59 protein-coding genes and 2 pseudogenes (1 of these 61 cut by a window edge) are annotated in these 56,206 nt (G+C 61.9%); 30 read left to right on the top strand and 31 right to left on the bottom strand.

Annotation, left to right across the window (positions count from 1 at the left end; translation table 11 throughout):
• Positions 1-5: 5 nt before the first annotated feature.
• Complete coding sequence (locus tag P5W98_RS35595; protein WP_007183063.1) at positions 6-329, top strand: hypothetical protein; 324 nt, start codon at positions 6-8, stop codon at positions 327-329.
• Positions 330-399: 70 nt separating this feature from the next.
• Here the strand turns inward: P5W98_RS35595 and P5W98_RS35600 are convergent, their stop codons facing one another.
• From P5W98_RS35600 to P5W98_RS35630, 7 genes are read right to left on the bottom strand one after another with little or no spacing between them, the layout of a single operon-like run.
• Positions 400-960, bottom strand: coding sequence for a phospholipase D family protein (locus tag P5W98_RS35600; RefSeq protein WP_090838866.1), 561 nt, complete (start codon positions 958-960; stop codon positions 400-402).
• Between the two features lie 17 nt (positions 961-977).
• Complete coding sequence (locus P5W98_RS35605) at positions 978-2,342, bottom strand: hypothetical protein (protein WP_090838864.1); 1,365 nt, start codon at positions 2,340-2,342, stop codon at positions 978-980.
• Positions 2,343-2,353: 11 nt separating this feature from the next.
• Entirely contained in the window at positions 2,354-4,570 is a 2,217-nt protein-coding gene (locus P5W98_RS35610) for a TraM recognition domain-containing protein (protein ID WP_028229616.1), read from the bottom strand.
• A 52-nt stretch (positions 4,571-4,622) separates the two neighbouring features.
• Positions 4,623-5,903 carry a DNA primase gene (dnaG, locus tag P5W98_RS35615; RefSeq protein ID WP_090838868.1) on the bottom strand — a complete coding sequence of 427 codons (1,281 nt, stop codon included), beginning with the start codon at positions 5,901-5,903 and terminating at the stop codon, positions 4,623-4,625.
• Positions 5,904-5,911: 8 nt separating this feature from the next.
• Positions 5,912-6,874 carry a DsbC family protein gene (locus P5W98_RS35620; protein WP_090838862.1) on the bottom strand — a complete coding sequence of 321 codons (963 nt, stop codon included), beginning with the start codon at positions 6,872-6,874 and terminating at the stop codon, positions 5,912-5,914.
• 3 nt (positions 6,875-6,877) lie between these two features.
• Positions 6,878-8,005, bottom strand: coding sequence for a secretion/conjugation apparatus DotM-related subunit (locus P5W98_RS35625; protein WP_028229619.1), 1,128 nt, complete (start codon positions 8,003-8,005; stop codon positions 6,878-6,880).
• A gap of 9 nt (positions 8,006-8,014) precedes the next feature.
• Complete coding sequence (locus tag P5W98_RS35630; RefSeq protein ID WP_090838860.1) at positions 8,015-8,470, bottom strand: lytic transglycosylase domain-containing protein; 456 nt, start codon at positions 8,468-8,470, stop codon at positions 8,015-8,017.
• Between the two features lie 144 nt (positions 8,471-8,614).
• Here P5W98_RS35630 and topB point away from each other — a divergent pair, with 144 nt between their 5' ends.
• The 17 genes from topB to P5W98_RS35715 all read left to right on the top strand — a co-directional run bounded on the left by topB (position 8,615) and on the right by P5W98_RS35715 (position 25,909).
• On the top strand, positions 8,615-11,077 hold the full coding sequence (gene topB, locus P5W98_RS35635; RefSeq protein WP_090838858.1) for a DNA topoisomerase III: 2,463 nt from the start codon (positions 8,615-8,617) through the stop codon (positions 11,075-11,077).
• Between the two features lie 9 nt (positions 11,078-11,086).
• A complete protein-coding gene (locus tag P5W98_RS35640) occupies positions 11,087-13,519 on the top strand; it encodes an ATP-binding protein (protein WP_090838856.1) in 2,433 nt (810 codons plus the stop codon).
• Positions 13,516-13,893 (top strand): hypothetical protein, encoded by a 378-nt coding sequence (locus P5W98_RS35645; protein ID WP_028229622.1) that lies wholly within the window; start codon positions 13,516-13,518, stop codon positions 13,891-13,893. Before P5W98_RS35640 ends, P5W98_RS35645 begins: the two co-directional genes overlap by 4 nt.
• A 10-nt stretch (positions 13,894-13,903) precedes the next feature.
• Positions 13,904-14,296, top strand: a complete 393-nt coding sequence (locus P5W98_RS35650) for a hypothetical protein (RefSeq protein ID WP_028229623.1) — start codon at positions 13,904-13,906, stop codon at positions 14,294-14,296.
• Positions 14,297-14,360: 64 nt separating this feature from the next.
• Positions 14,361-14,828 (top strand): hypothetical protein, encoded by a 468-nt coding sequence (locus tag P5W98_RS35655; RefSeq protein ID WP_008344175.1) that lies wholly within the window; start codon positions 14,361-14,363, stop codon positions 14,826-14,828.
• Complete coding sequence (locus P5W98_RS35660; RefSeq protein WP_008344173.1) at positions 14,828-15,115, top strand: type II toxin-antitoxin system RelE/ParE family toxin; 288 nt, start codon at positions 14,828-14,830, stop codon at positions 15,113-15,115. Before P5W98_RS35655 ends, P5W98_RS35660 begins: the two co-directional genes overlap by 1 nt.
• Positions 15,116-15,146: 31 nt before the next feature.
• Positions 15,147-15,545: a hypothetical protein gene (locus tag P5W98_RS35665; RefSeq protein WP_090838855.1), complete on the top strand. Its 399-nt coding sequence runs from the start codon at positions 15,147-15,149 to the stop codon at positions 15,543-15,545.
• 1 nt (position 15,546) lies between these two features.
• Entirely contained in the window at positions 15,547-15,750 is a 204-nt protein-coding gene (locus tag P5W98_RS35670; RefSeq protein ID WP_028229625.1) for a hypothetical protein, read from the top strand.
• Positions 15,747-16,001, top strand: coding sequence for a hypothetical protein (locus P5W98_RS35675; RefSeq protein ID WP_028229626.1), 255 nt, complete (start codon positions 15,747-15,749; stop codon positions 15,999-16,001). The genes P5W98_RS35670 and P5W98_RS35675 overlap by 4 nt, the downstream gene beginning before the upstream one ends.
• Positions 16,002-16,016: 15 nt before the next feature.
• On the top strand, positions 16,017-17,552 hold the full coding sequence (locus P5W98_RS35680; RefSeq protein WP_090838854.1) for a zeta toxin family protein: 1,536 nt from the start codon (positions 16,017-16,019) through the stop codon (positions 17,550-17,552).
• A gap of 268 nt (positions 17,553-17,820) precedes the next feature.
• Positions 17,821-18,126 (top strand): hypothetical protein, encoded by a 306-nt coding sequence (locus P5W98_RS35685; protein WP_244212348.1) that lies wholly within the window; start codon positions 17,821-17,823, stop codon positions 18,124-18,126.
• 95 nt (positions 18,127-18,221) lie between these two features.
• The gene (locus P5W98_RS35690; RefSeq protein ID WP_244144671.1) at positions 18,222-23,252 is read left to right on the top strand and encodes a DEAD/DEAH box helicase family protein; all 5,031 of its coding nucleotides are present in this window, start codon (positions 18,222-18,224) and stop codon (positions 23,250-23,252) included.
• Between the two features lie 523 nt (positions 23,253-23,775).
• On the top strand, positions 23,776-23,913 hold the full coding sequence (locus P5W98_RS35695) for a hypothetical protein (protein WP_007183045.1): 138 nt from the start codon (positions 23,776-23,778) through the stop codon (positions 23,911-23,913).
• 78 nt (positions 23,914-23,991) lie between these two features.
• Positions 23,992-24,252: a hypothetical protein gene (locus P5W98_RS35700; RefSeq protein WP_008344351.1), complete on the top strand. Its 261-nt coding sequence runs from the start codon at positions 23,992-23,994 to the stop codon at positions 24,250-24,252.
• Positions 24,249-24,644, top strand: coding sequence for a hypothetical protein (locus P5W98_RS35705; protein ID WP_090839289.1), 396 nt, complete (start codon positions 24,249-24,251; stop codon positions 24,642-24,644). The genes P5W98_RS35700 and P5W98_RS35705 overlap by 4 nt, the downstream gene beginning before the upstream one ends.
• An 11-nt stretch (positions 24,645-24,655) precedes the next feature.
• Positions 24,656-25,627, top strand: coding sequence for a DUF7221 family queuine tRNA-ribosyltransferase-like protein (locus P5W98_RS35710; protein ID WP_090839291.1), 972 nt, complete (start codon positions 24,656-24,658; stop codon positions 25,625-25,627).
• Between the two features lie 9 nt (positions 25,628-25,636).
• A complete protein-coding gene (locus P5W98_RS35715) occupies positions 25,637-25,909 on the top strand; it encodes a hypothetical protein (protein ID WP_090839293.1) in 273 nt (90 codons plus the stop codon).
• Between the two features lie 74 nt (positions 25,910-25,983).
• Here the strand turns inward: P5W98_RS35715 and P5W98_RS35720 are convergent, their stop codons facing one another.
• From P5W98_RS35720 to P5W98_RS35800, 17 genes are all read right to left on the bottom strand, one after another.
• A complete protein-coding gene (locus P5W98_RS35720) occupies positions 25,984-26,661 on the bottom strand; it encodes a hypothetical protein (protein WP_090839294.1) in 678 nt (225 codons plus the stop codon).
• Entirely contained in the window at positions 26,658-26,924 is a 267-nt protein-coding gene (locus P5W98_RS35725) for a hypothetical protein (RefSeq protein WP_007182996.1), read from the bottom strand. Before P5W98_RS35725 ends, P5W98_RS35720 begins: the two co-directional genes overlap by 4 nt.
• 107 nt (positions 26,925-27,031) lie before the next feature.
• The gene (locus P5W98_RS35730) at positions 27,032-27,433 is read right to left on the bottom strand and encodes a hypothetical protein (protein ID WP_028229513.1); all 402 of its coding nucleotides are present in this window, start codon (positions 27,431-27,433) and stop codon (positions 27,032-27,034) included.
• Between the two features lie 502 nt (positions 27,434-27,935).
• Entirely contained in the window at positions 27,936-28,127 is a 192-nt protein-coding gene (locus P5W98_RS35735) for a hypothetical protein (protein ID WP_090839123.1), read from the bottom strand.
• Positions 28,128-28,145: 18 nt separating this feature from the next.
• Entirely contained in the window at positions 28,146-28,952 is an 807-nt protein-coding gene (locus P5W98_RS35740) for a hypothetical protein (protein WP_090839125.1), read from the bottom strand.
• Positions 28,953-29,030: 78 nt separating this feature from the next.
• The gene (locus P5W98_RS35745; protein ID WP_007183108.1) at positions 29,031-29,537 is read right to left on the bottom strand and encodes a hypothetical protein; all 507 of its coding nucleotides are present in this window, start codon (positions 29,535-29,537) and stop codon (positions 29,031-29,033) included.
• 140 nt (positions 29,538-29,677) lie between these two features.
• On the bottom strand, positions 29,678-31,876 hold the full coding sequence (locus P5W98_RS35750; RefSeq protein WP_007183107.1) for a DotA/TraY family protein: 2,199 nt from the start codon (positions 31,874-31,876) through the stop codon (positions 29,678-29,680).
• Positions 31,873-32,466, bottom strand: coding sequence for a hypothetical protein (locus P5W98_RS35755; RefSeq protein WP_090839127.1), 594 nt, complete (start codon positions 32,464-32,466; stop codon positions 31,873-31,875). The genes P5W98_RS35750 and P5W98_RS35755 overlap by 4 nt, the downstream gene beginning before the upstream one ends.
• The gene (gene traW / locus P5W98_RS35760; RefSeq protein ID WP_007183105.1) at positions 32,466-33,689 is read right to left on the bottom strand and encodes a conjugal transfer protein TraW; all 1,224 of its coding nucleotides are present in this window, start codon (positions 33,687-33,689) and stop codon (positions 32,466-32,468) included. Before traW ends, P5W98_RS35755 begins: the two co-directional genes overlap by 1 nt.
• Positions 33,686-36,751: a hypothetical protein gene (locus P5W98_RS35765; RefSeq protein WP_007183104.1), complete on the bottom strand. Its 3,066-nt coding sequence runs from the start codon at positions 36,749-36,751 to the stop codon at positions 33,686-33,688. The genes traW and P5W98_RS35765 overlap by 4 nt, the downstream gene beginning before the upstream one ends.
• Before the next feature lie 11 nt (positions 36,752-36,762).
• Positions 36,763-37,515 carry a hypothetical protein gene (locus P5W98_RS35770; RefSeq protein WP_007183103.1) on the bottom strand — a complete coding sequence of 251 codons (753 nt, stop codon included), beginning with the start codon at positions 37,513-37,515 and terminating at the stop codon, positions 36,763-36,765.
• Positions 37,516-37,563: 48 nt separating this feature from the next.
• On the bottom strand, positions 37,564-38,025 hold the full coding sequence (locus P5W98_RS35775) for a DUF6750 family protein (RefSeq protein WP_244144669.1): 462 nt from the start codon (positions 38,023-38,025) through the stop codon (positions 37,564-37,566).
• Between the two features lie 36 nt (positions 38,026-38,061).
• Positions 38,062-38,595 (bottom strand): conjugal transfer protein TraQ, encoded by a 534-nt coding sequence (gene traQ / locus P5W98_RS35780; protein ID WP_007183101.1) that lies wholly within the window; start codon positions 38,593-38,595, stop codon positions 38,062-38,064.
• A 12-nt stretch (positions 38,596-38,607) separates the two neighbouring features.
• Positions 38,608-39,489: a hypothetical protein gene (locus P5W98_RS35785; RefSeq protein ID WP_028229511.1), complete on the bottom strand. Its 882-nt coding sequence runs from the start codon at positions 39,487-39,489 to the stop codon at positions 38,608-38,610.
• A gap of 37 nt (positions 39,490-39,526) precedes the next feature.
• Positions 39,527-40,870 carry a conjugal transfer protein TraO gene (traO, locus tag P5W98_RS35790; protein ID WP_007183099.1) on the bottom strand — a complete coding sequence of 448 codons (1,344 nt, stop codon included), beginning with the start codon at positions 40,868-40,870 and terminating at the stop codon, positions 39,527-39,529.
• A gap of 10 nt (positions 40,871-40,880) precedes the next feature.
• Entirely contained in the window at positions 40,881-42,071 is a 1,191-nt protein-coding gene (locus P5W98_RS35795; protein WP_007183098.1) for a DotH/IcmK family type IV secretion protein, read from the bottom strand.
• An 11-nt stretch (positions 42,072-42,082) separates the two neighbouring features.
• Complete coding sequence (locus P5W98_RS35800) at positions 42,083-42,916, bottom strand: DotI/IcmL/TraM family protein (RefSeq protein WP_244221231.1); 834 nt, start codon at positions 42,914-42,916, stop codon at positions 42,083-42,085.
• Between the two features lie 1,300 nt (positions 42,917-44,216).
• Here P5W98_RS35800 and P5W98_RS35805 point away from each other — a divergent pair.
• The 11 genes from P5W98_RS35805 to P5W98_RS35855 all read left to right on the top strand — a co-directional run bounded on the left by P5W98_RS35805 (position 44,217) and on the right by P5W98_RS35855 (position 50,854).
• Complete coding sequence (locus P5W98_RS35805) at positions 44,217-45,164, top strand: hypothetical protein (RefSeq protein WP_090839332.1); 948 nt, start codon at positions 44,217-44,219, stop codon at positions 45,162-45,164.
• 423 nt (positions 45,165-45,587) lie between these two features.
• Positions 45,588-46,514, top strand: a complete 927-nt coding sequence (locus tag P5W98_RS35810; protein WP_007183094.1) for a replication initiator protein A — start codon at positions 45,588-45,590, stop codon at positions 46,512-46,514.
• A gap of 548 nt (positions 46,515-47,062) precedes the next feature.
• The gene (locus tag P5W98_RS35815; RefSeq protein WP_084170445.1) at positions 47,063-47,365 is read left to right on the top strand and encodes a hypothetical protein; all 303 of its coding nucleotides are present in this window, start codon (positions 47,063-47,065) and stop codon (positions 47,363-47,365) included.
• Between the two features lie 130 nt (positions 47,366-47,495).
• Positions 47,496-47,801, top strand: a complete 306-nt coding sequence (locus P5W98_RS35820) for a hypothetical protein (protein WP_051059081.1) — start codon at positions 47,496-47,498, stop codon at positions 47,799-47,801.
• Complete coding sequence (locus tag P5W98_RS35825) at positions 47,788-48,066, top strand: hypothetical protein (protein WP_007183092.1); 279 nt, start codon at positions 47,788-47,790, stop codon at positions 48,064-48,066. The genes P5W98_RS35820 and P5W98_RS35825 overlap by 14 nt, the downstream gene beginning before the upstream one ends.
• A gap of 60 nt (positions 48,067-48,126) precedes the next feature.
• Positions 48,127-48,339: a hypothetical protein gene (locus P5W98_RS35830; RefSeq protein ID WP_007183091.1), complete on the top strand. Its 213-nt coding sequence runs from the start codon at positions 48,127-48,129 to the stop codon at positions 48,337-48,339.
• Positions 48,340-48,390: 51 nt separating this feature from the next.
• Entirely contained in the window at positions 48,391-49,026 is a 636-nt protein-coding gene (locus tag P5W98_RS35835) for a ParA family protein (RefSeq protein ID WP_007183090.1), read from the top strand.
• Positions 49,023-49,286 carry a hypothetical protein gene (locus P5W98_RS35840; protein ID WP_090839329.1) on the top strand — a complete coding sequence of 88 codons (264 nt, stop codon included), beginning with the start codon at positions 49,023-49,025 and terminating at the stop codon, positions 49,284-49,286. The genes P5W98_RS35835 and P5W98_RS35840 overlap by 4 nt, the downstream gene beginning before the upstream one ends.
• Before the next feature lie 687 nt (positions 49,287-49,973).
• Positions 49,974-50,291: a hypothetical protein gene (locus P5W98_RS35845; protein ID WP_028229650.1), complete on the top strand. Its 318-nt coding sequence runs from the start codon at positions 49,974-49,976 to the stop codon at positions 50,289-50,291.
• Between the two features lie 28 nt (positions 50,292-50,319).
• Positions 50,320-50,556 carry a hypothetical protein gene (locus P5W98_RS35850; RefSeq protein WP_007183086.1) on the top strand — a complete coding sequence of 79 codons (237 nt, stop codon included), beginning with the start codon at positions 50,320-50,322 and terminating at the stop codon, positions 50,554-50,556.
• Between the two features lie 55 nt (positions 50,557-50,611).
• On the top strand, positions 50,612-50,854 hold the full coding sequence (locus tag P5W98_RS35855) for a hypothetical protein (protein WP_090839385.1): 243 nt from the start codon (positions 50,612-50,614) through the stop codon (positions 50,852-50,854).
• Between the two features lie 136 nt (positions 50,855-50,990).
• Here P5W98_RS35855 and P5W98_RS35860 read toward each other — a convergent pair whose 3' ends face one another.
• The 5 genes and pseudogenes from P5W98_RS35860 to P5W98_RS35880 all read right to left on the bottom strand — a co-directional run.
• The gene (locus tag P5W98_RS35860) at positions 50,991-51,563 is read right to left on the bottom strand and encodes a hypothetical protein (protein WP_007180433.1); all 573 of its coding nucleotides are present in this window, start codon (positions 51,561-51,563) and stop codon (positions 50,991-50,993) included.
• A gap of 76 nt (positions 51,564-51,639) precedes the next feature.
• Positions 51,640-51,903 (bottom strand): hypothetical protein, encoded by a 264-nt coding sequence (locus P5W98_RS35865; protein ID WP_007180432.1) that lies wholly within the window; start codon positions 51,901-51,903, stop codon positions 51,640-51,642.
• A complete protein-coding gene (locus P5W98_RS35870) occupies positions 51,900-52,262 on the bottom strand; it encodes a hypothetical protein (protein WP_156903410.1) in 363 nt (120 codons plus the stop codon). The genes P5W98_RS35865 and P5W98_RS35870 overlap by 4 nt, the downstream gene beginning before the upstream one ends.
• Positions 52,259-54,052, bottom strand: a pseudogene (locus P5W98_RS35875) (Tn3 family transposase); the annotation flags it as partial. The gene P5W98_RS35870 and the pseudogene P5W98_RS35875, both read right to left, overlap by 4 nt.
• Before the next feature lie 377 nt (positions 54,053-54,429).
• Positions 54,430-54,621, bottom strand: a pseudogene (locus tag P5W98_RS35880) (helix-turn-helix domain-containing protein); the annotation flags it as partial.
• Between the two features lie 65 nt (positions 54,622-54,686).
• Here P5W98_RS35880 and P5W98_RS35885 point away from each other — a divergent pair.
• Complete coding sequence (locus P5W98_RS35885) at positions 54,687-55,763, top strand: aromatic ring-hydroxylating dioxygenase subunit alpha (RefSeq protein WP_011178402.1); 1,077 nt, start codon at positions 54,687-54,689, stop codon at positions 55,761-55,763.
• Here the strand turns inward: P5W98_RS35885 and P5W98_RS35890 are convergent.
• Together P5W98_RS35890 and P5W98_RS35895 are read right to left on the bottom strand one after the other, a co-directional pair.
• Entirely contained in the window at positions 55,760-56,176 is a 417-nt protein-coding gene (locus P5W98_RS35890; RefSeq protein ID WP_049796618.1) for a Zn-ribbon domain-containing OB-fold protein, read from the bottom strand. The genes P5W98_RS35885 and P5W98_RS35890 overlap by 4 nt on opposite strands.
• A gap of 20 nt (positions 56,177-56,196) precedes the next feature.
• A protein-coding gene (locus P5W98_RS35895) for a thiolase family protein (protein ID WP_011178401.1) crosses the window boundary here: on the bottom strand, positions 56,197-56,206 show its final stretch. The gene runs 1,157 nt beyond the window's last position; only the last 10 of its 1,167 coding nucleotides appear in the window; the start codon falls outside the window, past its right edge — the gene reads right to left on this strand; the stop codon is at positions 56,197-56,199.

Here is a 56,206-nt window from a genome sequence, read left to right on the forward strand (position 1 = left end):
ACACCATGAACGATCGCGCACCGATCTTCTTCTTCGACAAGCTGGCAGCGCTGGCCGACTTCACCACATTCGATGTTCGGGCTACCGAGGACGGCGGCATGCCGGTCTCGTGGGCGGTCGTCGGCACCTTGCCCAACGGCGAGATCTGGCCGGTCCTGACCGACCTGCTGACCGAGGCCCACGCGCAGATGGTCATGTCGTTGTGCGAGCTGGCTGCGATCGCGCCGGACGTCATTCGCGCGTTGAACGCGTTGCCGCGCCAGAAACTCAGCGGGCATTACGGCGACACCTACGAGCTCGTGGCAGCGCTCGAGCGCGTCACGCGATGAGAGGGCAGGCCGATCCTCAAGGCCGCCTTATCGCCTGACGCATGAAAAAGGCCGGATATCCGGCCTTTTTTCAATATGCGGGCTTCAGCTCGACGCTCTCCTGCCATAGCCGCGCCCACTCGGCCCCGTACCGATCTGCGAGCGGTTTCGCGTTCCACAGGACCAGTGCGTTCTCCGCATTCCGGTTCGCGGCCGCCGACGAGTAGTTGAACGAGCCGGTCTCCACGTGAAGTCCGTCGATCACCATGAACTTGTCGTGCGTCGCCTCGTATCGGTCGTTCAACCGCACAGGCACACCCTGGTTCGCGAGGAACCACACAGCCGAATAACTCTTCGCGTTCTGCCCGCGATCGGCAACGACGGCGACCTTCACCCCGCGGCGATGCGCGGCCAGCAATGCGGTCGCGATCGGTTTGCTCGTGAAGCTGTACGCAACGACAACAATCGACGAGCGCGCGCTGCCGATCGCCTGCAGCACGACGTCCAGTGCGCTCGCAGGGCCGACGGCCGGCGAAAACCCGAGGTCATACGCAGCGCCGGCGGGCAGCGCTTGCGCTGCGATCGCGCCCTGCGCCGCAACGGCGATCGCGGCAGCGGCGACCCAGCGCCGAAGGAAGCGAGAGTTCATCATGTTCAGGCTCCCCAGCGTCAGAACCGCACCTGGCGGAACGATGCGGACTGTCCTTTTTCCAGCATCCGCACAGCGCCCGTTTCCTGCGGCTTCAGGTACTTCAGATCCTTGACCTCGATCTTCAGCTTGCGCGCCGCTTCGTCCCAATCGGCCGTGGCCAGGTTCAGCAGCAGCAGCGTGCCGGCGTTCTTTATGAAGTCGGACGAGAAGTGTGCCGGTGACTGGCCCGCGAGCAGGATCGCGAGGCCGAACTTGCGCATCTCGTTCACGACCACGTTGATCGGGTTGCTCGCATCCTCGTCGTTGAACTTCTTCGACTCGTCGAGCACGATCAGCCGACGCAGCTTACCGCCCGACTCGCCGCGTTGCATCATCTCGCGGATGATCGCGCGCATGCGAAAGCGCACGAACATCTTCAGCTCGTCCTCGGACTGCGCGAGCGGTTTGAGAATGTAGCGACGCACGCGGGCGTTGCCGAAGGGCGGGGGATTCGGATTGAAGATGCCGGTCGCATTCAGGTTTTCAAGCCGCGTGATGACGCTCAACAGCACATCCTTGCTGTTGTACTTCATCGCCTCTTCGAACTCGCGGCCGTTCTCCAGACTGTTCAAAAAGTTGGCATGCGTGTCGAACGCCTTGGCCTTCGCCGTCTCCATCCGCTTCTGCAGGCGCTCCATGTCTTCGTCGTCTTTCGCGCCACTCTTCGCGAGCTTCGTGCGAAGTTGGTTCACCGCGGCCATTGAACGACAGTATTCATCGAACGCGCTGAGCGCTGCCCGTCCGTTGTCCTTGTCCTCGATACCCATCCACAGCGCCTTGAGCTTCCGTTTCGCAAAGCCAATCACGTCACTCAGTGTCGGGTACACCTCGCGCAGGCCTGACCAGTTGCGAGCCTCCATCATCTCCCGGATCTCGGCCTCCGACGCTTCGCGTCGCGCCCACGAACGCGGATTGTCGGAGAAGATGCCCTTCATCATGTACGAGTCGGTCAGCAGGTGTCGAAGCACGCCCTCTTGATTGCCGCCGAGCTGGCGTGCCGTGCTGTTGATCGCCTCGATCACGTCGTTGACCGCGCGGCGCACACCGCCGTAGTGCGGATCGGTGTTCAGCACGAGCGGGTTGTATCCGTAACGGGTTGCCTCGCTGAACATCACCGTCTTCGCGCCCTCGATCTCAATGTCACCGTGGTAGTCGAAGATGTCGATCTCCACGTCGTCGGGCATGCCCGTGACGAACTGGCGAATCCAATGCGTCTTGCCTGCGCCCGACGTTCCGGCGACGCCGACGTGATGATTCGACACCTGCGCTTCGCGCCAGTAGACCGGGAGTTTTACATTCTCGCGGAGCTTCCAAAAGTCATGACCTATGAGGATTTGCGACATTGTTTCGTTCCTTATTCATCGAAGGCGGATTCGGGTATGTCGTCGTCATCATCCATCGGCATCAGCTCGATAGGGTCGTCGTGACGCGGCTCATGCATGTACCCGGAACGGCCGGCTGCCTCGGCCTCTTTCATCGCCTTGCGTGCAGCTTCAAAAAGGACAATCCCGCGCTCCGTCGGCGTAACCTCGAAGCGCTGGATGTCGTTCATGTGGGCGACCGCACCCACTACCGCCGACAGGATCGGATCGTCCAGCGACGGGTAATACGGTTTCTCGCTCCGACGGAGCTGCGCAAAGATGTAGTCGGCCGAATGCACGTCTGCGCTGCTGACCTTCTCGGCGCTACGCGGCAGACGCTTGAACTGCGGCCGTTCGATCTGCAGGAAGCGGTTGATACGCGCCCGGAGCTTCGACGTCTTTTTGTGCTCGTCCGGGATGTAGTACGACGCGCACGGCACCACGGCGTCCTTGAAGATCACCATGCCTTCGCCAGCGTTGAGCTTCTTCAGCTCGTTCAGCGTGATCTTTTCGCGACGCTCGACGCTCGATTGCGCCTGCGCCTGGTTCGACGTCGTGAACGTGCCCATCGTCGCATCGTGACCTGACAGAACGCTGAAATACGCGTCGCCACCGGCTTTCTTGATGAGCTCGAACGTGTCTTCCGGGTCCTCGAGCGCGAGCGTCCACTTCACCTTCGTGTTCGCGATCATCGAGGCCGATTCTTCGCTTGCCTCCCCGCGCTTGAGGCCCTGCACGTCCTGTACCGCGGCAATCATCATGAAGCCCAGCGAACGGGCCTGAGCGAACATGACCGCGATGCCCTCGGCGAAGTAATAGGCAAGCTCGTCGCTGATGATGACCGACGGGTTCGGCGCGTTCGTTGCCTTCGCATCCAGCACTTCCGCCTTCGTGCCTTCGAGCCGGTAGCCGAGGTTCTGCGCCATCATCAAGCGGATCGACGAGATGTACAGCTTGCCGAGCGACGCTGCCTCAGACGCCGATTTCTCCAGCGAAGGGATCATCACGACGAGCAGCCGGTTGTTCAGCAGCACGTCGAGCATGTCGATCTCGGGGTACTTATCGGCGAAGATGAAGCCATACGTGTCCATCATCATCGACAGCGTGCGAGCGAACTGCCCGGTCAGATAGCCGTGCTGGTTGAACACTTCCGGGTCCCACTGCGTAGGATCGTGCGCCTGCGCCGGGTTGAAACCGGGCAGGCCGGTCTCGAAGTACGCCTTGATCGGCAGGAACGCCAGTTCGGGGATCTTGCCTTCGCGGCCTTCGATATAGAACTGCACTAGGTTCTGCAGCGCGAGGTAATGGCGGATCACTCCAATCGAAATGTCCAGCTCGCCCTTCGCTCGCTTGTAGCAGAGCGTGCGGAGCAGGGCGTCGATCATGTTCAGCGCCTTCTGTTGCCACTGCGCGCCGTCGCCGCTTGCACGCGGCAGCAGCGATGCCATCAATTGCAGCAGGAAGTCGGCAGAGCCGTCGCCGAACGAGTTCATCGAGTTCGACTGCGCGAGCACCGCACGGCCAGCAAAGCGGCCGAGCTCTTCGTCCACGATGCGCTGGAACGGGTCCATGCCACCGGTGAGGTAATTCAGGATCAGGAAGTCATCCTCGCGGCCGTGACGGCGCGACAACGACCATAAGCAGAAGGCGAGATTCGAGTCCGCCTTGCCGTCCCCATAGCAGGCCCCTGAGCCCCAGCAAATCGCGTTGTGGAACGTGCCCATCAACCCTTCGCTTTTGCCGCTACCCGTGGTTCCGACCTCGAACATGTGCGTGCGCGCGTCCGAGTTCGTCAACCAGAGTTCACGGCCCTGATCGTGCAGGTTGCGCGATCGCAGGAAGCCAAGATAGAGAATGCCGCCGGCGACGAGATACTTGCGCAGGGTCTTCGAGCGTCGCACGAAGCCCCACAGCATGTTCTCTTCGACGAGTTCCTCGTAGTAGTCGGTACGATCGAGCCCGCCGACATCTTTCGGCATGCGCAGCGGCATCTGGAATTTCTGGTCCTGAAACGACATGACCATCATCCAGAGCAGAATGACCCATACCGGCCACAGCGCAGGCAGATAGACCTGCAGGCCGATGAACAGCACCAGGAAGTTGCGGAACGTCGACGGCCGGTAGAGCGCAGCGAAAAACCGCTGCTCGGCGCTGCGGGTGTCGACTGTCAGTCTCGCCGAGTCGATCTCGTGATTCGGGTCCAATGCCATCAGACTGCCTCCCGCTTCAACAGATATTCGTGTGCCATGAAAGATCGTCCCGTCAGTCCAATGCGACGCCGATGATTTCCTCGAGCTTCGCCTTCATTGCACGGCCGAACAGCTCGGCGTGCTGGATTCGCGCGAGGATTGCTTTTGCCTTCTCGGCGGCCTTGACCTGACTTTCTGGCACGTTTCGGTCGAGCCCGTGAGCCACGTAGTCGGCAAGGAACGCACTCAGAGGCACAGCCTGTTCCGTCGCGGCGTGCCATGCTTCAAGTCCGTGCGACCGCACGAAGCTATCGGGATCTTCGTCGTCGGGAAGAAACAGGAAGCGCGCCGACTTGCCGTCCTTCATCTCGTCGAGCAGCACGGCTGCGGCCGCGAGCGCGGCCTTGCGTCCCGCCGCGTCGCCGTCGAACGCGAACACGATCGTGTCCGCGTGGACCAGTAGCCGGCGCACCTGCAGGTTGGTCAGCGCCGTGCCCATCGGCGCGACAGCGCGCTCGTCGCCGGCCTGGTGCAGGCTGATGACGTCGAAATAGCCTTCCACGATCACGGCAACTCGCCCGCTGCGGATCGCCGGCTTCGCAAGATGCAGCGCGTACAGCTCGCGGCCCTTGTGAAAGATCTCGGTCTCCGGGCAATTGATGTACTTCGGCGTCTTGTCGGGCTTCTCGATCATCGAACGACCGGCGAACCCGACGAGGTTTCCGGTTTCGTTATGGATCGGGAACATGATGCGATGGCGAAAGCGGTCGTAGATCTCGCCGTCGTCGCGTTGCGCGGCAAGCCCGGAGGCCAGCAGCGCATCGCGACTCGTCGAGCCAGCCATCAGCTCGACGACGCCCTTCGCGACAACGCCCAACCCGAAGCGATCGATCGTCGAGGCCGTCAGTGCGCGCTTCTCCTCGAGGTAGGCGCGCGCGGCCGGACTCTTCGCCAAGCCACGCGAAAACACCCGCGCGGCCTCTTTCAGCGCCTGATAGAGCGTGGCGAGGCGCTTGCGCTGCGCCTTATCCTCGTCGCTGTCCCGATCCTCGACGGGCAGGGGAATGCCGCAGACCCCGGCCAGATGCACCACAGCGTCGTGAAACGACATGTGATGCTTGTTCCGCATCCACTCGATCGCATCGCCGCGCGCACCGCATCCCCAGCACCGATACGTGTGCTTGTCGGGCGACACGTGGAATGAAGGCGTCTTCTCTTCGTGGAACGGGCAACACGCGACAAAGCTCTGACCGGCGCGTTTGAGTTTCACGTCACGTTCAATCAGCGCCGGCAGATCGGTCTCGCTTCGGAGACGGTCCAGAAAGTCATCGCCGAACCGGATGTACTTGGCCATGCTGCCCCTTACTTGCTTGCCGTCGTCGCGGTCGACATCCACTGATTGATCGCGTCCGCCGTGTTCGGAATCGAGTCGGGCGTTTGCTCGCCGGCCGCATTGATGATGGTCGGCGTGCCGAGGAACCGCATTACGCGGAACATCTTGTCGTTCCGGGCAACCGCATCCGTACCCTCGGCGCATTCGGCGTTCGGAAGATCGTCACCCTGCACGATCTTCTTCCACAACGCGCCGCGTGCGTCGGGCTTTGCACACATGAGCTTCGCCGTGCGATGCGACGACGCTTCGCCGCCGATAACCGTCACCGGGAAGATGTAGATCGTGTAATCCTTCGCGAGCTTGTCGAGCTCCGGTTCGAGATCCTGGCAGTGCGGGCAGGACGGATCGGAGAACACGTACAGCGTGCCCTTGCTGCCCTTCGACAACTGGACGGCGTACTTGCCCGACTTCGCGCCGTCTGCCATCGCGAGAGCCAGTTCGGCGGGAGAGGCCACCGCCGGCCGCGCGATGGGCGGCTGCGCCGCGGCGGTGCCCAAATTGCTGGGCAGCGGCACCATCGGCGCTGCACCCGCCGCGCCGATGCCGCCCGCCGAGCCGCCCACCGAGCCGCCCACCGCGCGCGTCGCCGCCATGTTGATCCCGAGCGCGAGGACGGCCACCGTCAGGGGCGCGAAGCCCCATTTCACCGCCGCTTTCCAGTAGCCCGCGAATCGCCGCACGCGTGCATAGCGCTTCAACGCCGCCTGCAGGTTATGAAACGCCGTGTTCGCGAGCGGCTCGCTCGAAAAGCGCTCGACGACAAACGCCTCGCCGGCGCCATCGTGATAGCGCGCCTCGATCGTGTTTCCCGACCGAATGAACGTCACGCCCTGATCGAGCCGCAGCGTGCTGACATGCTGCAACTCCCCGGTGCTGCCAAACTGCACAAGCAGCGATTTCTCGAACGGCCGAATGATGTCGTTGCTCTTCACGGATTACTCCTTGTTCTTGCGCGGGGCCATAAGGCCGACTTTGATGAGGTAGGCTTCCACGCCATCGACCGCATCGTCGACGTGGGGCTCGGTGAGCCGATAGCCGCTGTCAAACGCGAAGTCTTCCCACAGGGTCTGCGTGAAGACTGCGGCCGATTCGAGAAAGGGCGTTTTGCGGCCCGTGGTGTTGAGGGCGTACCAGAGTCCCCGGTCCATACCCTTGAGCCAGCGGAAATGGGATGACGGCAGCTTGCCCGAGCCCTGCGCCGCCTTGTGCATGGCGTGCAACAGCGTGCGCGGGTAGGGATGCTTTTCGAGCCATCGCTGCGCTTCGGGATGCTGGGCATATTTCGCGAACGGCTTGTTCGCGATCGACAGGTCGGGGTATCCCTTCTTACCGTTCCACGTATGCTTGTGGCACGAACGGTTCAGCGCATCGAGCAGATCCTGCGCCTTACCGCCATCCTTCCCGTCGGCGAGCAGCCGCGTGCCGAAGATCGCGAACATCGCTTTCTCCTGCGGTTTCAGCTCGTCCAGCGACTTCACGGGCTGACCGAGATCCGCAACAAACAGGGCTCGGCAGCGCTCGCGGTCCAGTACGCCGTTCACCAGCAGACCGTGCTGCTCGACCCATTCCTCTGGATTGATCGAGCTCCGGTGTTCCTCCGGATCGACGTTCAGCAGCAACGTGTCCTTGTCGCCGTAATACAGCGACGGGATGATCGCCGGCGAGTGATTCGACATGATCCACGGCAGCGTCTGTACCGTGACTTTTCGCCGAGTTAGGTTCGCCTTGTGCTTCACCGCGAGCTTGATGCCCCGGATCGCCAGCAAGATCGGAATCCACACGAACAGGTAGCCAGCCCGGTTCATCATCGAGAGAAACTGATCGAATGACACAGTCGCTGGGCGCATGGCCAGATAGGCGACCTCCTGCTTCCATCGCCGGATCGCATCCGGCATGAACGGCCAATCGAGCGCCGACAGTTGATACCACGCGAGCTTGAGGCCGTAGTACACGATGTCGGCATGCGACGAGTACCACATGAACCAGCAGAAGCCCGCTGCGAGCCCGAGCATCCCGAGATACACGAGGCCCATGTCGTCGCGCTTACCTTGCGTTGCACTCATGCGTCATCCTCAAAATTTCATCGAGTTGCGATAGACGCGCTCGATGTACTGATACTTGTACTGCGGCGTGCGCGAGTGATAGTGCCCGACACCATCCCAAAAGCTGCCGCCCGCCTGGTTGATCTCGTAGCGCAGGATGTATGCGCCTGCGCGAACAGACCAACAGAAGTCGTCCGTAATCATCTGGCGCGTCACGCCAAACTGCGTTTCGAGACGCGTTGCCCACACGGTATTGATCTGCATCGGGCCATAGTCCGCCGTCCCGTTCGTGTTCTTGCTCACCGTGCCGAGGCGGCCGCCCTCGGTCAGCCAGACGGCCAGCAGCCCACGCACCGGCAGCGTGTAATCGTTCGCGGCCTGAACAACACATGCCGGCACGGCCACGACGCCGGCTGTTGCAGACGCATGCGCTATATGCGCGACGGCCATCAGGCCGACGGCGGCACTGACTCGCTTCAAAAGCATTGGATCGTCCTTTCTCGGTGACTCATAATGCTATATACTTTTTTCGTATGGTAGCCATTCTACGGAAAAAGAGCAAGCGGCCGAACGAGACGCGATCGGCGTCCTAAGCCGCTTGTAGCCGAGCAACTGAACCGAGGAAGGAACATGGGTAAAGCACTGATAGTCGCCGAGAAACCGTCCGTCGCCGCTGACATCGCGAAAGCGCTTGGCGGCTTCACCAAAGCCGACGGGTACTTCGAGAGCGACGACGCGATCGTCGCTCCGGCAAGAGGGCATTTGGTGAAACAGACGGTGCCGGTCGCCGACGGCAAAGACATGTGGAAGATCGGCGCCTTGCCGATCATTCCGGACAGCTTCGAGCTCGAGGTCATCGACGGCTGTACCGCCGAATTCAGCCGGCTGAAAAAGCTGATGGCACGCGACGACGTGGCCAGCGTCGTCAATGCGTGCGACGCCGGGCGCGAGGGCGAACTGATCTTCCGCCTCATCTACAACAAGGCGGGGTGCCGGAAGCCGACGAAACGCATGTGGATTCAATCGATGGTCGCGTCGGCCATACGCAAGGCGCACGACGATCTGCGCCCCGGCGCCGAATTCGACCATCTTTCAGACGCTGCCTTTTGCCGCTCCGAAGCTGACTGGATTGTCGGCGTCAACGGTACGCGTGCGACGACCGCGTTGCGCGAGCGGCAGACGCAGCGTCGCGAGGTATCACCCGTCGGGCGCGTCCAGACGCCAACGCTCGCCATGCCAGTCATACGCGAGCGCGAGATTGCCGCGTTCGTCGCGCGCGATTATTGGGAGATCCACGGCACGTTTCGCGCAGAGGCAGGCACCTATGTCGCGAAGTGGATCGGCGATGCCGACGGCGGCAGCGATTCGGCAGGCGAGGGCGATGCCGAATCCGAGCAAACCGGCGCACGATGGTTCGACAAGGCGAAGGCGCAGGCTATCGTCGATAAATGCAAAGGCGTTGATCCATCGTCCGTGGTGGACGAGTCGAAGCCCGAGGAGCGCCACGCCCCCGCACTCTTCGACCTGACCGCGCTCCAACGTGAAGCCAACAAACGCTTCAAGTTCTCCGCGAAGAAGACGCTCGACATCGCACAAGCGCTCTACGAGAAGCACAAGGCCACCACCTATCCGCGCACGGACTCCCGAGCGCTGCCGGAGGACTATCTCGAAACGGCCACGACCACGCTGGCCAGCTTCGCCACGACGCCACTCGATGCGCATGCGCAGCGCGTCATTGACAACGGCTGGGTACAGCCCGACAAACGTATCTTCAACAACGCCGACATCAGCGACCACTTCGCCATCGTGCCGACGGGCCAGCAGCCGGACGGTCTGTCCCCTGACGAGCAGAAGATCTATGACCTCGTGTCGCGCCGCTTCATCGCGGTGTTTCATCCGTCGGCGAAATACGAGAAGACCGTGCGGACCACCATCGTCGCGGATGAAACGTTCCGTGCCTCCGGCAAGGTGCTGGTCGATCCGGGCTGGCTCGCGGTCTATGGCGACAAGGCTGATGACGACGCGACGCCCGCGCTTTGCAAGGTCGCAGATGGCGAGTCCGTCAAAACCGACTCGATCGACCTGAAGGCGTTGCGCACCAAAGCGCCGAAGCGCTACACCGAGGCGACGCTTCTGTCGGCAATGGAAAATGCCGGCCGCCAAGTCGAAGACAAGGACATCCGCGCCGCGATGAAGGCCAACGGCATCGGCCGCCCAGCCACGCGCGCGGCGATCATCGAGGGCCTGCTCGAAGACAAGGACAAGAACGGCAATCCCAAAGAGCCCTACCTTCTGCGCGACGACAACGAGCTCGTGCCGACGCCCAAGGGCATGGACCTCATCGCGTTCCTCGAACAGGCTGGCATCGACTTTCTCGTGTCGCCGCAGATGACCGGCGAGTGGGAGCAGAAGCTGCTGCGCATGGAGAAGGGCGATTACCGCCGCATTGCGTTCATGAGCGAGATCGCTGACCTGTCGACCGGCATGGTCAACACCATCCGCGCGAAACACGGCGAGCTGCCCGAGCCGGTTGCCAAGGCTCTCGACGCACCGTGCCCGAAATGCGGCGCCGCTGTTCATGTCGACGGCCGCGCGTATCAGTGCAGCGGCTGCGACTTCAAGGTATGGGGCGAAATCCTCGGCCGGCGGCTCACCGAGGGCGAGGCCAGCAAGCTGCTCGCCGATCGCAAAACCGGTGTTCTGTCCGGTTTCACCAGCCGCTCGTCGGGCAAGAAATTTTCAGCCGCGCTGAAACTCGACATCGATACCGGCAAGATCGACTTCGAATTCGAGGACCGTGCCGCGCCGGCGTCCAACGGCGAGGCGAAGCAGCTCAAGGCCAAGTGCCCGAAATGCTCGTCGGCCATCGAAGTGCAGGCATGGAACTACGCGTGTACCGGCTGCGACTTCAAGGTGCGCACCGAAATCGCGAGCCGCAAGCTCTCTGCCTCCGACGCCGAGACCCTCATCAGCAAGGGCAAGACGGGTGTGCTTGCAGGCTTCGTCAGCAAGTCGAAACGCAAGTTCTCGGCATCGCTGAAGCTCGACGCGAGCAACGGCAGCGTCACGTTCGAATTCGAAGATCGTAAGTGAGGAGGACCTATGCAGCTCCCGTTTGAACTCGATCCGCAGATCATCCACCACATCATCTACAGCCAGGCCGGCTCGATCGGCAAAGCAATCATTGAGTTGCTGATGAATTCCGTCGACGCGCGCGCCACGGCCGTGCGGCTTTCCATGACGAAGGAGGGCTTCGAGTGCTCTGATGACGGCAACGGTTTCGCGAGCCGCGAAGACGTCATTCGCTACTTCGGGCGCTTCGGCACGCCGCACGAGGAAGGCGATGCGACCTACGGCCGATTCCGCCTCGGGCGCGGCCAGATCATGGCCCATGCCAGCACGATCTGGTGTTCGAACGCGTGGCAGATGACGGTCGACACGCGCGCGATGGGCTACAGCTACGACCTCGAGCAGCTCGTGCAGACGCTGCCGGGCTGTTCCATCACCGGCCGTTGGTACGAGCCGCTCACGGATTCTGAGCTCATGTCGGCCGTGCAGGAAATCCGCGACCTCGTGCGCTACACGCCGGTCAGCGTCGAGCTGAACGGCCGCGTCATTACCCGCGATCCCCGAACCGAGCGATGGGATGCGGAAGACGAATTTGCTTGGTATCGCGCGAAGGAAGATGGTGCCGTGTCGATCTACAACCAAGGCGTGCTGGTGCGACATGACCCCGCGCACATGTGGGGCGCAGGCGGGCTCATCGTCTCGAAGAAGGCAATCGCACTGAATGTCTCGCGTACCGAAATTCTGCGCAAGACGTGTCCGGTCTGGAAGGCGATCGCGAAGCAGTTTGGCACGCTGGCCGACGACGTTCGATCGCGACTCGGCGACCACCGCAAGACCGAAGCGAGCCGCGAGAAGTCGGCTCGCGCGCTGCTCGCCGGCGACCCGAACATCGTGCAGATCTACGAGAAAGAGGAGGTCATCACGCTGCTGCCCGGAAAGCGTAACGTCACGATGCAGGCATTCCTGCAGAAATGCCGCTACAGCCACAACAAGCGTCAAGGCAACCGCTTCACGGTCGTCGAGAACGGCTTCGACGTGCCAAAGGGCGAGGCGATCGCGCGCGAGGGGATCGCAGTCGTTGTTCACCCGAAGACGCTCGAGCGATTCGGTTGCTATAACGCACACGACCTGCTCGATTGTGTCGATCGCATCCACGCCAACATCCGCGAGGACGTCGAGAAGAACGGTACCCGTTTTTGGGGACTCGACTCGCTCAAGCTGCCCGAGCTCGTCGCCTTCTCGGCGCTGCGCGACGCATTCGTCGAGCGAACGGCGCTTGTTACCGAGCGCGATGCGCTGGACAAGGAGGCCCGCCGCGCGTGGACCGCGTTGCGCACGATTCTCCACCACTATGCTGCTGTCCTCACCGGCGGCGAACGCCGCTATCACGGCAGCCCCATTGCGAGGGGCGGCAAGTCCTTTCAGATCCTTCTCGGCCAGTCAAACACCGCCGAGGCGTGGACGGATGGCGACAGCTACATCGCGTTCACCGTCGACGTGGTGAAGCGTCTCAAGACGGTGCCGCTCAAGGCCGCCGCATACATTTTCAGCTTGATCGAACACGAGGTCGCACACGAAGGCGATAGCCTCGATTGCGGGCACGACGAAGCGTTCTACCAACGCTTCCACGATCTAACCATCAAGTATGCGCAGGAGCGCCAGTGGTACATGCACGCGTGGCTCATGCGGTACACGACCAGCATGGAAGGCGAGGGCAAACGCGCACGCGGCGAAGCATGGCGCGAGCGCTATCTTGTCGATCGCGCGGGCACGGGCCGCACGAAGCGCGGATTGCCACGCGCAATCGACGACGTGGCCACCGAACCGGCCGTCGTGACGCCAGAAGAGAACATGGCCTTCATCGACTATCAGAATGCCCGCCTCGTGCAGGCCGGCGTTTGTCCGCCTCCGCCGAACTGGACGGAGGTGCTCGACCGCGCTCGCGCTACCCAACAGCAGATCGAGGCCGAACTTCGCGCCAAGCGAGAGCGTAAAGAAGCCGAAGACGCCGCCGAGATGGCCGAGATCGACGCGTTCTACGAAGAAATGCGCCGTGAAGAGGAGGCGGCAAGGCAACGTCTCGCCTTGGTGCTGGGCGTCGATGCCAATGAGATCAGCGGCGAAGCGCTTGACCGCCTCACGGGGCCAGGACTTACCGATGACGATGTGCGAGCACTCTGGTCCGAGAAGCCGTGGGCCGAATATGAGCAGCAGTTGTACGGCATGCCCGAGGACTATGAAGACCACGGGTCGGAGCCCCACGACGTTGAGACCGACACCGATACGGATGAGGAGTCTCCCGACAACGATCCGGCCGCAGTAGAGGCGGGCGCATTCTATCCCCCTGAATTGCGCGCACTGATCCAGCCGGGCGAGACGACATGGGCGCTCGAGCGCAACGCCGCGGCGGCCGGTTTCTACCGCGTCGAGGACTATCTGAAATGGCGAGCAGAGGTGAACTCATGAAGCGCTGCGCCATCGCCCTCGCGCTCGTGGCATTGCTCGCGGCTTGCGATCGCAAGCCGCCGGCCGAGACTGCCGAGCAACAGGGCACCCATCGCGAGGTCCTGCAGGGCTTCCAAGCCACGTTCTATCGCGTCAGCGAAGGCAAGCAGCGGTGGATCGAGGTCGCGATCGCCGTCGACGGCAGCAAGACGTTCCGCATGCCGGTGTTCTTCTCCGACAATGGGCGACTGGTCCAGGTCAACGACGACGAAGCCCGCGCGCTGATCGACAAGTGGCTCAAGCAGCGCGCAGCGAATGTTGCCTCCTTCGGGTCAATCGACCCGCAGGTAGGCGGCAACACCCCGTTTCTGGCCATCGACCGCAATTCCCCATAACGGAGCGACCATGCAAGAACGCGTCTACCTCGATGCTGTACCGGCCTACCACGCGACAGCGCCCGACGGGCGCACGGTGCCGTTCATCGTGTCGCTGCTGCTGCGCGATGCCGACAACAAACCGCGCATCACGCCAGCCGTCGAGCGATCGATTGACCGCACCATCGACATTACCGGCCGCGAAGGTCTCGCGCTGGCAATCATCGCCGCTGACGACGAAATGCCGGCCACTGCCCGTCGTTACATCGAGCGGGCAATGGGCATCCCCGGCGCGATCGTGCTGTTTCGGTGCCAGAGCCCCGAAACGGCAGAGCGTTTGATGCAGCACCTGCATACCGAGTATCAGCTCACGCTCGTTCAAGAACCTGCCGAGCCCCCGCGCGATAAAGAGGGTAGCGTCTAAGGTGTTGCACGTTAATTGTTAGTCGTGTACTCTAATAACAATTACCTTGCATCGGGAGATTAGCATGCACACCTTGACCCTTGAGCAGTTGCGGGCCACCACCGACGCCGGCGGCGTCGCGGGTGTCACGCTCAAAGCGCAGGGCGGCGCCTTCTACGTACAGGTCGACACGCGCAATGGCGGGGAAGCCATTCTCGCGAAGGCCCGCAGCAGCGAACCGCGCGGTTTCGGCAATCCTGCCCAAGCGCTGACGTTGCTCCGCGGCCTCGGTCTGGCCGTCGGCTCGTTCGACGTGAAGGACTGGAACCCCGACGATAGGGAGACGACGCGAACGCGGCCCGATCGGGCTGAAGCCCTGAAGCGAACACACGAAGCGGCCGAACACGATAAGTGGTTCCGCGCGCAGGTCGAGCAGGGCCTCGCCGAGGCCGACGACCCGAATACGGAGTGGGTGCCGCACGACGTGGTGAAGGATGACATGCAGCGTCAACGCGAAGCGTTGAAGGCCCGCATCGCAGGCGGCAACAAGTGATGGTGTTGGTATGGACACCGCGCGCTCGTCGCGCTCGCGAAGAAGCAATCGACTATATCGCGGAGGACAACCCGGTTGCCGCACTTGGCCAACTCGACGAGATCGAACGGCAGACCGACATGCTGATCCAGCATCCCGAAATGGGCCGCCCCGGTCGCGTAGACGGCACACGCGAGCTGGTCGTCAGCCGCACACCGTTCATCGTCGTCTATCGCGTGAAACCGCGCGCGGGACGAATCGAATTGATCCGCTTTCTGCATGGCGCGCAGCAGTGGCCGAAGAAGTGAAGCACATCGAACAATCATCGAGAGGATCGACATGGAACTGAAAGTAAAGGACGCTGCCGGCGAAGTGCGCGCGATTGACATCGATGCGTGCAACGCTGCGATTGTCGCCGGCACCGACGGCTTCGCCATATCGCTGCTTGACAGTCTCACGGCTGACGAGTGCCGACAGCTCTATCAATGGTGCAACGACCAAAGCGCGAATGCGAGCGGCGCAATCGACATAACCGCTTGGCCTGGCTGGAATGACACTGCGGCTCAACAGTTTCAACGTGCCGCTAACAAATGTCGGAACTACAACATCAATGTCCAGACGATATCGCAATCGTTCGTTCAACTCATTGTAGGAGCACCGTCCAGCGGCAAATCGGTGATGATGAACACGATTTCCGTGACCGACCCGGCCGCGCCGGAATCGAAGGAGGGCAACTGACATGAAGGCAGCCGTACAGACGAGCGTCGCGATCGTCGCCCTTCTCGTAGGATTGTTTTTCTGTTTCGCAGCCGCGCGCGGCTACATGCTGCACAACACCATCGCTTTCAGACCGCTGCTGTTCGGTCTGGTCGACGTGGTTGTCGCATGTGTGTTGCTGCGCCACGCCTACATGGCCCGCAAGGCCCGGAGCATGACGTTATGACTACTTGGACTGACGACCAGCTTGCCGATTACGAGTGCGCGCTCGAAACGATCGGCAACGTAATCGCCTTGAAGGCGCGCGACATCGAAGAGGAAAAGGCGAAGAACGCGCCGGACGTTGACCGGCTCGCCGAACTGCGTCGGCAGCAAGCCGACCTCGCCGGGGAGCGCAGCCGCCTGCGCATCGGCGACCACGATGCTGTCGCGCGCGTCATTGAACAATATGGCAGGCTCGTGCGCGCGAGCGCATGACGACTTGAGGCCACGATGACGGTCATCCACGACAATCGCCCGCGCGGGCTCTCGGTCGAAGAGGCGCAGCAAGCCGTCGACGAGTTCCTCGCCGAGTACAACGGGAACATTCCCGTAACCGCCATTGTGCGTGCGACGCAGGAGGAAATCTATGGACCCGAAGCATCCCGTGAAAAACTCGGCTACCGCATCGACGGGGCATACCACCCGGCCCGACGCATCTTTACCCTTGCAGCTTCCAATATGGGTGACGAAGGGGCCGTCCGACGAGCCCTTCGCCACGAGCTGCTCGGCCACTACGGGCTCAACACTTTCAGCCCGACTGAAAAGCGCGCTCTGCTCGATCGCGTTCTGGAAACGCGGCACGAGCCATCGCTGAGCCATATCTGGAAGCGGGTAGAGTGCGATTACGCCTCGCTTCCAGATCTGTACAAGGCCGAGGAAGTGTTCGCCTTCGTCGCCGAGGAAGAACGGAGCTTCGTCGGGCGTGCGTGGGACGGCGTGCGCGCGACGCTCCAGCGTGCCCTGCGCGCAACGGGCCTTTCGAAGGGCCCGCTTACGCTCGCAGAGCTACGCGACGCCGCACGCGACATCGCCACGGGCATCCGCGCCGGCGATCGCCAGCAGCAGACCTTTCCGCAGACCGACACTGCGCAGTTTCGGCTGGACTCTGAAACGCACGGCGAGATCCTGCGCGAGATCCAGACCCAAGCACTCGCGATCACGCGGCCCGTCCAGCGACCCGTAGCGATCATCCTTGGCGGCCAACCGGGCGCAGGCAAGGCAGCGCTCGCCAGCGTAGCGCTGGACGAGCTCGCCGGCAATGCCGTGAAGATCGACGCGGACGAACTCCGCAAGAACCATCCAAGGTACATCGCGCTGATGCGCGAGGATGACCGCACGGCGGCAGACCGCACCCACGGTGATGCGGGCCCGTGGGCCGTCAAACTGACGAGCGCCGCGATGGCCGCGCGTCGAAACCTGATCGTAGACGGCACGATGCGCGACCCTGACAACCTCGCCAAGCTCTGCCGGAAACTGCGCGATGCCGGCTACCGGATCGAGGCCCGCGTGATGGCCGTCAACGCGCTTGTCAGTCGCCTAAGCATCCACGAGCGCTATGAGCGCCAGGTGCAGGCCAACGGCTTCGGCCGTTGGTCGAATCGCGATAAGCACGATGCAGCGTTCACCGGCGTTCCGCTGACTGTCGAGAAGCTCGAGGCCGAGCAGCTCGTCGACCGGATGACCGTGTTTGCGCGAAACAGCGACGAGCCGGTCTACGACAATCGCCTCGTCGCCGCGCAATGGGAGCAGCCACCGGCAGGCCGCGAGCGTGTCGACGCCGAGCGCTCACGCGAATGGTCATCTACCGAACGCCACCAGTTCGTCGGCAGGCTCGACGCGATCGCACGTCGCATGGAGCAGCGAGGAGCAGGCGAAGCCGACTTCAGGTCGCTGGCCGATCTGCGCGCCGACTTCGAGCGCGAGCACCAAGCTGACCGCCACGCGCCGCGCGTGCCGCACCGCGTCGCGCCGAAACCGGGAGGCTGACGCCGATATACGACACTCGCAGACATACGCCGCATACGCCACAGAACCTGCCCGTATGGCCGTATGTTCAATCCCGCTAGCCGTTTTGGACGTATTTTGTATAATGCCTATGATACAAACGGCTAGAGGGCGTACATCATGGCGAAAAAACGGCAGCCGGCCGACGATCTCAATCAGTTTTCATTCGATTTCGAATTCAACGAGACCGCCGACATCATCGACAGCCTTCAGGCACAGATCGATGTCGACGAAGATGAAGGAGCACAGCATGCTTATCGGACAAACTCAGCCGCTGACGATCGCGGCCAAAATCCTCAAGCCGACGACGATCCAAGCCGTCCGGCGTTCGCCCTCGTATCACCTGCAGGGCTGGAAAATCCTCGACCGCTGGGCGTTCAACAGCCCGGAGAAACTGCGCTCGCTGGAAGCGCAGGGCGAGGTAATTCTGCTGGGCAGACTGCTCGAGCAGCAGACGATCGAGCACCAGGTCTTGAGCCGGTCGATCGACCAGAAGCAGAACGGACTGACGGAACACGAGATTCTGGCCAGCAACGAGATCAACACCGAGCTGTAACGCCGGTCGATTACACGATCACCGCAGCGGATCAGCTCGGCGAGGGCGGAGCCAAGGCCAAATATCGCGACAACATCGCTGCCTTGAAGCTGCTCATGCAGCTCCGCGAACAGGCTCGCGCCGCGACGCCCGACGAACAGGCGATCCTCGTGCGCTACGTTGGTTGGGGCGGTCTCCCGCAGGCGTTCGACCATCGCAACCAGGACTGGCAGGACCAGTACCTCGAGCTCGCCGCGCTCCTCCCGAAAGACGAATACGACCGTGCACGCCGTTCCACGCAGGACGCGCACTACACGTCGCAGATCGTCATCGACGGCATCTACAAGGGCCTCCAACGTATCGGCTTCGACGGTGGCCGGGTCTTCGAGCCGTCGGCCGGCATCGGCAACTTCGTCGGCCTCATGCCGGCGCCGATGCGAACCGCGAGCCATTTCACCGCGATCGAGCTCGACCCGCTGACCGCCGAGATCGCGCGTCATCTCTATCCGAGCGCGACGCATATCAACCGTGGCCTGCAGGACGTTGTGATTCCCGCCGGTCACTTCGACGCCTGCGTCGGCAATCCGCCATTCGGCACTCAATCGCTCTACGATCCGCACCATCGTGAGTTGGGCGGCTTCTCGATCCACAACTATTTTCTCGCGAAGTCGATCGACAAGCTCCGCGAGGGCGGGGTGATGGCCGTCGTCGTCAGCCGCTACTTCCTCGACGCGGCCAACACCGCGGCGCGCGTGCACATCGCCGATCGCGCCCACTTCCTCGGCGCGATCCGTCTGCCGAACACCGCATTTAAGCGCAACGCGCTCACCGAAGTTACGACCGACATCATCTTTTTTCAGAAGGCGGCCGCCGGCGATACTCCCGATCGCCGCTGGGTGGATGTCGGCGAAATACGAGACCACGAGACTGGCGAGGCGATCACGCTCAACCGCTATTTCGTCGACCATCCCGAGCAGATGGCCGGTCGCATGGCCATCACCAGCAAGATGCACCGCGACACGGCGGACCTGTTGCCGGAGGCCGGCGTCGATCTCGCCGACTCGATCGAGAAGCGCCTGCAGGCGCTGCCTGCTGACGTATATCGACCAGCGACCGATGTCGCTGCTGCGGTCGACGAACGCGAGGAGAAGCCGGCGCTCACGCTGCCCGACACGCTCAAGATCGGCTCGTTCTTCACCGCGCCGAACGGACGCCTCGCACGACGCCTGCCGGACATCCTCGACGAGCACGACTATGCCTACGTCGAACCGAAGAACGAGCGCGCCGGCGCACGCATTAAAGGCATGGTGCAAGTGCGCGAGGCGCTGCGCGACCTCATGCTGGCCGAGCAGTCTGAGCACGTCACCGACTTCGCACTGACCTCGAAGCGCACGACGCTCAATCGCGTCTATGACGAATTCGTGCGCAAGTTCGGGCACGTCAGCTCGCAGGCGAACCGCCTCGCCATGTCGGAAGATCCCGAGTATCCGCTGCTGCACGCACTCGAAAGCGACTACGACAAGGGCATCTCGCCCGAGACAGCGAAGAAGCACGGCGTGGAGCCGCGCCGGCCGAGCGCGAACAAGGCGGCGATCTTCTCGAAGCGCGTCATGAGTCCACGTAAGGAAGTCACGCACGTCGAGACGGCGAAGGACGCGCTTGTGGTGTCCATGAACGAGAGCGGCCGCATCGACCTCGCGCGCATGATGCGCCTAACGGGCAAGCCCGAGGACGAGTTGATTCGCGATCTCAAAGGGCTTATCTACCTGAATCCCGAGCGCGATCGCTGGGAGACGGCGGACCAGTATCTGACCGGCAATGTGAAAGCGAAGCTGCGCACGGCCGAAACGGCCGCCGGGCAGAATCCGCGCTACATCGAGAACGTCGACGCACTGCGCGCCGTTCAGCCCGCCGACATCGAGCCGGTCGATATCTCCATCCAGCTCGGCTCGACGTGGGTACCCGACCAGGTGATCGGTCAGTTTGTCGGCCACTTGCTCGGCGACGTGCGCCGCCGCATCACGTATCAGGAAACGCTGGGCAAGTGGCTCGTCGACATCGAGCACGGTGATCGCACCACGGCACGCGTCACATGGGGCACCGAGGCATATCCCGCCAACGAGCTCATGGAGTCGATCCTGACGAACCGGCCGATCCAGGTCAAGGTCGAGGCCGGCAAGGACGCGAACGGGAACAAGATATACCGCGTTGATGACGCACAGACGGCGGCCGCCAACCAGAAGGCCGACGAGATCCGGCAGGCGTTCCTCGATTGGGTGTGGGAGGACAAGGATCGCCGCGAGACGCTCGCCCGAATCTACAACGATCGCTTCAACACGAACATTCCGGCGAAGTACGACGGATCGCACCTGGACCTTCCCGGCGCGTCGCTCGACATCACGCTGCGGCCGCACCAGAAAGACGCTATCTGGCGCGGCATTCAGGACGGGACCGCGTTGTTCGATCACGTCGTCGGCGCCGGCAAGACGCTCGTGTGCGTCGGCACCATCATGGAGAGCAAGCGCATGGGCCTGATGTCGAAGCCCATGCTCGTCGTTCCGAACCATCTGCTGCTGCAATGGAAGGACGCTTTCTACTCGCTATATCCCAACGCGAACATTCTCGTCGCCGAAAAAAGCGACTTCAAGAAGGAGAATCGCGAGCGCCTGTTCGGTCGCATCGCAACCGGCGATTGGGACGCCGTGATCGTCGCTCACAGCTCGTTCAAGAAGATCGGCATGCCCGAGGATACGCTGCGCGAGCTGCTCGAGGAACAGATCGAGGACCTGAGCGACGCCATCACGCAGATCAAGGCTGAGCAGGGCGACCGGATCACGATCAAGGAGATGGAAAAGGCGAAGGAGCGCATGACCGAGCGCCTCGAGCGCAAAGCCGACACCGGCGCGAAAGACCAGGCGGTTAGCTTCGCCGACCTCGGCGTCGACTCACTCTTTGTTGACGAAGCGCACGAGTTCAAGAACCTCTTCATCACGACGACGCTCAGCCGCGTGTCCGGACTTGGCAATCTCGCAGGATCGGAGAAGGCATTCGACTTGTTCGTGAAGGCCCGTTACCTGCAGCAGCGCAACGACGGCCGCGGCATCTTCTTCGCGACTGGCACACCGATCAGCAACACGATCGCCGAGCTTTACACCATGCAGCGCTACCTTCAGTACGACGAGCTCAAGGCGCGCGGCATCGTCCACTTCGATGCATGGGCCTCCACCTTCGGGCAGGTGGTCACGGGCTGGGAGCTTGATGCCACAGGCGTTAATTACCGTCTGAACAGCCGGTTCTCGAAGTTCCAGAACGTTCCCGAGCTCATCTCGCTGTACCGCACGTTCGCCGACGTTATCACGAAGTCGGATCTCGACCGCCAGGCCGCAGAACGTGGCACCCGCTTCCCGGTTCCGAAGATCAAGGGCGGGCGGCCGCAGAACATCATCGTCGAGCGATCGGAGGCGCAAGCGCTGTTCATGGGCGTGCAGACACCCGTGCTCGACGACAAGGGCGAGGCGGTCCTGCGCGGCGACGGCATGCCGCTGAAGAACTGGAACAGTGGCTCGATCATTCACCGGATGGAGAACCTGCCCAAGGACCCGCGCGTCGACAACCCGCTCAAGATCACGAACGATGCACGCAAGGCCGGCCTCGACTTCCGCCTCATCAGTCCGCACGCGGCCGACGACGCCGGCAGCAAGATCAACACGGCGATCGACAACATCTATCGCATATGGGAGGCGTGGAAGGACCGGAAGGGCACGCAACTCGTGTTCTGCGATCTGTCGACGCCAAAACTGTCAAAGAAAGCCGCGCCGATCGCGCCGGCGGACGGCGATGACGAGGGCGACGACGAAGCGCCCGCCATCTCGATGGACGAGTTGCTGGCCAGCAACGCGGACTTTTCCGTCTACGATGACATCAAGGCGAAGCTGATCGCGCGCGGCGTGCCCGAGCATGAGATCCGCTTCATCCACGAGGCGACGACGGATCTGCAGAAGGCGAAGCTGTTCGACGACATGAACCGCGGCCACTCGCGCATCATGCTCGGCTCGACTGCGAAGATGGGCGCCGGCACGAACGTTCAGCGGCGACTCGTCGCCGAGCACCATCTCGACGCGCCGTGGCGGCCGAGCGATCTGGAGCAGCGTGAGGGCCGCATTCTGAGGCAGGGCAACCTCTTTTACGAAGAGGACCCAGACGGCTTCGAGGTCGAGATTCTGCGCTATGCGACTAAGCAGACCTACGACAGCCGCATGTGGCAGACGATCGAATACAAGGCCGCCGGCATCGAACAGTTCCGTAAGGGCGACAGTCTCCAGCGCGTGATCGAAGACGTTGCGAGCGAAGCCGCCAATGCGGCCGAGATGAAGGCCGCCGCGACGGGCAATCCGCTGATCTTCTTGCAGGTGCAGCTCAGTGCCGATCTGAAGAAGGTCGAGGCACTGTTCTCGAACTACAAGCGCAATCAGCACAGTCTCGAAAGCCGCGTCGGTTGGCTGGCCGATGCCGACAAGCGTGCTGATCGCGCTATCGCGCGCTGGAACCGCGAGATCGAGATCCGCGATGCAGCAACGACCGAGCAGTTCCGATTCGAGACCAAGAGCCGCGTCTATGGTGAGAAGGATCGGGAGACGCTGCTGGGCGAGGTCATGTACGCGATGAAGAAGGCCGTCGAACGACGGGCGGTCGGCATTCTTGACCGACCCACCGAGATGCCAGTCGGCCGCTATCGCGGGTTCGACATCAAGGTCTACGCCAGTCGCGACGAAATCCAGTTCACGCTGACCGGTTCCGACACTTACGAGCCCGAGAACCTGAGCTACCGCGCCGAGGAGAAATTCAGCATCACGGGTTTCGTCCATCGGCTCGACAACTTCGTGGCGCGGTTCGAGGACTGGCGACAGGAGGCCGAGGAGACGCGCGAGAAAGAGCGTCGTGAACACGCGAAGGCCGTCGCGGAGCAGGGCAAGCCGTTTCCGCAGCAGGCGCGCCTCGAGGCGTTGCGCCAAGACGTGCGCGACGTCATGACCGAGCTGAAGCTGATGCAGGCCGACGACAACTACGTGTCGCAGTGGCAGCCGCAGTCGCGGACCACCGACGGCAATGCCGGCCAGCAGCAGGACCGGTTCCGCATGCGCGCATGACGGGCAGGCACAAGATGTTGTGTCCGACCAGCTGCTCCTAACCACAACATCTTGTGTCACAGCCGCCGCGATCGCGGCGGTTTTTTCTTGCCTGCAAGCAGGCGGGCAGGGCACCCACCCATCCCCCGCCTTCCCGCCCTGCGGGAAGGAGCGAGTCGCCCTCTGTCGTCAAGGGTGCGGGGGAGATGAAACCACCCCCACACCCTCGACTGGAGCGTCTATCCCGGCACGCCAGCCCGTCAAGGGCCGCTGCGCTGCCGTCCTCACCCGTTCGGTGCTCGACCTGGCCTGCGGCCAGCTCTGCGCTCCGCTGCGGCTTCCGGGCGCCCCCTTGACCGCCTGACATGCCTCAACACCCACCAAATATTTACGTAATTGTGCAATTGCGTATTTACGTAAGTACGTAAGCGGGCTATAATATCTTCATGCAGTGACGGCCACGCCTCACCGCATCCCGGCCGGAACCACTGGCGGCTACCAGTCCCCGGCTACGTCGTTCACCGTCCCGTCTAGGAGCATTGGCATGAGCGCGAGTCTGTTCACACTGCATCATTGGATCGTAGTCCTAAGTTGCGCGTACATGGAGTACACGTACACGCCGTGGAACGGTCGCAACTACTACCGCCGCACGGTCGATTACGGCCGCGTCGTCTGGTGCTAACCAGACAAAAACTTCACTGATCGCATTGGCGGCTACCGATGCGATCGGTTCCTGCAACACCCACGTCTAGGAGCAACCATGCACATCAAGTTTCCGGTGCAGAAGGGCATGGCCCTCGCCGAGCTCGGCTACGGCGAAAGCCTGCTGGTTCCGTGCAACGATCGCACGGTGCAATCCGTCCAGTCGTCCATTCAATCGCTTTACGCGAAGAAGGGGCTCGCCTCCCGCGAGTTCTCTCAGCGCAAGGCGCTGCTGATCCTCGACGAGCACGTCCTGCCGGTGCCGGTCGTCATCGTCACCCGTCAACGTGCCGAAGTGCTCGAGGAGGTGCCGGCATGAGCAACCTCCTCGATTGCGTGAAGATCCGTGCGATGACGGCGGCCGACGCAGCGGCCGCGATGCGCACGCTGGCCAGCAAGATCGACGCCCAGGTCGGCATCGGCATTTGGGAAGGCTCGATCACGGGCACGCTGAGCGGGCAGACCTACGACGGCAACGACGGCAAGCACGTCGCCGTGTTCCACGACACCAGCTTGGTCGCACCGTTCGGCCCGCACGGCGACGCAGAGAGCGAGGCATGCGCCGCACTGTTCTGCCTTGCCGTGAAGCACGCCGAGGCGCTTGGCGGCCTCGTAGAAGCCGCACAAGCCGTTCTCGACTCGTGGGAGAAGGGCGATCTCGCCGCAGCCGTCCGCAGCCTGTCTGCGGGCCTGCAACGCGTCACTGAGTAGGGGAGGCCGGCATGTCCATCCGCAACATGCCGGTCGACCAGCGCAACGCGAGGCCGGAGCCGGGCCTCGTGATGCGCGTCGGCCTGCCGCATCGAGGCGGGAAGCTCGCCTTCCACGCTTTCAACAACGACTATCCGGTAATGGTGAGCGCTAACGCGTTCTGGAATCCGGCCACTCGTCGCTTTCACTTCCCGCAGGCCAGCGACATCGAGGAGCTCGACTTTGCCGTCGACAGCGCAGGCTTCACCGCGATGAAGCTCTGGCAGAGCAAGGGGCAGCAGCAGGGCATTGCCGGCATCTTCCCGTGGACTTACGCGCAGTACATCGAGTTCGCGACGTCGATCGGCGCGGCCTGGTGGGCGCAGCCGGACCTTTGCTGCGAACCCGAAATTGCACGGAATCAGGACGAGATCGACTACCGCGTCGACGCGACGGCAACGCTCCTCGAAGGTACGTTGCGCGTTGTCCATCACTGGCAGGCCGAGCTCGCGAAGACGTGCAGCCAGCGCGTCGTGATGAACCTCCTACAGCCGCCCGTGCCCGTCATTCAGGGCTGGTCGGCCAGCGATTACCTGCGCAGCCTCGATCTGCTCCTGCAGGTGTGGGAGCGTTGGCGGCCGTGGTATGCACCGCCGGCGCTGATCGGCATCGGATCTGTATGCCGACGCAGCCTGCACCACCCGACACATGGCTTGTTCGCGATCCTCGCGGCGCTCGAGGGGCATCTGCCGGCCGGGTCGCGCTTGCACATGTTCGGCGTGAAGGGGAGTGCGCTGTCGGAGTTGAAGATGTTCGACTTCGTCGCGTCGGCCGACTCGATGGCCTACGACTTCGGCGCGCGCATGACGGCGCGCAAACGCGGCGCGTCCAACAGCATCGCGCATCGTTCTGCGGAAATGAGCCGCTGGATGACGGCCGCGCAGGAGCGCCTGCGCCCGGCCGCCGGCGACCAGCTACGCCTGTCGTTCACCACTGACCAGTAAGGAACCACCATGAGCAAGGAACAACGCACTACGGCGTTTCGCACGGAACTGATCGCCCTCGTGAACTCCCACATCCGCGAGAACCAGATCATTCCCGAGGAGGTGGCCACCGTCTTCGCCGAAGAGGCCAAGGAGGCGCTGGACAGTCTCGCGTGGAAGCCGCACCCGCAGCGTGCCGCGAGCGAGCACCTGGTCGCGGCCGCGGCGTGTCTGAAGGACGGCCGCGTCATCCCGGTGCCGAACTTCGAGATCCTGTTCCCCGACGTCGACGACAAGGAGTAGGGCAGATCCACGCGCGAGGCACCAAGAGAAAAGGCCGGGAAATCCCCGGCCTTTTTCGTATATCGCCGTCGCCTTCACGCCGGCCGCGGTGCGCTGCTGCGCCGCGCGCGAGTCTCCTGCAGGCGCTGCATCTGTTCGTTGGCCAGCCGCGAACGCGGCGTCACACCGAGCTGCGCGTCGATCGCGTCGCATGCTGCCTGGAAGCTGCCGTAAGTGCCCTTAAGCACCTTGTCGCCATCCTTCGGCGCCGACGGAATACCGCTGCCGTAGGTCGTGTGGGTCTTCGCCATGACCTGATACACGTTGTAGCGGTCGACGACACCATCACCCTCGTGCTGGATGTCGAGGCGCTTGGCCGTGACTTCGCGCCCTGGATCGCCGCGATCGTTCGGCACGTTCGCGCGCGCAACGTGGTCGTACTCGCGCGATCGGAAGACGGTCTTGCCGACGACGACGTGTTCCTGCATTCGCGGATCGCTATCGGCCGGCGTAACGGGCTGGCACTCGACCATGAACACACGGTTCATGGTCGGATCTTCGAAGGGCGGCTTGCTGCCTGGCCCTTCGTGTTGTGCGAGTTGCGCGGCCACCTGGCGCGCGAGCTGCGCCACGTCGCGATCGACGCGATGATTGTCGACCGCTTGGATGATTGCCTTGTACTCGCTGCCCGTCAGGCGATGCCGTCGCTTTTCGTGGATGTCCTGCAGCAGCTCTTGGCATTGCTCGAGCGAAAGCGTCAGCACGCTATTCATCGCTTCACCCCCCGAGTCGCGACCTGTCGTAGTTGCACGCGAAGCATAGAGCTCACCAGCTCGGCGATGACGGCAATCGCGGCCGATGCGATGAGCGGCTTCGTCGTCCACTGCGCGATGCTGTCATCCATGCTGAGACCCTTCGTGTGCAGCACGATGCTGCTCACGACAGCAAGGGCAAGCACGAAGACGACACCGATTTTCCCGAGGCGGGAAAGTCGGTTCAGGAAGACGATCGTCTGGTTGAGCAGCAACTGGTTCATCAGGCTCTCCATTAGCTCGCGCTATCGAATTCCCCGCGCCGATAGACGCAATTTTACATAATAAAGATTATCGGTATTTTTGTAAGTTGTTGATTTTGCAGGAAATTTCAGGTTTTAGCCGCCGCTCGAACGATCTTTGGTGCATATCCGGACAACTGCTTGATGAGCGGATGCTCGGCTTCGAATCGGTCGATAGCTTTCAACGTCTCGCGGCGTTTTTCGAGCGCCGTATTCATCGGAGCGTTTTGCTGGGTGACGACTTCCTCGCCATGTTTCTCGACTCGGGCGTCGTAGCCCAAGCCTCGATCTGGCAGCGCATCTTGCGAGCCTCGAAGTTCAGCAAATGCGGCCGCATCTTCATCGTAGAGTTGTCGGTGCCGCGCGATGAGACTCTGACGTTCTTCCGCCGAATAGAACGTCTTCAAAAGCTGCAGTGCGGAGAGCGTTTCCAGAGATCTGGCGATGCTCCTCAGTTGCTCCAAAGTTTGATCGGTTTCCTTCGTATTCATCGATGGCCCTTGCTGTTCAATTACACGAAATCCCCACCCATCCCCCGCCTTCCCGCTCTGCGGGAAGGAGCGAGTCGCCCTCTGTCGTCAAGGGTGCGGGGGTAAGCCCCAACCCCCACACCCTTGCCTGGAGCGTCTACACCGGTACGCCAGCCCGTCAAGGGCCGCTGCGCTGCCGTCCTCACCCGTTCGGTGCTCGACCTGGCCTGCGGCCAGCTCTGCGCTCCGCTGCGGCTTCCGGGCGTCCCCTTGACCGTCTGCCATGCCCACAAATCAAACGCAAATACATACATACGTAATTGCGTACACTAATCCGGCAATCGACACCCTTTCCGCTGCTGGATATCTCGATCGCTCGGCCTCGAGGAGGCATCGAAGCGGAACGTCCCATCGTCGTACAGCTCAAGCCAACCCCACACGCATTCAAGCTCGGATTGACCTGGTTGCGGAGGCTTTTCCCACCACGGTTCGCGACTCATCAGTGCCGGCATGGCCATCTCCCTCACCTGCAGGTGTCGTTCGAGATCCCGCCGTCCGGGTTCGTGTCGACGCACACGGCGTTGCCTGTCGCGACGACGAAGTAGCGCGCGATGCCGGTCTGCGTGGACACAACCACCGCCGCGGCCGCCAGAAGCAGCCACAGCAGGCCCAAACCGATATTTCGCACTGCCTTGCCGCCCGAGCGTGCCTTCATCGCCGTGTCCCCTGCGTGTTAAAGATCGAAGCTGGCCAGCGGCGCCTTGGTCTGCGCATTCACCAGCTCGAGGTGCGCACGCGAGACGACGGCGAGCGCCGTGCCGTTCTCCGCGCGCGGCACGTACAGATACAGCGTGCCCTGCAGAGCGAGCGCGTTCTGAACGCGTGCCGCCTCAATGAGTTTCGCCTGCGCCTCATCGGAGACGGGCAAGCTGCACGGGAAATCCGACGGCAAAATTCGCAGCGTCGTGCCTTGCTGATTCCGCAGAATCCCTGCCCAGCAATACTGGCCGTAGCTCGTCAGCGGGAAACTCTTCGTGTTGAAGTCGTACTGGCTCACAGTGACGTTCGTCAGACCCAGCGGCTTCTGCGAATACCCGGACACCGGCAGCGCGTAGTAGTCGTGCTTCCGGTATTCGTCCATTGCGGCATTGATGCGCGGCAACTCGGTCGCGGCGAGATCCTTCTTCTTGAAGGCGTCGGTCTCGTTGTAGTACGAGGGCGACAGGCGGTTGAGCTTGTCTTCATCGCTCACTGCACCCTGCGTCTTCGCCGAAACGATATACGTCAGGGCCATGCCTGCCGGTTCACCGTTCAGATCGACATAGCTCGCCACCGGCACGCTGCGGTCCGGCTTCGGTAGCGTCGGCACCTGCGCGGCGGCCGGCGCCGGCGCTGGATCAGGCAGCTTCGGACTGTTCAGCAGCGACGCGGGCGACGCATTGGTCTGCCCCGCGCTGGCCTGCACCGAATCTTTCTTGCCATCGCACCCGGCGAGTACAAGGCCAACGGCCAACAGCATCGCACCAGCTTTCAAAGTCATCCATCAGTCTCCATGCAAAAATGGGCATGGTCGCCTCACAGCAACACATGCCCACAGGTTTGCCTATACGGCCTGCTCTCAGCCGAAAATCGTGACGAGGTTCGCCTTGCACTCGTCGGCTTTCCGACGGTCGATACGCACACCCACAACCGGCAACGCGGGCACACGCGTCAGCAGCTTCAGCAGCGCCGGTTTGTTCTTCTCGACGTCCAGCTCCCATGCGTTCACGTTGTCGAAGTCCACGAGCGTCTCGGTGCCGTCGTTGACATCGACGTAGAGCGCTTTGCGCGTCTTCGGATCGAAGCCGACGTAGCGGTTGTAGATCACCGACACGACCTCCCACTGCGGCGCGAAGCCCTTCGCCTTGAAATTGGCGACGCGGGCGAGCACGCGGCCGCGCAGGAAATTCGGCAACGTCTTCAGCAGCAGGTAGCCGAGCACGAAATAGCCGAGGCAGCCAACCAGCAGCGGCACCGACACCTCGAGATCCTTGCCGGCATGGTTGGCCACGATGAAGAAAAGCGGCACAGCCAGCACCAGGCCAAGCAGGTAGAACGGGCGGAGCACATACCAGATGATGTTCATTTTGGTCCTCCTTAGTATGCCGCGATTTTGTATCACGTCTTGCATACGGAATTTCTACAAGGTCATTCTAGCATGAGCTATTGACAAGGGCCAGCACTATTGATAAGGGGCCGACTCCTGCGAGCCAGCCCCCATTCACATCACGCCTTGATGCCGTCGCCCGGCTTGTTGCCACCGGCGCCCGGTCCTCGACCACCGCCCCCACGACCGCCCGGCATCATGTGCTCGAGCTTGTTCGAGAAGACGTTGAGCGCGTTGCGCATGCGGTCGTTGTCGTCGCGTCCCACCGTCGCCGAGGCGTGGCCACCCACCCAATTGATCACCTGGTCCGGCACGATGAAGATTAGGTTGAAGCAGCTATGCACGAGGTTCAGGCACATCGACGCGTAGATCGCGAGGAAAAAGATGATGCTGAACAGACCTGTCACGGAGTCGAACTGCGCATTGGCCACCGCGATGCCGTACAGCAGATTTAACAGCGTGCCGCCCGCGATGACGCCGGCACCGCCGAGGAAGAACCCGATCACCATCAAGATCGGACGCACCATCACGTTCAACAGGAAGATGTAACCGTGTGCGGTGCGATGACCGAGGCCATCGCCCTCACCGCCTAAGTGCGTGATCGCCCACAGCGGAGCGGCAATGATCGCCTCGCCCACCACGACGAGCCAGTTCACGGCCGCCCCGAACCAGATGATGAACGGAACCATCGGCAGATAGGTCGACAAGGTGCCGCCAAGGATGAACAGCGCAATGATCGCCATCACGATGAACGGCGACATCGCGTCAAGCACACCTTGCAAGGCGTCACCGATCGACGACACGGCGTTAGCCACCTTCGCAAACATGCCGGCGACGCTCCACCCTTCTTTGACCTGCGCGATCGCCTTTGCGGTCACGTAGGCGCCCAGCCCCGTCTCCGCGGCCGCCATCGTGTAGTCGCCGAGATTCTTCATCTTAATGAGCGGATTGACTTGCCCGCGCCCTTCCCCGCCGGCGTTGATGTCGATCATGTAGTTGACGATCCGCTGACCAGGCGCGTTGAAGAAGCTGCCGATGATCTTGTTCGCGTCCGAGCCGGCCGCGCCCTTCGAATAGTCACCCGTGCTCGACGTGCCCAGCGTCGGCGTGTACGTCGACGTCGCTTGCTGCGCCTTGTACGCCGCCATCGAGCTCTGGTAGACCGTCAGCATGGCCGGATCGCCTTCCGACGACATGCCGTACACAGAAGCCTTTGCCGCTACCGCGTCGGAGAGCTTCGTGTTGGCCTGAGCGAACGTCTGATACCACGCGCCCAGCGTCCACCACCCGCCTTCCTTGATCGACGTGCTCAACTGGCTAGCCAGTTGAGCAATGTTGCCCTGCTTCGTCGCAGCCATGCTGCTGATGGTGTTTTCGTACTGCTGAGCCGCCGACTGGATCGCAATCTCCGCGTCGGGTAGCGCTCCGCCTCCGCCATTCTGTTTCTGGATCACAGCGTTGACGAAACCCTGCGCGGATGACGTCAGGCTCGATTGCATCGCTTGCAGCGCCTGCAGGTGCGCTTGGCGAATATCCGACGTGTCGATCGTACCGCTAAACCAGTTAGTCGACTGCGACTGCGGCTGGAGATCGTTGTTGATGTCGGCACCACCGCAGACAAAGCTCGAGTTCTTCAACACGAAACCCGAGTTGGTCGGCGACTGCTGGATGTAGCCGTCCTGAGTCACCAGCGCGCCGCTCGACTCGGCCTGCGCCAAGCCGGCATTGATCGCGTGCATGCACAGGTTCGACTCGAACACGCTATGCGCGAGGTTGATCGTGCTCGGCATCACCGGCTGCACAACCATCGACTGGCCGTTCTCGAAGGCCGACACCGACGCGTCGACGCCGAGGTTGGCGATCCCGACGCCCATCAGCGAAGCACCCCACAGCATCAGCAACTGCGAGAGCGACCAGCCGTTCGCGGTCGGCACGAGCGAGGCAAGACCCCACACGATCCGAATCGGCCCCCACATCGTGTGCTTCTCGCGGTCGAACACGGCACCATCATGGGCCGTCTGCGACACCTTCTTGAACATCACGTAGCACGCGAAGAACGCGCCGACGACGAGCAGCGCCCCGTTTGCGACTTGGAAAATTCCGGCCAGAATCGTATCGCTGCCGCCGGCGCCGCCCGTAGCGAGCGGGTTGTTGACGACGTTGCCGTAGATCGATACCAGAGCTTCACGGGACTTGTCGCCCGAGCGTTGAGCGGCCTGCGTGATCTCGCCGATCGACGTAGTTTGCGCCAGTGCTGGCAGTGACAGCAGGGCCGCTATGCCGGCCATGAGGCCGGCGAAAATGCGGGAGGTCTTCATGCGCGCGACCCTCCCTTGCGGCTGAACTCGGGATCGAGCGTGACCCACCACCATCCCTTCACTTCGCGCATGAAATCACCGAGGCCGCCCCTCTCCTCTTTTGAGAGCCGGTGCGTCCGCAACTGCCACAACCGGAGTTGCGCGCCCAGCGCAACCATGAAGAACACGGGCTGGCTCGCGAGCAGCGAAATTGCCCCGAGTGCGATGCCGCGGTTATGACCGAACCAGATCCCGCCCAGCATGCCGTAGAGGGCCATCAATGCGAAGAACGCTGCGGTGCCGATCGCGACGCGCTTCTTGCCGAGAAAATAGCGGTACAACTCGTCTTCGCTGAGCGCATTCTCAGAGCGCTTGCTCATCGCATCCGAGAACGAGTCGTTGCGCTGCTCCTTCGGCCCCTTGATGCCTTCGACGATCGTCTTGCGCGCGTCGTCGCCCAGCTCCTTCAGGGCGCCGAGGCTTTCCTTCGTCCGTTCGGCTTCCTTTTTCGCGAGCGCGACGGTCCGCCGCATCGCCGCGAACGGCAACAGTACGCGCCATGCGACCTTGCCCGTCGTGCGCAACGCGCTCTTCTTCTCTTCCGTAGCCATCACTGACCTCCCATACGGCCGCCAATCGCCCGGTACTTCTGCGTCAGGATCGGCTCGTATTCCTGACGCGCTAGGCTCGCGAGAATCTGACCATTGATGACGTTGCCCTTGCGCATCTCGTTTTCGACCTTGAGCAGCAGCCAGTTATTGAGCGACGAGACGCGAATTTGCTCGCGCACCAGGTTATCGCCGCTCATGGCCTGCAGATCCGTCTGGTACGCCGTGTTCGCATACCGTCGGCCGACTTCGAAGGCTTCAAACTCGCGCGCGGACATCATGCCGGTTGCCTTCGCTTGCGACGACGCCACCTGGTTGTAATACGACGCCGCCGACGGCGCTTGCAGCGCATCGGTCAGCAGATCCTTCGTCGCCGAGTTCGGCTGGCTGTCGGCAATGAGTTGATCTTGCGGATCGGAGGCTGCGGAGATGACGGAGTTGTACTGGTTCATCAGGCCCACGTATTGACCGCCCGCGACCGTGTTCGCTTCACCCTTGCGCAGTTGCGGCCCGATCGACCGACGAATCGAGTTCTGCGTGTACATACGCGCGGCATCGGTCTGCGCCTGCGAGAACGTGAGTTCCGGTGCCTTTCCGTTCGGACCAGCGCCGCTCAGCACGGAGTCGATGCGCTTGTCGGCGCCGGGCATGTTGCCGGACACCGACGGGCACGCGGGAGCGCCACCATAGGCCGAGTAGTCGTCGCTGTCGCAATACTGAGCGTGGATTTTCGCCGCGCGCGACGCGTCGATTTCCGGTGCCGGCGGTGGAGAGTTGATCGCCTGCGCGATCGCGGCATTCGCGATCGACCCACCACCACCCGGCCGGATACCACCCTTCGCCGCGCCGGCGGCCGCACCGACCTGGACAGCACCGCCCGAGCCGGACTCGCTGCAGATATTGTCGGGCACTTGATAGCGTTGGCGCGCGTCCTCGACTCGGCGATTCATCTCCATGTTGACGTCGTTCTCGCGCTGCGCCCGCGCGGCGGCTTCGATCGTGCTCGCCGTCTTGCTGCCGTTCTCATTCACGGCCACGCCCAGGTTGTACAGCAGCGTGCTCACCGACGTGTTCATTGCGGAGATCGCGCCCGTGATGGTCGTGTTGGCGATGTTCACTGCGCCCACCACGCAGCCGTCGCAGATCGCGAACGCCGGCGTCGACGCCACCAGACCGCCAACCAGCGCCGCAGCGGCGAGCGGCTTCATTACGATGTTCTTCTTCATACGGCCAACTCCCGTTGCTTCCTGATGTTGCGCGTGTACGCCTCGACCAGCTTGCCCGCCAGTCGCTCGACGACGGACACGTCCTCTTTCTCCGACGATTCGGTGCGCATGTGCTCAATCGTCTCCAACGCGGTCCCCAGCGGGAAGTGCTCAGCGAGCAGCTTGCGCGCTTCGTAAGGCCCGATTCGTTTGTAAAGCCGGTTGCGCAGCGCGACGTCTTCCTGCGTCGTCGAGAACGCCCACAGCTCGATCGGACCCACGGTGTTGGTAAGGAGCTGCACGACGAAACCGACCTTCGTCTTAAACAGCGCGAGGAAGTTGCCGCCTTCGGGGCCCGGACCGACGGCTTCGCGTTGCAGCCGTCGGATCGCTTCTTCGGAAACGTTGTAGAGCGTGCGCAGAATCGACTCGTCGGCCGCGTTGCCGCCGCGCATCACATAGACTGCCGTCGCCGCGTTGAGCAGCTCTTCCGGATAGTCGGCGAGGTACTGCGAGGCGTTGACGATACGGATACCCCACTTACGCCCTTCTCGCCCGTCCTTGATCATCGTCTGCACGAACGCCTGCTGACCGCCAGTGTTATGCACTTCGTCGTAAGCGATGGTCTTCTGCTCGTCTTGAACGTCCGCTACCCGCTTCAGGTGATAGTCCTGATACATCTCGGGGATCACGGGCAAAACCACTTCCTCGCGGAGGAAATAGTTCTTTGCTGCCATCTGCCGCGCGAACATGTACATGGCGGCGGTACGAAGCATGCCCTCGGGCGTTTTCCCGCCAATCACGTCGTTCAGGTCGATCGAAATGACGCGCGTCTCGCTGTTCAGCTCGAAGCGCGTGCGGCCGGCGAAAAGCGCGTAGTTCGACGTCGCCACCGAGAAGCAACGGTACATGTACTTGAGCAGCGGCTCGTTAGTGCCTTCGACCCTAGCGTCGCCGAACAGGTCGCGGATCGACTCGTCGTTCAGATATGCGCTGAAATCCTGCAGCACAGGAACGGCTTGGCGCTGCGCGAGCGAAGCCTCGCGCACGTAGCCAGCCTTGAACAGCATATCGGTCACTTCCCACCACTTCGCGACCGACCACCACTCTTCCGAATACTGTTCCTTCAGGCCCGACGACTCGAGCACATCGTCGACCGTCCGGTCGATATGCGGCTCGTACATGTGCGGGTTCTTCGTCGCACGATCCTCGTAGGCAATCCGTAGCAGCATCTCGTTCACCTGCGAGCAACCCGCAGGCGCTTTCTTGGTGCCGGGATCGGTACAGAACAGCGTCATCAGATCGACGAGGAATTCGGTCTCGCGCGACGTCGGCGAGCGCGCGCCGAGCTGCGTGTCATACGGATTGGTCGCATAGTCGACCGAATTCTGCAGGCGAAGATACACAGCCTCGCTTTTGCGATGCTCCGGCAACGAATCCTTGATCAACTGGATAAGGCCGGACGAAGACGGGCCGACATCGATAATGGTCATCAACGGCAGGCGAACGTTGCCGGCGCGGTGAACCGTCGCGCTGTTCATCGAGTTCATGAGAACCGACTTACCGCTGCCCGGAGGCGCACTGATAAGCTCGATCCACGTGTCCTGCAGGCGACTGCCCAACTGGATCGGATAGATTTTCCCGTCGGGCGTGCGAACAATCAACGAACCGCCGTCGCCCCACGGCGTCGCCGGCCGCTGCAACGGCAAGAGATACAGCGCATCGGGCAGCGGCGGCACCATGCGGTTCGCGATGTTCTTCGTCGTAAAGCCCGGAATGGTGGACGCCCACGCAGCCAGCGGATCGCCGTGTACCGACGTCACTTGGCAGATGCCCCACGACTGAATCGACTTCTCGAGCGCTGCCATTCGGCGCTTCGTTTCGCGCTCGGAAGGCGACCAGGTGGACACGGCGAATTTCATTGAGCAGATCGCGTCTTCCTTCGATCGCTCGTTCAGGTCGATAAACGACTGTCGGATCTGGCGGTTGCTGGGCAGCATGCCCACGAACGCGACCATCATTTGCCGAGCCCGCATCTCATTGAGGCCACCGGGATTCAGATCGACGCGAACGCGCCACGGGATTTCGCGGTCGATCGAAGCGAACAGCGACGAAAACGGCTGCGGTTCCTGCGGCCCGAGCTCCATCGACATGTTGCCGTGCCAGAGGTCGTCCGTCTTGATGATCTCGCGATGGTTCGTCACGTCGTTCGTGCAAACCTGATAGTTGACCGGCGGCGCCGAGAGGTCCGAGTGATCGTGCTTGTCTTCCCGGCCACGCGGGATAAAGCGATCGCCGGGAAGCACCGGCCGAAACTTCTGCGAGGTCCGTTCGCGATTGACCATGATCCGCACGCGCTTGATCGCTTCGTGCGCGCTGATCGGCCGGAGCATGATGCCCGGCCGCCCTTCCGAGCCGCTGCGCTCGAAGTCATGACGCACGCGATCCACCATCGTGTCGTGACGATATTTCATCGCCATTATCACTGACGCGGGATTCTGACCGAATTCGATGCGCGGCAGATTGTGTTTCTGCGCATCCACCGACCGTTCCTTGAGCTCCCGCTTCATCTCCTCGGGGCTCATGACGTTCATGTGCGTGTACACGATCATCAGGTTCTGTTCCCACGCGACGAGCGGAGCATTACGCCGCACGCGGTCCAGAATGATGTCCTCCGACTTCAGGCCGATACGCCGAGCCGCATTGATCTGCGGCTCGGCAAGACGCATCAGCTCGTCAAGCGATCGATCGGGATCTCGCTCGAAACCGAACGTGATCGAGTGGCCGTAGCGCTTCATATAGCCGTTCATCTTCACGCGCAGGTTGTCGATCATCTTCCCGAAGTCTTGATCCGACAGGATCTGATACGTGCCCTGCACGTCGAACGCGGTCAGCAGCGCGAGCTTGTTGTCGACGACGATGTACGGGTCTTTCAGGCCCGGGTGCCGCTTGATGTCTTCTTCCGTCAGGCCCACGGCCGTCGCCAGCTCGCAGTATCCGGCGAAGTCCTTGCCGATCCAGTAACGCGCGAGATAAGCGAGCGTGTCCTCGATCGCGGTTACACCCTTGTCCAGAAAGCCCATGTTCGTTCCTTTTATGCAGGCGCGTTCATAACGTCGTGATACACCTGGCCCCACTTGCCGACCGGCAACGTACCGTAAGATTCGCGCGCCCACGTCGCAGCGACTTGCGTGTACGGGCCAGGATTGAAAACTACGGCGAGGTCTTGAAAGACGACCTCGCGCTTTTCCCGGTCCTCCTCCTCGAGGCGAACGATCGCCTCGGCGAACACAGCCGGGTCACTCGTGCCCCAAGCGTCCTTCGCGTAGTCGCGATGCGAAGCCATCCAGTTCAGCAGCTTCTTCGCATCCTCCCGCACGACAGGATCGTCCGACTGCATCGCAACGATGATCGTGCGCTGGAGATGGTTCGCATCTTGCCCACTCAGTCCCGGCAGATAGGCGATCACGGCGTTGCCTTCGCCGAGTTCGCCGAGATGGTTCCAGCCGTGGCACAGATGATCCGCGGCGCGCAGGTTCTCTGCTCGCACGTCGCGATGGTTGTCGCTCAGGTTGTGAACCTGGTTCTGCGACGAATAGAAGCCGCAGAACATGCAACGGTGCCCGTCGGCGACGAGCGTTTTGCGGCGTAGATCCTGCTGCTCGAATTCGGGTTCCGTCGGCTCGACCGCGCTCGGGTGCTTGTCGCCCCAAACGCGGCTTTTCGTCGAAAAGAGCAGAGCCGGGTGCGCCGCCTTCTCGAAGTTGCTGCCCAAGCTTGGCTTAGGCTGCACCTTGTCGAGCTCGACGTCGGCCGGGTCGTGAATATCGGTTCGGTCTGTCGTCATCGCTAAGTAGAGGCGGTCGGTTGACCGCCCTCCCCCGTATGAGAGCGGTTACTGCGGCAGCGCGCCTTGCGACGAGCTCTGGATACCTACCGTTTCGCCGGCCTTGATCATCACGAAGCCGGTCGCGCCGAGAGCGGCACCCGCCAAGATCGGAACAAAAATCTGGCCGCCCTTGATCTGGCTATGCTCGCCTTCCTTACCCTTGCGCCACCAGTTGTAGCCGCCGTAGCCTGCCCCGCCGAACCCAACGGCGGCGAAGAGCTTGCCGAGGTTGGTCTTGATTGAATCGCCCTGTTGGGCGGCTGAGTCGACCATCCCGGCAATACCATTGGTGGCCTGAGCGTGTGCCGCAGTCGCGACGAACAGACCCGTAAAGGTCATCGCGGCGCTTGCCATCATGATGCGACGCTCGCGCGGCGTCCGCGATTCCACATAGTCCGCGCACTTTGCCGTCGCGCTAATGTGCGCTTTACGCCCGAGGTCTCCGAGCCACTCGATGGGCTTGAACATTACCTTTTTCATACATCTTCTCCTATCAAGGTGGAACTACCAGTAGAGGCCGAAAGATTGCCGGAACGCCTCGATAACATCCGGGATCTGAACCAGCATCGCCCCGCCCACCATGTGAGTGAGGGCACGCCAGACAGAATCGTCAGCACCGTGTGACGACTGCCCGTCCATCGATGCTTTTTTCAGAATGACGACGCCACGAAAGAAGAAGACGCCGCCCGCCACACTCGCGATCGTTAGGACTGCATTGATCGCGTCCGCAAAGCGACCGAAATCGGCCGCCCCACTGTACGAAATCGGCCCGTAGCTCACTGAGCCGGTGCCGAACGAATTCCACGTCGCGTTGATGAACTGCGACAGGTTCAACAGCAGGCCGCCGATCAGGATGATCGGCAGAATGTCACCGATCGTGACCGGAGACTGGCCCGGCAGTCGCGACGCGCGCTGCATACGCAACAGCGAGTTCCCGACGTACAGGATGCCGACCACTACGCCGAGCACCCAAAGGAATCGCCACATCGCCACCGAAAAATCGCTGGCGAAGTGGACGACCATCTGAGCCAGATCCATAGCGTCGCGCTCCTATCGAATGGTGCCGAGCGACGTCACAACCTGACGCGTCGAGGCATCGACACGAACGATGCGCATGCCATCGATGACATCGCCAGCTTGGACGACATAGGTGCGCTCGGCATTCTGAATCCATGCCTGGTCGCGGTAGACCGTGTTGAGCGTGAAGTCGCCCGGTTTCGTCGTTCCGGCGCCAATACGCGTCGTCGCCGTCGGCGTGGTGCTTACATACCGACGCGGTGAGGTCGAAACGTGACGCACCCGATGCTTCGGCTTGCTGACGCTCGTGCTCGCGGTCGCGATCGGAGCAGGACACTTCGCCGCTTGCGCTTCGGCCGTGGCGAGCTTGCCCTGCAGATCGTCAACCTTCGCCTGCAACTCGGTTTCCTTCGCTGTCGGTTGCGATGCTTGCGTGCTGGTCGCGCTCGCACCACCCGGCGCTGACGCAGCGGTTACCGTCGCCGCAGATGCACCGCTTGCCGGAGCCACCGCAGTCACGTCGCTCGCCGGGGCTGCTGTCGCAGCCGTGACGCTCGAGGCCGCGACTGCCGGCGATGTGGCGGGCTGATTCGCGACCGGCTGATACTGTTGAGCCCGGCTTGCATCGGTCATTGCCTGATCGGGGTTGAGCATGCGCGCGGTCGTCGATTTGTCCGAAGACGATCCGCTGAATACATACGGCCAGCCGATCCACGCCGCTGCGACGACAGCGCAGGCGATCGCGAAGTGCACCGGGCCGAGCTTCGACACGAAACTCGGCAGCGTGGAAGCCTTCGGCTGCGCTGCACTGGCTTGCGTTTTTCCGGATTCGCTCGCGTTCTTCGCATCCGGCTTCATGTTGAAAATGTCTACGCCGGAATCCGGCTGCTTATCCTTGCCTGTCGGGTCGCTCATATCGGGCACCTTTTCGTATCGTGTCTATTATACGGAATTATTGCTGAGGATAGTAGCCCGATCCCGGCGGCTGGTAATAGCTCGGAGGCGTGTACCCAGGCATGTTGTACGGCGTATTGCTGTAGCCGCCGTAGCCGCTCGGAGCCACGGGAGAAACGTTCAGCTTGGGCGGTTGCGATGCCGGCTGACCCACGGCGCTGAGCGGATCGGTTCCGGGAGCCATCGGCTGGCGAGGTTGGGTCGGTCCCGTCGCACCAGCGGCAACGTCGTCGCTCGCGAGCACCGGGCCGATGAACTGAATCCAGATAGGCGTGTCCTTCGGGATAAGAACCTGCTTCACTGGCATGTTCGCCGCGTCGTTGGCCAGCACCTGCCCCGCTTGCTGGCCCATACCGCCCGCAATCGTTCCACCGACAGCGCTCCAGCTTGGCGTCGACGGATAGGTCTGGATGACACCGCCTTGCGGCGTGATGATGTTCTGCGCGGCCGCCTGCTCAAAGAGTTGACCAGTTCGCCCAATGCCCATCGCGATGGCAGGGATGATGATGCGCGAGAAGTAACGGTTGTTGACGTCGCCCGACAACGCCGTGCGCATCGTCGTTTGATCCATAGCCTTCGCGGTCACCTTGTACGAGTGGCCCTGCCACTGCATGTACGAGAACGTCATGTCGACCGAGTTGGTGATTCGCTTGTAGCCCATCGCGAACAGCACCGCACCGGCGTACTGACCGTTCGGGATATACGCCCGCACGACCGAATTCTCATCCGTATCGATAGCCGTCTGGAGCATGGCAGGGATAAGAGCGAAGTCCTCGACGACCTTCACTTTCGCTGCGGCCGCCGCGGCGGCCTGTTGCACCTGGGCCGGCGTGTCCGACTCGTGCATCAGCGACTTCGCGTAATCAGCGCTGTCCGTCGAAACGCGCGCAGTGCTATGCGGCACCGGCGCCCAGTTCGCCATCAACCCCTGCATCTGGTCACTGACTTCCTTCTGACGCTGCTGGTCCTGCTGCGGGTTCTGTTGCTGGGCCGGCTGCTGGTAGTAGACGACCTGCTGCGCTTGAGGCTGGGCCTGCGGCGCACTCGCGGGCTGATCCGGTACGTTGTTCGTGCGACTCGACAGCACTGACAGATACGACTGCCCGTTCTGCTCGGCATCGGTCGCCTTGGTGCGGTTGTATTTGTCGAGAACCTGCGAATACTGCTCGCTTTCTTTGGTCGGTGTGCCGCGCCCTTGCGTTTGCACCGCGCTGATCTGCGACTGCTTGCGCGAGCTGTCGGCGAAGTAGGTCGCGGCGATATAGCCGACAACCGCGATCGTCACGATGACCCCGATCGCGACGATTTTGCTTTGGCGCCCGACGTCCGATTGTGTACTCATGCTCTGCCTCTCAATTGATGTCGAGTTGGAGCGTCACGGACCGGCCCATCTCGGACAGCGTGACGTAAGGGGTCGGCGGCAACCGATAAACGCGCGTGCCGTCGGCGGCAGACATGCTTTGATCGAATGCCGTCTGAATGTCGTAGTTCGTGCGAACGAACATCGCGTCGCCGTACTGCCAAACCTGCGTGCGTGCCGGTACGTCGCCATGCGCTGTCACGCGCTTCGCGCCACTCGGCGGAATGCCGTCGAGGAATCCCTGCATCGTGTCGTCGTACAGCGCGATACGACCGGCTCCGAGGAACGGGGCTTGTGCGTTCGGACCACGGCCGGGCACACGCAGATCGAGGCGATAGTCGACAACGCGGCTCTTCTCTTTCGAATCGGGCTCGCCGGTGGCGAGCTTGACCACGACCGGCGTCGCCATGCCCTGAAGGAAGACGGTCACATTACCGTCTTCATAGGCCGATAACGCCGAGATCACGACGGACGGCGTGCCTTGCAACCATTCGACATCGAAGTAGCGGGCATCGGAAACTCGCGGAGCAACGGCGAGCGGCCACGGCGCGCCCGTCGAATCCACGAACACCAGCGTCGTCTGCTCGCCGGGCAGCACGCGCGCGATCGGGAGCGCGGCACCGGGCGAGAGGTCGACCGAGATGCTGCTGATCCGGGGCACGGTCCTGACAGGGTGATAAGCCTTTGCCTTGCGCGAGTCGTCGAGCTGCTGACGCAGCTTGACGATCTCGCCGTTGCTGAAGGGCGAAACGACCTGCTCGGCGCGTTCGTAATTGCTCGGAGGCGCGAGCGGGGGCATCGGCGCGACGCCATTCTGAGGTACTGCTCCCGCCGGATACTGCTGCGGGTAGCCCTGCGGGGCTTGTCCGGCCACAGCATAATTCGCCGCTCCATAGTTGGTTTGCGGGAACGCAGCCTGAATTTGCTGCTGCGAGCTCATCGGCGCTTGACCAGGCGGCGGCGGAAATGCGCCGGCCGGTGCGCCCGCATTGACCCACTGCGGGGCTTGCGCTTGTTGCGGCTGCTGCGGTGCCGGTGCAGGCGCTGCGACACCTTGCGCGGCCGGTGCCGCGCTTTGCTGCTGCGCCGGTTGGGGTTGAGGCTGTTGCGCGTTTTGAGCCATCGCCGGAGCGAGTGTGCTGGCCGCCAACGGTGCAACGAGCAAAAGGGCGAGTCGTTTCATCGTTCGAGTCCTCAAAGCGGCTTCGTCACCAGTTGGCCGACGCCGATGCCTTCAATGGAGTCGAGCGTGGAAACTCGCTCGATCCGAACCGTTGCGAGGAAGCGCTGCGCAGGAAGCTCAGACGTCTGCCCCGACAGCTTGACCTCGATCGGCATCTCGACGTACCACACGTAGACGCCGTTCTCGACGCCCTCCTTTGTGAGAACGCCAGTGCCGGCAGTGATCGACATGTTCATGCGGCGATCGCGCACGGTCGCCAAGACGCCCGAGGCTTGCAGCGATGCGATGAACGACTTGAAGCCGTCGCGCGTGTAATTGCCGCGGATGTCCTCGAGCTGTTGACGCCAGTTGAGGAAGTCCATCGTGAACGAACGGTTCATCGTGTCCTTCGCGTACTGGATCACGTCGGCCGCTTTGCGATACGGCTGCGACATCGGAATCAGCGGGAAGATGCGGCCGTTGTCGGAGGCGAAATACTGGCGGTCCGGGTTGAACGCACGCCAACCGAGCGCACCATTCGCGACGACACTGATCAGAAGCGCTGTCGCGAGAATGAAGTTCAGCTTGACAGACGAGCCTGCAATGAATTGCAGGTGCTTGCGGTCCTTCTCCATCCGCACCGCCGGCTCAACCGCATCGGCTGTTTGATGAAGTTGAGCGGCGAGCTCCGCGAGTTGCTCGCTCGCCGCATTCGGCTCTGCTGCATCGGACACGGCCTGGTCTCTCGAGGGAAGCGGGCCGGCAGCTACGGCCCGTTCCTGGTTTGCTTCGTTCAGTGCGGTCATCGAACCACCTCCTTTTTTCCGTATTATAACCATGATGCAAAAAACGACAAGAGCGCGCAAGCCTGACTGTCGGGGTTTTTGGTTTCATCAGTCGATGTAATTGTTAATTCCCATGCAGGATTGAATACGGAACGGAAGCAAGCGCTTCTGAGGCGCCCTTTGGGCTCGTATATCGCCGACGTTTTCCGGCCGATTTCGTATATCGCCGACACTTGAGGGCCTCACCGATTGCCCGCTAAGCCTCGAAAAACAAGGGGAAGAGGTGGATTTAGGACGAGAGAGCGGTACAGGAGGGGAGATGCGACAGGCTCGTACATCGCCGACAAGGGTCGTACATCGCCGACAATGTGGATAAGCCTCTGGACAGGCTGTTGAAGCGCTCGTATATCGCCGATGGATAGCCTCGGATATCAGCGACAAATGACTCGTATAACGCCGACGGCCATTTCGTACATCAGCGACATGCGCAACGCGCAAAGCCCTGTCGCGCAAGGCGTTTGAGGAGTTTTCCACAGCGCTAACACGCGCGCGGCTGTTAACCCTCCTTTTTTTACAAAACATAGTAGTAACGCGGCAGAGGCCTCCGCCTCTTGGGGGGCGCAAGCGCCCCCCGCCGGCTCGCTACGCGCGCTCAAGCGCGCTCCGCCCCGGCCGCGCTACGCGCGTCCTTCCCGCCCGGCATCCCCCCAACAAGTGGCGCGGCACAGCCGCGCAGGTTGACCAAGGCCGCGGCGAACAAGGCTTCCACGCGGCAGGCAAGCCTGCCGTGAAGCACCTCCGCGCCGCGGCCAAAAGCATTCAATAAAAAGGGAGGGCGACCTTGACCCTGCCGCTTCCAATCCTTGCACCGTCATCGCAGAACGACCGTCTCACTTCGAACAGCAAAAAACCATCATCTCGATCCTTCAGGCTCCGCCTCTACAAAGTAGCGACAAGCGAAGGCCGCCGTCGGCGGCCACCCACCCATCCCCCCGCCCTTCCCGCCCTGCGGGAAGGGAGCGAGTCGCCCTCTGTCGTCAAGGGTGCGGGGGAGATGAAACCACCCCCACACCCTCGACTGGAGCGTCTATCCCGGCACGCCAGCCCGTCAAGGGCCGCTGCGCTGCCGTCCTCACCCGTTCGGTGCTCGACCTGGCCTGCGGCCAGCTCTGCGCTCCGCTGCGGCTTCCGGGCGTCCCCTTGACCGCCTGACATGCCGAACCCCCCAGCCAAATATTTACGCAATTACGTATTTACGTATGTACGTAAGCAGACTATAATAGATCCCATGCAGTGACGGCCACGCCTCACCGCATCCCGGCCGGAACCACTGGCGGCTACCAGTCCCCGGCCTACCTCCCAACCGTCTAGGAGCACTGCGATGAGCGAACAATTCGGCTTCGATTTTGGCGACGCTGCCGCGCGGGCGTTTGCGCTGGATGAGCCCGGAACTTGGCTTGATCCGGAATACACCGTCGAGCAGTATCGTGCGATGTTTGCGAAGGGAACTGATGCGGTCCAGCGCATCGCTGGTCCGGCACGGCCGCTGTTCGCGCGTGGCCTCGCTCTCGCCGGCGACGAACTCGAGAAGATGGTCGAACGCTGCGACGAGGACGACGAACCGCGCCATCTCTGGCGCGTGACGTGCAAGCCAACGGACGACGAGTTCGACGCATTCGTCGCTCACTGCCGGGCGATGGTCGGGTCGGTTTTCGACGGGATCGAATACAAGGTTCGGGACGAAGATGGATGCGTGGCGACGGCCGCGATGTACGTGCGCGACGTCGGCACGCTGATCGCGTGGCGATGGTCCGAGACCAATCGCGCCATCGACTTCCAGCCGTGGCGCGACTCGTTTTTCTTGGACAGCTACCGCGACGGGATTCACGCGATCGAAGCCCCCTATTCGACGTGGGGACATGCTTACTGCGCCGACAAACTCGCGAACTCCAACGACGGAATCGCCAGCGTGCCGACCTTCGTGGTGAATGGTCGGGAATACATCAACGACGGCGGTTTCAGCCGCGGCTCCTATCGCGAATGCGAGGGCTGGTCGTTCACCGCGTTCTCTGACTGGCAAGGTGCGACGTTCAGCTATCGCAGCCAGTGCCGAGCGTGGGACAACGGTAGTCTCGAACGCGGCGATCGGCGCGGTCTCGTGGTTCGCGTCCGTGGCCAGCTTTGCGTGTTGGACGGTGCCGTGAAGGTCTACGATACGCAGGCGACCGACGCTGTTTGGCAGGCGGACGACGCCGACGATGTGGAGACGGACGACGAAACCGACATCGGCGAAGAAGAGGAAACGCTGGAGGAAGAAATTGCCGCCTGAACGTGGCAATTAGGATAATCCGCCAAAATATGGCAAATTAATTAACGCGAAATGAGCGAAGCCCGGTTGGCGGCTACCAAACCGGGCTTCTACCAGAGCAAAGGCCCGTCTAGGAGCGCGTCCGCTTAGGATACCCATCATGATAGCTGTTCCATCCATTGACCTCAAGCAAGGCCACGTTGCCCGCTGGGAGTCAGCTACCGGGTTCTACGAGCTGCGGCTGTTCCGCGATCTCTTTGGTTATCCTGTCGCTCTTCGCACATGGGGCCAGAAAGACGGTACGCGCATTCGGATGCTCCAGACAGTTCTGGAGACGGATGACCGATGCGCACCGCTCTTTCGACTCGTGATTAGGCGCATGCGTGGACGTCCGTACACGCTTTGTAAGATCAGTTGAAGATGGAAGGACCGGAGGCCGGATCAATGGCAGCAACACCAGTACCCGTCAGGGGGCAACACAAACCGTACACGCAGACGGAGCTATTTGCGGCGAACATGCTTGAGTGGCCGGTCAAGGACGACCTGGCCAGCATGGAGTTCCCGCTATTCTCCCTGTCGAAACGACGCGACACGACCGTGCGCGAATACGTCAGCCCGTCGACTCAGAAGCGCGTCAAGGTAATTCCGTCCGTGCTGGGCGCCGCCACTGTCTTCGACAAGGATTTGCTGCTCTATATGGGCTCACAGATCATTGAAGCCCGACAAGCGGGATTGCCGATTTCTCGCACGGTGAAGATCGATACCTATGCGTTTCTGACCGGCACCGAGCGAGATCCGGGCGGCAAAGCCTATGACAACATGCTCGACATGCTACGTCGTCTGAAAGGTACGACGATCGAGACGAACATCGCGACAGGCGGCGAAGAGGAGACGAGAGGGTTTGGCTGGATCGAGGACTACACCATTACTCGGCGGACCAAGAACGGGAAGGGTGTCCTCGAGGTCGTCGTCATCGTCGCGGAATGGCTGTACAAGGCATTCCTGCACTACGAGGTGCTGACCATCGACCGCCGCTACTTTCTGTTGTCGCAACCGCTCGAGCGTCGGCTGTACGAGCTGGCTCGCAAGCACGCCGGCGACAAGGCCATCTGGAAATGCGACATCGAGATCATGCGGCAGAAAAGCGGCTCGATCCAGTCGCTGCGACATTTCCGGGCCGACGTCCGAGACATCATCAAGCGCGATGCCCTGCCCGATTACCGTGTCGCGCTGGACAGCAGCAAGAAGCCCCACCGGATCGTGTTCTACTCGCGCGACAGCAGGGCGTTGACGAAGGAGCTGCAGCGTATCGACGGGTTCACTTGGTTTGAGCAGCTCGAGCGGCAGGGCAACCTAATGGCCGACGACTAACGGAACGGGGTCGTACTTCGCCGACACGCGCTGTCGGTGCCCGCAGTGACTGTTGTTCCAGCGTGCTGTAATCGGGACGTTCCGGCCCGTGGCCGCTGCTCTACCCTCCCGCCTACATCAACAATTCGACGGCACGGAAGGCTTTTTCGAGCCTTTTGCCTATCTTCCTAAGTGTCGTATATCGCCGACCTTTCGGCTTAGTGTACGTACATACGTAAGTATGTGGTAATGCACCCATCCCCCCGCCCTTCCCGCCCTGCGGGAAGGGAGCGAGTCGCCCTCTGTCGTCAAGGGTGCGGGGGAGAGAACCCTTCCCCCCCACCCTTTCCTGAAGCGTCTATCCCGGCACGCCAGCCCGTCAAGGGCCGCTGCGCTGCCGTCCTCACCCGTTCGGTGCTCGACCTGGCCTGCGGCCAGCTCTGCGCTCCGCTGCGGCTTCCGGGCGTCCCCTTGACCGTCTGCCATGCCAAATATTTACGCGATTACGTATTTACGTATGTACGTACGTATGGCAACATAGCTATACCCTTTCCTGCGCGGAGATCTCGATGGCAAATATGAAGTATTTCCACGGCGATCGCCAGCTTGTGGCCGTTACGAGCATGTCGAACACTGAATTCGCGCTGCGGTTTCCTGGCGTGGTCGGCCGCCGGTACGACGGCTATCACATGTGGGTCGGATCTCCCGCCGACGCACGTGACCAAGTGCTGCCGGTCGAGCGGGTGATCGAGTACAAATCGAACCCTAGCCGGCATGAATGTGACGCTCGCTGCCTCAACGCGACGGGCCGGATCATGCGCTGCGAGTGCTCATGCGGCGGGAAAAACCACGGAAGAGGCTCACGACGTTAATACGCAATTACGTATTTACGTATGTATGTATGTACGCTATACTAGGTTGGTGCTGCCGATGTCGGCGGCACCGGCGAACGCCCGGCGGCTACCGGGTTTTGCCGACGACCATCCGTCTAGGAGCATGACCATGAAGCAACCGATGCGACCGTCCGAATCGGACGCGATCGAGAAGCTGGAGGCCGAGATCGAGCGGCTCAAGGCTTCGCAGAAAATGATGCGCGCCGCGAACACTGCCCTGCGCAAGGGCGATGACAACGCCTTGCGGGCGCTGGGGTTCTCCGAGGAACACATTGGCGAGCTCAAGACCAAGGATTTCGCCGGGCGCGTCGGCTTCCCTCAATCCGCTCTGCGCAACAACAACGCCGACATCCGCCGGCTCAAGAAGCGTATCGCTGAAGTCCAAACGAGGGAGGCATGCGATGCTGACCGTTGACCTGAAAATGTCGTGGGCCAGTGTGCTGCCCGTTCTCCTCGCTGGCTATGCCGAGGGGACGGCCGAAGGGCGGTCGATGGCCGTCGAGCAGTTCAAGAAGATGGCCGAGGCCGCTGATTTTGCGCACGAGTTGGCCGATGCGCTCGAGATGGTCATGACTGTCTTTGAGCGCTCGACGCCGACGGCGGGCAACTGGATGGAAGTTCAGCACGCCAAGAAGCTGCTGAATCGCCTCCCTACCCGCGAGATCTCGCAGGAAGACTAACCCGATAATGCCGTACTTACGTATGTAAATACGGCATTATGTAGCTCGCACGAGGGAGTCATGGAACGCGAATACCGGGTTTTCTATCGGACCCCGCAATCGTTCGACGAAAAGGCGCATACCGTTCGACTCGCTATAGGAGACGGCGCCGACGAGAACACCGTCGAGTTGTTGCTGCTTGCTCAGGCGAAGCATGAGATTGCTGCGAAGGTCGGCCGACCGCCGGACCAGGTGCATATCAACGGCTTCAGTTTGCTTTCGGACTGCCATTAAGGCATAATTACGTAATTACATACGCATGTATGTACGGATAAGGAGAAACCCATGAAATACGCGGTTGTGAATACCAAGGGTGGCGTAGGCAAAACGACGACGGCTGTTCACCTGGCGACGCATCTCGCCAGTTCGGAGCCTACCCTACTGATCGACGGCGACCCGCAGGAGACGGCGGCAACATGGGCGGCATGGCGACGTGACAGCGAGGCGGTGAAAGGCAAGCCGTCGCCGACGACGACATGCCTGCGCGGCAAGGCCATTTTCGATGAGGGCAAGCAACTGTCGAAGGGGTTCGCACACACGGTCGTGGACGCCGGCGGTCGCGACGCGCCGGGGCTCCGCAATGCGCTGCTGCTGGCCGATTTGGCGATCGTCCCGGTCGGCGCGTCCGGCTTCGACGCGGCTGCGATGACGGATCTACTCGAGGTCGTCGACTTGGCCAAGGATTACAACCCCGAGCTGCGCGTGAAGATCCTGCTTACGCGCATCGATCCCCGGACCAAGGACGGGAAGGAAATGCTCGAATTTCTGCAGGAAAACAAACTCGACGTGCTCAATGCCCGCGTGTGTGAGCGCGTGGCGTTCCGCCGCGCTACCAGCGAGGGCTGCACGGTTGAGGAAATTGGCAAGGATAGCCAAGCCGTGGCCGAAATGGTCGCGTTCTACCAAGAGGTGAAAGCATGAAGAGAAAGCCTTCTCTAGAGGAATTCCGTGGCGGCGGCAGCGAAGGTGCGGTCGAATCTCAATCGACGGCGCCGGGCACTGCCGCGGCTACGGTCCCGGCAGTGCCCGAGCGGACCAACAAGACCATTCGTATCCGCAAGACCTTCGAGACGAAGCTGAAGGAGGATGCGTTTCACCGCACGCAAGCAGAGGGTCGTCGGGTCACGGAATCCGACATCATCGACGAGGCACTCGAGTTCTATTGGACACACAAGAAGTAATTACGTATGTACGCACGCATGTACATACGTAATTTGAACCGAATAGGGCGAACGGGGTGGAGAAGAATATTGCCTTTGGCTCGCTGTCGATCATCTCGATGATTGGAGCCGTTTCGCCTGCGGAATCGGACCATGCAGACACGTATGAACCGCCGATCCGGTGGAGGGTAGAGAAGGCGCGGTGTACGTAATTACGTATGTACCCGGACATTCAGTAAAGGCCGCCCACGGGCGGCTTTTTCATACCTACGGGCAGCAGAGCGGGGCAGGGCCGCCGGCGGCGGCCACACCCACCCATCCCCCGCCTTCCCGCCCTGCGGGAAGGAGCGAGTCGCCCTCTGTCGTCAAGGGTGCGGGGGAGATGAACCTTTCCCCCACACCCTCGACTGGAGGGTCTATCCCGGCACGCCAGCCCGTCAAGGGCCGCTGCGCTGTCGTCCTCACCCGTTCGGTGCTCGACCTGGCCTGCGGCCAGCTCTGCGCTCCGCTGCGGCTTCCGGGCGTCCCCTTGACCGCCTGACATGCCGAACCCCCAGCCAAATATTTACGCAATTACGTATTTACGTATGTACGTAAGCAGACTATAATAGATCCCATGCAGTGACGGCCACGCCTCACCGCATCCCGGCCGGAACCACTGGCGGCTACCAGTCCCCGGCCTACCTCCCAACCGTCTAGGAGCAACACATGCAAACCGAGATCAGGAAGTTCAAGCGCCACATTACCGGCGAGGAACTCATTGCCGCCTGCGATCGCGAGGGCTTTCCGTGTCAGTCGCGCAAGTACCTCGAAGAGGGAAGCGATCACATCCGCTTTGGCTTCGAGCACGGCGGCGTCTACGTGACCGCCCTCTACAACACGGTGAGTGGTCGCGCATTCGGCGAATACGAGCTGCCCAAGCGTACACGCCCGCTTGGCGACAAGGGTGTCGAGTTCAGCACCGACGACAAACTGGACGGGACGCCTTGGTTCGACGCGCTGCTGTCGTTCCTCTATGTCGCCTGATCAACGACTACTGCTACAGGAGGAAGACATGGCTGAACGCCACTTTCGCAAGAACAGCACAACGTTCAATTGCCGTTCGTGCGGCCGACTTACGCGCGATATCGCGGGAACGAATCAGCAATTGTGCCCGCAGTGCGACGCATGGACCATGATCGAGAACTCGATTCTCGACGAAGACCTCGCCGGCCCCGACCTGGCCGAAGCCGAAGCTCGCATCGCCAAACTGAAGGCCGAAGCCGTGGCCAAGGGCGGGCGGTTCAACTGACTAACCGCTCCCGCTACGGTTGGCAGGTGGCTCAGACAATATGGAGAGGGGCGATATGAAAACGGCTTACGAACTGCTGCTCGACGCGCCTGACGCACAAGTGAAGCGTTGTCAGCTCGCATGGAAAGCCATTGCGGCCGGCGACTGGCAAGACGCAGCTCATTTCTTGCGCAACGCGGCGGGGGAAGAGGGGGCAACGCCGTGGGCCGCTGAGGCGCGAGCCCTCGCAGACGCGTGTCAGGGTAAGGCGAACCCGAATTTTGACCTCAATACCTTGCGCCGCGCAACGGACAAGTAGGGGATCTACGCCGGAACCCCAGAAAATTCCGTCGTTCCACATTGTGAACATTAATCGGCTTATTCCAGCCGAAGAATGTTGGAGCGACGTCCGGTGAGTGACATGACGGTCTCGGTCACACGGACCATCAGGACCGTTACGCGGGGCCCAGTTCGATTACATTGTGGGACAGGTCGAGACAATCTTCGCAGTCCCGGCAAACCCAGTGCAGCATCGGCCCGACCGGATCTGGATGGTCGCTGAACGTTGTCAGCGCCGCGTCGTACTGAGCATCGGACGTGCTCGAGCGCAGTATCCGCTCGAGATTAGACTCGATGCTGTCCAGGCTGCATTCACCGATGCCGGACTTGAACACCGTCACACCGCCTGACGGGTTGACCGCGAAGAAGAAAAACGCCTTCGTGTCGACCATGTGCGACAGGATTGTCCTGGCGATGAAGTTGCTCGGATTGATCAGCGCATTGAAGATGCGGTAGCCGTAAAACTCTAAGCCGAAGTGTACGACCTCGAAGTCGTCGGTGCCGCGTATCGAGTGGCCAAAGTTGAAACCGCTGCGTGTTACGTCGTTCGGAATGTCATCCACCGGCCGCAGTGCCAGGCAAGCATAGTGCGTCTGGCCCTCGGCCACGAGTCCCATCGCAAAGCAGGGCGCGCGCTCGGCCAGCAAGGCCTCGACAAAATTCCGGTTCATGCGGAGCGTTGGCAGCATCGGGCATCCTTCATCGTGAATCAAATCAACATTTGCCGACCTGGCTGTGCGGTGCGTCGACGTCGAACATCAAAGGCTATACATCGTCGAGCTCGAACAGCGCGCGATCGGCGGGCCGCGACAGATAATCGTCCATCATCGCGCGGAAATCGGCTTCATCCCACTCGCCGCGATCGACACGCCGCAGCAACGCCTCGCCGGCCAGCATGATCTTTCGCTCGCGATCCGCGCGCGTTTGCTTGACCTGCTGGCGCTGCGCCTTAGCTGCCGCTTTGCGGGCTGTTTTCAGCTCCTGCAGCTTTTCGTCTGTCGCATCGAGACGACGTTTCAGCATGTTCATTCTGGCGTCCTGTTCGAAGAAGCGGTTTGCGCGGGAAACCGGCGCGCCGGCGTGCGCCGGTTCGTTACATTCGCGCCGTACTGTCGCGCCCAGGTGCGTACCGAGGGAGCGATATCGACTAACGTCGGCGGCATGTTCGGCAACACATCCATCGTCCAGCCACCCAGCCGCTTTGGCGCAATATACGCCGGTCGCCAGCTGCCGTCGGCCAGGATATCGATCACGAACAGCGACGTGCCGACGCTCAGTCGCCAGGTGTTGACCACGGCTGGGGGTAAAGGATTACCTGGTTGTGGCATCGTATTCCACCGTAACAGGAATAAGGGATTCCAAGCCAGAACCGCCGAAAATTCGATCACTCCAATTCGAGCCCTGCAATGAGCGCGTCCAGGTCGATTTTGTTGTCGCTTTGAAAAGTGTAGTGCCCGTTCAAAAGGATATGCCGCCAGGCTGCCGGTGATATCTGCGTAAGCCGCGCCAGCGCCTTGGCGTTGCCACTGGCCTCCCATTTCGTCAGTAGATGCGACAGAATCGCCGAGTTGTAAAAAATGATGACGTTGGCGATCAGCCGGGCGCACTGGTTGCTGATCTCGATTTCGATGTCGGTGCGGCCGGTCAATTCCTTCTTGCCGCCGACCTGGGCGATGGTCGAACGAAGCTGATGGTAAGACTCGAGGCGGTTTTGGGAGCGATGCACGTTTCGCTCGAGCTGCGGGTCGCGCAGGTAACGCAACGTGTAGATGGTACGAATGAGCTTATCGAACTCAAAAATCGCGCGACGTGTCGGGTTTTCCTGCGAGTACGTACATAGTTTGCGGATCAGCGAGCCCTGCGTGATCTCTTTGAGGCCCAGCGTGGCGACGATCTGATCGATATTTGTCTTCTCACTGGTGATGAGCTGCCGATCGATTTGTCCGATCGGCTGAATCAGGCATTTCTCGTACAGCGCCGGGTCGTCGATACAATACAATTCCTGCAACTGGTCATCGAGGTTTGTGAAGCGAGGCTCGAAGCGCAACCCGAACCAATACAGGATAGCGAAGTTGGCTTTGTTGATGCTGTGCATGTCGCCGGTGATCGCAGTCGGCACTATATCCGACGTGTTGCGATACCAGATGTCGAACACGTGATGCGCCTCGTACTCGTGCGCGCCGATTAGGTAGCCGTTCAACGGGACATGATTGCACAGCAGCGTGTAGGCGACGACGCCTTTGCCTCGTCCGAAGTATTTGCGCGAGTAACGCGCCTTCACGGTCGGTCGCTCGACGCCGAATTTCTGCCCATCGACGGCGCTGTACAGCGCATCGAGATCGAACGAGTAGTACGGGAAGATCGGCAGCGCGGCGATGGCGTTGCTGATGCAGTCGTTGGCCGCATGCAGCGTCGCCTGACGCAGATACTGCTGGTAGGTGCTATCCAGAACGTGGTACGGAATGTCGCTGGTGCGCGCCATGACATGGTTGCCATGGTTCATTGCCTGAGCGATGATAACCGCCATCAGGCTATCGGCGTCCGCTACCTTCTTCGCGTAGCGCGGCTGCAATGGCGTCAGCGCCGACAGGAACTGGCACTGGCCGTTGACGAAGCGGAACACGTCGGCAACATCGCAGAATGGCAGTTGCTCGTAGAATGCCTGCTCACGCACCTTCTGGTTCTCGGTTTTCGGTTTGCGCCAAATCAGCTTCTGCGTATCCTTGTCGTATTCCAGGTGCGTAAGCTTGCCCTGTTTCAGCTCTCGGTTGAAGGCCAGCCATTGTGCATGCAACTCGGCCGCTAACGCATCGAGTTGGGCATCGATTGGCTGCTGCAGGAACGGGATCTCCATCTGCGCCAGCGCGTCGGCCTTCTCGTTCATCGAAACAAGCTCGTCGGAGAAGTGACGATGTTGCAGACTGTCGTCGAGATAGATCTCTCCCGACTGGAAGCGCTTCCGGATCTGGCGGTACAACCAGAATTCGTAGCGATCGGCGTGCAAACCGGTCGGCTGACCATCAGCGCCGAAGATCAGCAGGTACGGTCGCAGGCGCTTCGGCAGCGTGGCCGCGGGACATTCGGCGAGCGGTCGTTGTGACAGGCGCTGCTGTTTGGCGAAGGCCCCCTTGACCCAAGCCAGCGCCGCGAGCCACGGGTTGTCTGGGGCGCTTCGCGAATCAGCGCCGGAATATTGACTTGAACACCGTCAGCCGCCTCCGCGTTCGCGGCAGAGGCGATCCGTTCGATGTCCTCGTCGCGTTCGTTCGCCAGCAAGACCTTGCCGGCCGCCGACCTGCAGACTGGACGCAGGACGCCTGGCGGAAACCACAGCGCGTTGGTCTTCAAGCTCGGCAACAGCGACAGGATGAAGCGCACGTGAATGCCTTGGCGCAGTCCGACCATGACGCCGGCCTTCGTGCGCATCGCGAGGGCCTTCATGTCGGTCACGAAACTGTTCTTCGCGAAGAACGCCTCGTGCTGCCAGGCGCCCAGCAGCATGACGCGCAGCGTGGGACGGAAGAGGTGGTCTTTCTCGGAGAACGTGAGGTAGCCCATCGTCTCCAGGCTGCCAACCAGCATCGAGGTGCTGGATTGGGGATAGTCCAGCGCCGCCGCAATCTCGGTGATGGTGGCGCCCTTCTGCCTCGCGGCGAAGTACTCGAGGATCTCGATCGCCCGGAATGCCGACTTGACCGGCTTGGGCGATGAATCAAGGGTTTCTTCGCGCTTCGTCATCACATTCATGATGCCACTGGAAGGTGCTCGCCCTACGCTCAGCGCACGGTCCGCAAACGAAGGAGAACTAGACCATGTATCCCAAGAATTTCTGGTACGTCGGGGCGATGAAGCACGAGGTGGGGCGGCAGCTGCTGGCGAGAACCCTGCTGGAACAGCCCGTCGTCTTCTTCCGTCGCAATGACGGCAGTGTCGCCGCGCTGGCCGATCGTTGCAGCCACCGTCGCGTCTCGCTTTCCCTGGGGCGCCTGATCGGCGACGAAGTCCAGTGCGGCTATCACGGGTTGACCTTTGCCGGCGACGGTTCGTGCACGAGCATTCCCGGTCAGTCTCGCGTCCCACCGAGCGCCTGCGTGCGCTCCTATCCGGTGGTCGAGCGCGACGGATTCGTCTGGATCTGGCCGGGCGATCCGGCGCTCGCAAACGAAACGCTGGTGCCCGACTACGCGGAGATCTGCAGCTCCGGACGCTACGTCGGGCGGCCCGCCGAAGCCCTGCTCGTCGAGGCGCCCTTTTTGTTCAACATCGAGAACGTGCTGGACCTGTCGCATGTGACCTACGCCCATCCAGAGACCGTCGGCACGCCCGAAGTGGCGCTCACGCGCCCGACCGTCGACGTCAGCGAAGCCAAGGTCCAGGTGACACGCAACTGGGACAAGGCGTCCACCGGACCCTCGTTCAAGAACCTGTTCGGATGGGACTTCGTCAAGAACAGCCAACGCATCAGCTTCTGGCCCGGCGCCAACATGCTGCTGGAGATCGAGGTCGAACCGGTCGGCAACAACGACCCGACGCAGATCAAGCGGCTTCGGGTGCCGGGGCCCTGTACCCCCTCCACATCGACCACGCATTTCAAGTTCTCCGCGCTCTATCGCGACTTCCTGCCGGACAACGAGGCGCTGACCGTCGGCATGTTCGAGCAGTTCCGCAAGACCGTGATGGAAGACAAGGTGCTCATGGAGAACCAGCAGAGAAACTGGGCACTCGACGGCGTGGAAGTCATTCGCAGGATCGAGCCGTCCAGCAGCGGCGGAATGATGGATATCGCGGTGGATCACGCGCCGCTCGCCGCACGCCGTTGGCTTCAGCGGCTGGCGATGGCGGAACGGAGTGCGCCAGAAATCAAGGCCCCAGGCGTGTTGCAAGGCTAGGGTGCCTTTCCGTTGGGCCCGCCTGAATGCGCGGCGATGGTGAAGGCGGGCCACTGCCATCCGTCGGGGAGCGAGATCCAGGCGACCCGAACGGCCAGGCCCACGCGCAATCGCGCGGGATCGCAGTCGACCAGCCAGCTGAGGATTCGCGCGCCTTCGACCAGGTCGATCCATGCGTGCATGCGGGGGGCGTCGGCCGCCGCAGGGGTGTTCATGCGATCGACGGTCCAGCTTGCCAACACCCCGTCGCCGCTGACCTCGCGCCACGCCAGACGACGGCGCCCGGTGTAGACGCTGCCAGGCCGCGGATAGGCCTGCCACCGTCCTGTTTGCGTGCAGAACTGGACCAGCAGCCGGCGCTCGCGCGTGGCCGCCCAGAACGCCGCGGTGTCCATGTAGTGGCCGATGGCCACAGTCGAAGTTCGAAGACCGCTCATCGGTCC

It is taken from the genome of Paraburkholderia sp. A1BS-2L (assembly GCF_051125205.1).
Classification (GTDB): Bacteria; Pseudomonadota; Gammaproteobacteria; order Burkholderiales; family Burkholderiaceae; genus Paraburkholderia.

What these genes read in the sequence shown, in the direction of transcription:
- P5W98_RS35745 (WP_007183108.1), bottom strand. Translation starts at nt 29,537, where the DNA reads ATGAACATCATCTGGTATGTGCTCCGCCCGTTCTACCTGCTTGGCCTG.
- P5W98_RS35735 (WP_090839123.1), bottom strand. Translation starts at nt 28,127, where the DNA reads ATGAAGGCACGCTCGGGCGGCAAGGCAGTGCGAAATATCGGTTTGGGC.
- P5W98_RS35850 (WP_007183086.1), top strand. Translation starts at nt 50,320, where the DNA reads ATGGCTGAACGCCACTTTCGCAAGAACAGCACAACGTTCAATTGCCGT.
- P5W98_RS35690 (WP_244144671.1), top strand. Translation starts at nt 18,222, where the DNA reads ATGCAGCTCCGCGAACAGGCTCGCGCCGCGACGCCCGACGAACAGGCG.
- traW (WP_007183105.1), bottom strand. Translation starts at nt 33,689, where the DNA reads ATGAAGAAGAACATCGTAATGAAGCCGCTCGCCGCTGCGGCGCTGGTT.
- P5W98_RS35720 (WP_090839294.1), bottom strand. Translation starts at nt 26,661, where the DNA reads ATGAATAGCGTGCTGACGCTTTCGCTCGAGCAATGCCAAGAGCTGCTG.
- P5W98_RS35775 (WP_244144669.1), bottom strand. Translation starts at nt 38,025, where the DNA reads ATGTTCAAGCCCATCGAGTGGCTCGGAGACCTCGGGCGTAAAGCGCAC.
- P5W98_RS35605 (WP_090838864.1), bottom strand. Translation starts at nt 2,342, where the DNA reads ATGTCGCAAATCCTCATAGGTCATGACTTTTGGAAGCTCCGCGAGAAT.
- P5W98_RS35825 (WP_007183092.1), top strand. Translation starts at nt 47,788, where the DNA reads ATGCTGACCGTTGACCTGAAAATGTCGTGGGCCAGTGTGCTGCCCGTT.
- P5W98_RS35840 (WP_090839329.1), top strand. Translation starts at nt 49,023, where the DNA reads ATGAAGAGAAAGCCTTCTCTAGAGGAATTCCGTGGCGGCGGCAGCGAA.
- dnaG (WP_090838868.1), bottom strand. Translation starts at nt 5,903, where the DNA reads ATGGCCAAGTACATCCGGTTCGGCGATGACTTTCTGGACCGTCTCCGA.
- P5W98_RS35855 (WP_090839385.1), top strand. Translation starts at nt 50,612, where the DNA reads ATGAAAACGGCTTACGAACTGCTGCTCGACGCGCCTGACGCACAAGTG.
- P5W98_RS35795 (WP_007183098.1), bottom strand. Translation starts at nt 42,071, where the DNA reads ATGAAACGACTCGCCCTTTTGCTCGTTGCACCGTTGGCGGCCAGCACA.
- P5W98_RS35740 (WP_090839125.1), bottom strand. Translation starts at nt 28,952, where the DNA reads ATGACTTTGAAAGCTGGTGCGATGCTGTTGGCCGTTGGCCTTGTACTC.
- P5W98_RS35670 (WP_028229625.1), top strand. Translation starts at nt 15,547, where the DNA reads ATGAAGGCAGCCGTACAGACGAGCGTCGCGATCGTCGCCCTTCTCGTA.
- P5W98_RS35770 (WP_007183103.1), bottom strand. Translation starts at nt 37,515, where the DNA reads ATGACGACAGACCGAACCGATATTCACGACCCGGCCGACGTCGAGCTC.
- P5W98_RS35680 (WP_090838854.1), top strand. Translation starts at nt 16,017, where the DNA reads ATGACGGTCATCCACGACAATCGCCCGCGCGGGCTCTCGGTCGAAGAG.
- P5W98_RS35715 (WP_090839293.1), top strand. Translation starts at nt 25,637, where the DNA reads ATGAGCAAGGAACAACGCACTACGGCGTTTCGCACGGAACTGATCGCC.
- P5W98_RS35835 (WP_007183090.1), top strand. Translation starts at nt 48,391, where the DNA reads ATGAAATACGCGGTTGTGAATACCAAGGGTGGCGTAGGCAAAACGACG.
- P5W98_RS35675 (WP_028229626.1), top strand. Translation starts at nt 15,747, where the DNA reads ATGACTACTTGGACTGACGACCAGCTTGCCGATTACGAGTGCGCGCTC.
- P5W98_RS35610 (WP_028229616.1), bottom strand. Translation starts at nt 4,570, where the DNA reads ATGGCATTGGACCCGAATCACGAGATCGACTCGGCGAGACTGACAGTC.
- P5W98_RS35865 (WP_007180432.1), bottom strand. Translation starts at nt 51,903, where the DNA reads ATGAACATGCTGAAACGTCGTCTCGATGCGACAGACGAAAAGCTGCAG.
- traO (WP_007183099.1), bottom strand. Translation starts at nt 40,870, where the DNA reads ATGAGTACACAATCGGACGTCGGGCGCCAAAGCAAAATCGTCGCGATC.
- P5W98_RS35660 (WP_008344173.1), top strand. Translation starts at nt 14,828, where the DNA reads ATGGTGTTGGTATGGACACCGCGCGCTCGTCGCGCTCGCGAAGAAGCA.
- P5W98_RS35600 (WP_090838866.1), bottom strand. Translation starts at nt 960, where the DNA reads ATGATGAACTCTCGCTTCCTTCGGCGCTGGGTCGCCGCTGCCGCGATC.
- P5W98_RS35750 (WP_007183107.1), bottom strand. Translation starts at nt 31,876, where the DNA reads ATGAAGACCTCCCGCATTTTCGCCGGCCTCATGGCCGGCATAGCGGCC.
- P5W98_RS35595 (WP_007183063.1), top strand. Translation starts at nt 6, where the DNA reads ATGAACGATCGCGCACCGATCTTCTTCTTCGACAAGCTGGCAGCGCTG.
- P5W98_RS35685 (WP_244212348.1), top strand. Translation starts at nt 17,821, where the DNA reads ATGCTTATCGGACAAACTCAGCCGCTGACGATCGCGGCCAAAATCCTC.
- P5W98_RS35695 (WP_007183045.1), top strand. Translation starts at nt 23,776, where the DNA reads ATGAGCGCGAGTCTGTTCACACTGCATCATTGGATCGTAGTCCTAAGT.
- traQ (WP_007183101.1), bottom strand. Translation starts at nt 38,595, where the DNA reads ATGGATCTGGCTCAGATGGTCGTCCACTTCGCCAGCGATTTTTCGGTG.
- P5W98_RS35830 (WP_007183091.1), top strand. Translation starts at nt 48,127, where the DNA reads ATGGAACGCGAATACCGGGTTTTCTATCGGACCCCGCAATCGTTCGAC.
- P5W98_RS35655 (WP_008344175.1), top strand. Translation starts at nt 14,361, where the DNA reads ATGCACACCTTGACCCTTGAGCAGTTGCGGGCCACCACCGACGCCGGC.
- P5W98_RS35730 (WP_028229513.1), bottom strand. Translation starts at nt 27,433, where the DNA reads ATGAATACGAAGGAAACCGATCAAACTTTGGAGCAACTGAGGAGCATC.
- P5W98_RS35765 (WP_007183104.1), bottom strand. Translation starts at nt 36,751, where the DNA reads ATGGGCTTTCTGGACAAGGGTGTAACCGCGATCGAGGACACGCTCGCT.
- P5W98_RS35810 (WP_007183094.1), top strand. Translation starts at nt 45,588, where the DNA reads ATGGCAGCAACACCAGTACCCGTCAGGGGGCAACACAAACCGTACACG.
- P5W98_RS35630 (WP_090838860.1), bottom strand. Translation starts at nt 8,470, where the DNA reads ATGCTTTTGAAGCGAGTCAGTGCCGCCGTCGGCCTGATGGCCGTCGCG.
- P5W98_RS35625 (WP_028229619.1), bottom strand. Translation starts at nt 8,005, where the DNA reads ATGAGTGCAACGCAAGGTAAGCGCGACGACATGGGCCTCGTGTATCTC.
- P5W98_RS35725 (WP_007182996.1), bottom strand. Translation starts at nt 26,924, where the DNA reads ATGAACCAGTTGCTGCTCAACCAGACGATCGTCTTCCTGAACCGACTT.
- P5W98_RS35700 (WP_008344351.1), top strand. Translation starts at nt 23,992, where the DNA reads ATGCACATCAAGTTTCCGGTGCAGAAGGGCATGGCCCTCGCCGAGCTC.
- topB (WP_090838858.1), top strand. Translation starts at nt 8,615, where the DNA reads ATGGGTAAAGCACTGATAGTCGCCGAGAAACCGTCCGTCGCCGCTGAC.
- P5W98_RS35815 (WP_084170445.1), top strand. Translation starts at nt 47,063, where the DNA reads ATGGCAAATATGAAGTATTTCCACGGCGATCGCCAGCTTGTGGCCGTT.
- P5W98_RS35820 (WP_051059081.1), top strand. Translation starts at nt 47,496, where the DNA reads ATGAAGCAACCGATGCGACCGTCCGAATCGGACGCGATCGAGAAGCTG.
- P5W98_RS35755 (WP_090839127.1), bottom strand. Translation starts at nt 32,466, where the DNA reads ATGGCTACGGAAGAGAAGAAGAGCGCGTTGCGCACGACGGGCAAGGTC.
- P5W98_RS35640 (WP_090838856.1), top strand. Translation starts at nt 11,087, where the DNA reads ATGCAGCTCCCGTTTGAACTCGATCCGCAGATCATCCACCACATCATC.
- P5W98_RS35710 (WP_090839291.1), top strand. Translation starts at nt 24,656, where the DNA reads ATGTCCATCCGCAACATGCCGGTCGACCAGCGCAACGCGAGGCCGGAG.
- P5W98_RS35845 (WP_028229650.1), top strand. Translation starts at nt 49,974, where the DNA reads ATGCAAACCGAGATCAGGAAGTTCAAGCGCCACATTACCGGCGAGGAA.
- P5W98_RS35860 (WP_007180433.1), bottom strand. Translation starts at nt 51,563, where the DNA reads ATGCTGCCAACGCTCCGCATGAACCGGAATTTTGTCGAGGCCTTGCTG.
- P5W98_RS35705 (WP_090839289.1), top strand. Translation starts at nt 24,249, where the DNA reads ATGAGCAACCTCCTCGATTGCGTGAAGATCCGTGCGATGACGGCGGCC.
- P5W98_RS35645 (WP_028229622.1), top strand. Translation starts at nt 13,516, where the DNA reads ATGAAGCGCTGCGCCATCGCCCTCGCGCTCGTGGCATTGCTCGCGGCT.
- P5W98_RS35785 (WP_028229511.1), bottom strand. Translation starts at nt 39,489, where the DNA reads ATGAGCGACCCGACAGGCAAGGATAAGCAGCCGGATTCCGGCGTAGAC.
- P5W98_RS35805 (WP_090839332.1), top strand. Translation starts at nt 44,217, where the DNA reads ATGAGCGAACAATTCGGCTTCGATTTTGGCGACGCTGCCGCGCGGGCG.
- P5W98_RS35650 (WP_028229623.1), top strand. Translation starts at nt 13,904, where the DNA reads ATGCAAGAACGCGTCTACCTCGATGCTGTACCGGCCTACCACGCGACA.
- P5W98_RS35665 (WP_090838855.1), top strand. Translation starts at nt 15,147, where the DNA reads ATGGAACTGAAAGTAAAGGACGCTGCCGGCGAAGTGCGCGCGATTGAC.
- P5W98_RS35885 (WP_011178402.1), top strand. Translation starts at nt 54,687, where the DNA reads ATGTATCCCAAGAATTTCTGGTACGTCGGGGCGATGAAGCACGAGGTG.